Origin of the sequence: Streptomyces sp. NBC_01198 (genome assembly GCF_036010485.1) — a bacterium.
Taxonomy (GTDB): domain Bacteria; phylum Actinomycetota; class Actinomycetes; order Streptomycetales; family Streptomycetaceae; genus Actinacidiphila.
This window is the reverse complement of the sequence record NZ_CP108568.1, coordinates 6,370,001-6,427,145: the sequence shown is the minus strand read 5'-3', so window position 1 is coordinate 6,427,145 and position 57,145 is coordinate 6,370,001. Positions and strand designations below refer to the sequence as shown.

Sequence of the window (57,145 nt, the reverse complement as noted above, 5' to 3'; positions counted from 1 at the left end):
GGCCGCGGACCCGTTCGGCCAGCAGCCGGGCGGGGGCGGCGCCCAGGATCCGCTGGAGGGTGACGGCGGGGGTGTCCGCGACCTGGCCGATGGTGCGCAGCCCGTAGCCGCCGAGTGCGGCTGCGGTGGTCCGGCCGACCCCGGGCAGCGCGGTCACCGGCAGCGGCCCCAGCCAGGCCTCCACCGCCGCCCGGTCGCCCGGGATGCGCGTGGTGTGCCCGGGAGGCGAGGCGGCCGCGGCCATGGCGGCCAGCATGGGGTTGGCCGCCAGCCCCGCACTGGTCTCGATGCCGTACAGCGCCGCGACCCGCATCCGCGCCATCTGCACCACCCCGAGGGGACCCCGGTCGAAGTAGCGCAGGGCCGAGGTCAGGTCGAGCTGCACCGCGTCGGGCGGGAAGGCCTGGAGGTGCGGGGTGATCCCGCCCAGCAGGTCGAGCACCTGCGCGTACCGCTCCTCGCCGGGGTCGCCGTGCAGGTGCAGGTGGGCGATGTGGCGCGCCCTCATCCGGCGCTCCCGGAGCTGCGGTGCCCGAGCTTGCGCAGGTCGGCCGAGCGGCTGCCGGCGGGCTGCAGGTCGGCGTAGGGATGCAGCCGGGCGCCGGCCGTTCCGTCCGGGAGGGTGCGCCGCGGCTGCGCGGGGGTGGGCTGCGGGCCGCTCGCCCCGAGCAGCGCGAGGGCCGCCTCGGGACCGTCGTCGCGGCGGGCGGCGGCGACCTTCTCCAGGTCCCAGGCCATGCTGCCGACGACGGTCCGCCGGGTGCCGCGGACCTGTACGGTGCCGCGGACCAGCAGCAGCCCTGAGTGGAAGACGGTGTGGGCGCACGCCTCGTGGGAGTCCTCGAAGAAGGCCAGGTCGACCATGCCGGAGCCGTCCTCCAGCGTGACGAAGATGACGCGCTTGCCGCTGGCGATCGGCGGGGTCTGGGTCGAGGCGCGCACCCCGGCGACCAGCACCTGCTGTCCTGCCCGCAGGCCGGCCAGGTGGGCGGCGTCCGTCGCGCCGACCTCCCGCAGCAGCCGGTGGTGGTACTCCATCAGATGCCGGGAGACGTCGATGCCGAACGTGTGCAGTTCCGCGCCGAGCACCTCACGCCCCGTCATCTCGGGCAGCCCGCCGGGCTCGGCGCCCCCGATCGCGTCGGCGGTGAGGGGCAGCTGCCCCTCGGCCGCGCCGCGCGGACGGGACTGCCGGTGCAGTTCGGCGATCTGCAGCAGCAGGTCGCGCCGGTTCAGCCGTCCGTCGTGCAGCGCGTCCAGCGCCCCCGTCTCCGCCAGCTGTTCGGCCACCGGCCGGCTGGGCCGTGCCCGCTGCCAGAGGTCGGACAGGGATCCGTACGGCTGTCCGGCGGCGATCCGGGCGCACTCCTCCTCGTTGATCCCGCGCACCCCGGACAGCGCGAGCCGTACCGCCCACCGGTCGCCGTCCGTGCGCTCGACGGTGTGCTCCACCCGGGAGCGGTTGACGTCCACCGGCAGCACGGGCACCCCGTGGCGGCGGGCGTCGGCGACGATCACCCGCTTGGGCCACATGCCGGGGTCGTGCTCCAGCAGTCCGGCCAGCAGGAACGCCGGGTAGTGCGCCTTCAGCCAGGCCGACTGCAGGGCGGGGACGGCGAAGGCGACCGCGTGGGCGCGGCAGAAGCCGTAGGCGCCGAAGGACTCCACCGTCGCCCACACCTCGTCGCGGACCTGGGGGCCGTAGCCGCGGGCGGCGGTCGTCCGGTGGAACCAGTCCCTGATCTGCGGCAGCTTGTCCTTGTCGCCGAGCAGCCGCCGGCCGACCTCGGCCCGGTCCCTGCCGCAGCCGGTCATCACGTGCAGCGTCTCGATGATCTGCTCGTGCCAGATCGTCACGCCGTAGGTGTCCGCGAGCACCTGTTCCAGGTCGGGGTGGGCGTAGTGCGGGTCGCCGCCGTGCCGGGCGGCGATGTACCGCTCGGGCATGCCGCCGGCCACCGGGCCGGGGCGGAAGAGGCTGATGTCGGCGATGACGTCCTGCACGTCCCGCGGCTGCATCCGGGAGAGCAGGTCCTGCTGGCCGGGCGATTCCAGCTGGAACATGCCGATGGTCCGGCTCTCCTGGATGAGCTTGAAGGCGAAGACGTCGTCCAGTGGCACCTGCTGCCCGTCGTCCAGGTCGATGTGGTCGCCGGTGGCCCGTTCGATCTCGGTGACGGCGTGCGCCATCGCGGACTGCATCCGCACCGCCAGCACGTCGAGCTTGATGTTGCCCAGCGCCTCGACCTCCTCCTTGGCCGCCATCGCCATCGGGTAGTCGCCCTGCGGGGTGGGCTGCACCGGGAGGCGGTCAAGCAGGGTCGCGTCGCTGATGATCACTCCGCACGGGTGCATGGCCATGCCGTGGACGAGGGAGTCGAGTCCTTCGGCGAGCTCCCACAGCGGCCCGTACCGCCCGGCCTCGGCGGCGAGCCCGCGCAGTTCGGGCAGTTCGGCCAGTGCGCCGGTGATGTCGCAGGCCCGCAGGTGCGGGAAGCTCTTGGCGATCCGGTCCACCTCGCCGGGGGCGATCCCCAGGGCGAGGCCGGTGTCGCGCAGCGCCCGGCGGGCCCGGTACGTCTCGGGCATCGCGGTGACCGCGACCCGCTCATGGCCGAACCGGCGGAAGATCGTGTCGTAGCACTCCAGCCTGCGGGCCGACTCCACGTCGATGTCGATGTCCGGCAGGCCCTTGCGCAGCGGGCTGAGGAACCGCTCGAACAGCAGGCGGTGGTCGAGCGGGTTGGCCGTGGCGATGCCCAGCGCGTGGCAGACCATCGACCCCGCGCCAGAACCGCGGGCCGCGACCCGGATGCCCAGCTCGCGGATGTCGGCGACCACCTGGCCGACGGCCAGGAAGTAGGCGTCGAAACCCAGTCCGGTGATGATCTCCAGCTCGCTCGCCATCCGCTCGCGGGCGGCCGGGTCGCGGTCAAGGCCGCGCCGGGCCAGACCCGCGGCGGCCTTCTCCCGCAGCAGTTCCGCGGCGCCGCCCGGGCCGGCTCCGACGACCTCGGGCTCGGGGAAGTGCCGGGCGCCCAGGCCGATCTGCCCGGGTGACAGCCGGCAGGCGGCCGCGGTGGCGGCGGTGTCGGCGAGCAGCCGGCCGGCCCGGCGCGGCCCCATCCCCGCGCACTCGGCGATGTCCTGCGCGGCCCTGGCCATCTCCGCCTCGCCCTTGAGCCAGCGCTGCCCGCCGTCCACCCGGCGCCGGTCGATGGGCCGCAGCAGCCGCGCGGCGTCCAGGACGTCGGCGAGCCGGTGCTGGGCGGGGTCGGCGTAGCGGACGGCGTTGGTCAGCACCGCGGGCGTACGGGTCCGGTCGGCGAGCGCCAGCGTCCTGGCGGCCAGCCGCAGCGATCCCGGACCGGTGCCGGAGCGGCCGTGGACGACCGCCTCAAGGCGCAGGTCCTCGCCGAAGATCTCCCACCACGGCCGCAGCAGGCTCACCGCGACGTCCTCCCGGCCGGCCGCCAGCGCCCGGGCCGGCTCCGAGAGCGGTCCGAGCAGCGCGGTCAGCCCCGGCCCGCCGTGCTCGCGCAGCGCGTCCCAGGACACCTGGACGGGGGCGGCCCGGCTCGCGGTGCCCACGTGGGCGGCGCTGGTGATCCGGCACAGCCGGGCCCAGCCCTGCTCGTCCTGGGCGAGCAGGACGAAGCGCAGCGGCGGCTCGACCACATGGGCGCCGCCGCGCACCGGGGTGCGCTGCCGGGCCGGTGGCGGTGGGGCGAGCGCCGCCACGGCCAGGTCGATCCCGAAGACCGGCGTGACACCGGTCTCCGCGCACGCCTGCGCGAACCGCACCGCCCCGGTGACGGTGTCCCGGTCGGTCAGTGCCAGCGCCGTCATCCCCCGCTCGGCCGCCCGCAGGGCGAGCTGCTCGGGGTGCGCGGCGCCGTACCGCTCGGAGTAACCGGACGCGACATGCAGATGGGCGAAGCCCGCCATGCCGCACCTCCATCACTCCACCCCTTTTCAGCCATCCGCCCGAAACGTTCCTCGTACGTTCGTTCGATTAGCTTAGCGCGGTCATCCCAGGTCAGCGACTCGAACACGCCCGCGCCGAACGATCCGGCCGCCGGAAACGGTGGCCGGATCGCACGGCTGCGCGCCATCTCGGCGGCGGGGCGGCGGACTTGGAGCCGCGGGACGCGGCGCCGCCGGACGCCATGACGTTTCTCACGGCTCCCGCGCCGGGCGCCGGCCGCCCGCTCAGCCCTCCGGGCCGGCGGAGCGCTTCCCTTCGCGGCCGGCCAGCACCGCGATCGAGGCGAACATGCCGGTCTCGCGGTCGCCGATCAGCTCCCACGCCCGGGCGATCCCGATCAGCAGCAGCACGACCAGCAGGTTGCCGACGCGCTCGGCGGCGCCGACGCTGCGCGGGTTCACGACGAGCTCGATCCCGCTGGCGAGTTCCAGGCCGAAGACGGCCAGCAGCAGGACGACGAGACCGGCCTGCCGGCGTACGTGCGGCCGCAGCGCCCCACTGCCGGACAGCGTGGACCGCGCGCCCGCGGCGGTGAAGAGGATGCCGATGACGGCCAGCACGATGGCGGGATAGCCGACGTTGTTCCCCGGTACGAGACCCAGCAGCGAGACCGCCAGCGCGTTGGTGAAGGCCGAGAGCGACGCGGCGGCGCGGACCTGCTGGATCACGACGGGACGGTCGGGCGTGCCCGAGCGCGGCGCGACGGACATGGCGACGAACAGCAGGCCGGTCAGCCCGGCGGCCGACGCGGCGACCGCGGCGAAGAGGCTCTGATACGTTCCTGTCGGCACCATATGACCCTATATGCCGGATCCGGAGATGCCCCGTGGGACGCCGGGCGGGCGCCCGCGGGGCGTCAGCCCGTACGGCCGGGCGCCGCAGCCGTACGGGCCGCGTCCCCGGCGGCCGGCGCGGGTTCCGGCGGGGCGGAAGGGCGCCGCAGCAGCAGGAACCAGGCCGCCGCCGCGCCGCCCGCCCCGACCGCCACGAGCTGCAGCCGGTAGTCGACCAGCGCCACCAGCACCGCCCCGAGGGCCGCGGCCACCGCGGTGGGCGCGAAGACCACCGTGCCCGCCGCGGCGGCCACCCGGCCCACCAGTGCCGGCTCGGTGCGCTGCTGCACGGCGGTGAAGGCTGCGACGATCACCCAGGGCAGCCCGACGCCGACCGCCAGCGTCCCGGCGAGCACCACCGGCAGCGACGGCACCGCGCGCACGGCCGCGCCCGCGGTGAACAGCAGCAGGCCCCCGGCGGCGAACGCGCGCTCCGGCACCCGGCGCATGACGGCGCCCGCCAGGATCCCCGCCACGATCGAGCCGGCGCCCTGGACCGCGTAGAGCACGCCGACGAAGGCGGGCGGGCGGTGCAGGCCGGTGTCGGCCAGCGCGTAGACCGCGGCGCTGCTGATCCCGGACAGCAGCATGGCGACGGCTCCGGCGCCCACCAGCCGCAGCAGCAGCGGGTCGCCGCGCAGCGCGCGTACGCCCTGCGCGGTCTGCTCGCGCCAGCCGCCGGTGGCCGGCGCGGGCGGCTCCTCGCGGAGGGGCAGGGCGGTGAAGGCGAGTGCGGCCAGCACGAAGGTGGCCGCGTCGAGCAGGGCGACGGCGCCGCCGCCCCAGCGCAGGAAGAGGCCCGCGCCGGCCAGCGGGGCGAGCAGTTTCATGGCCTCGTTCACCGTCATCCGCAGCCCGTTGAAGTCGCCGCGCAGCCTGGCGGGGACGGCGGTGACGACCAGGGCGGCCTCGGCGGCGTCGCACAGCACGGAACCCGCGCCGACCGCGGTGAGGACCAGCAGGAGCAGCCAGACGTCCCGCCCGGAGCGGACCGCGAGCAGCACCGGGAGCAGCAGGGCGAGGGCTGCGTCGACCCCGATCAGCAGCCGCCGGCGGCGGACCCGGTCGGCGACGGTCCCCAGCAGCGGCCCCAGCAGGGTCGGCAGCCAGACGCAGCAGGTCACCGCGGCGGCCAGGCTGCTCGATCCGGTCAGCGTCTTCACCCACACTCCGGCGACCAGCAGCATCGCCGAGTCGCCGAACCCGGAGACCAGGATCCCGCCCAGATAGGTCGCCGCGCCGCGGTCCCGCAGCACCTCCCGTACCGTCATGACTCCCAACCTAATGCTTGGGGGTGGGCCGGACAATCCCCGCAACCGGCGGCCAGGAGCGGTGTAATGGGCGTATGAGCGCCACCGATCCCCTGTTGCGCGCCCTCGCCCACCCGGTGAGGCTGCGTATCGTGTCCCTGGTCTGGAACGTCCCGCTGTCCGCCGCCGAGCTGTCCCGCGAGCTGGGCATCTCGCACGCGCTGGCCAGCCAGCACCTGCGCCGCCTCGACGCGGTCGGCCTGGTGGAGCTGGCCGAGGTGCGGGCCAACCGGGGCGGCCGGGAACGCCGCTACCGGGCGGTGCACGGCTCCCCGCTGTCCGACCAGCGCCACGAGGGGGTCCGGCTGATCGCCGAGGCGATGGCCCACAACCTGCGGGAGCGGGCGGCCCGCCGGCTGCCCGGTGCCGAGGGGGTCACCTCGGACGCGGAGCTGTGGGTGGCGCCCGAGGTCTGGACGGACTTCAGGCACCGGCTGGCCGCGCTCTTCGGCGAGTTGCACGACGCCGCCCGCGCCCCGCACGCCCCGGGCACGGTCGGAATCGGCGCGACGGTGATGGTGTTCCCCCTCGCGGAACCCGACGGCACACAACCCGCGGCCCCCGCACCGGACACCCGCGTACCGGACACCGGTGGGCCGCACGAACCCCAGGAGCGACCTTGAGCCAGGACCCCGCCACCGAGGCGCTGCTCGGCCTGCTGCGCGAGCAGCGCACCGGAGTGCTCGTCACCCTCAAGAGGGACGGCAGGCCGCAGCTGTCCAACGTGTCGTTCACCTACGACGACGCCAGCAGGACCATCCGCATCTCGGCGACCGACGACCGGGCCAAGACCCGCAATCTGCGCCGCGACCCGCGGGCGAGCTTCTATGTCAGTGCCCCCGACATGCGGACGTATCTGGTCGCCGAGGGCGACGCGGTACTGACCCCGGCGGCCGCCGACCCGCAGGACGCGACCGTCGAGGAGTTGATCTCGGTCTACCGGGCGATCGCGGGCGAGCACCCGGACTGGGACGAGTACCGTGCCGCGATGGTCGCCGACAAGCGGCTGGTGATCAGCCTGCGCGCGGACCGGCTCTACGGAGCGGGTACGCACGGTCCGGTCAGCGGCCCGCTGGACTGACCCGCGGGTGTCATCCGGCGGCGTCGGCCGCCCGGGCCAGCCGGGCGGCCACCGTCCGCAGGTGGTCGGCGAGTTCGGGCGGCTCCTTGACCTCGAACTCCACGCCGAGCATGCCGACGTACATCGCGAGCGCTTCCAGCGACTCGAAGCCGGTGCGCAGCTCGCAGCTGAGGTCGTCGTGCACGGTGACGGTGCCGAAGCCGGTCCAGTCGTACTCCGCGAGCGTGGCCGCCGAGGTGTGCAGGAGGATCACCGCCTGGTAGCGGTAGGCCCGCGAGGTGACGCCCTTGGCGACGTAGGCGGCCGCGTCGTCGGGCAGTTCGCGGGGGGTGAAGCGCGGCCCGGTCGGCGGCTTGGGCTCGATCCGGTCGACCCGGAAGGTGCGCCAGTCGGTGCGGTCGACGTCGTAGGCGAGCAGGTACCAGCGGTGGCCGTGGTGCACCAGGCGGTACGGCTCGACCGTACGGCGGCTGGCGCTGCCGCCGTGGTCGAGGTAGTCGAAGCGCAGTTGCTCGCGGTCCCGGCAGGCCGCGCCGACCAGGGTGAGCAGCTGCTGGTTGACGATCGGGCCGTGGCTGCGCGGCTGGACGGTGACGGCCTGCATCGACTGGACGCGGTGCCGCAGCCGGGAGGGCAGCACCTGTTCGAGCTTGGCCAGGGCGCGCACCGAGGTCTCCTCGATGCCCTCGACGGTGCCGCCCGCGCCGGTGCGCAGGCACAGGGCGACGGCCACCGCCTCCTCGTCGTCGAGCAGCAGCGGCGGCAGCGCGGCGCCGGCGCCCAGCCGGTAGCCGCCTGCGGTGCCGGGGGCGGCGTGCACGGGGTAGCCGAGCGCCCGCAGGCGTTCGACGTCGCGGCGGACGGTGCGGGCGGTGACGTCCAGCCGGTCCGCCAGTTCCGGCCCGGTCCAGTCGCGGCGGGACTGGAGCAGCGACAGCAGGCGCAGCAGCCGAGCGGAGGTTTCCAGCATGCCGCCAGTGTGGCAGCGGCCGCGGACAGGAACTGACCGCGAAGAGCTTCCGGCGATACGGCGATACGGCGGTCCCGCCGGAGGCCGCCCGTGCACGACGCCCCCGCCGTGCAGGGGCACGGCGGGGGCGCGGGCGTACGGGACGGGCGGACGGGTCAGTAGACGCTGACGCCGTACGCGCTGAGCGCCTCGGTGACCGGCTGGAAGTAGGTCGTACCGCCGGAGCTGCAGTTGCCACTGCCGCCCGAGGTCAGGCCGATGGCCTTGGCGCCGTCGTAGAGGGAGCCGCCGCTGTCGCCGGGTTCGGCGCAGACGTTGGTCCTGATCAGACCGGACACGACGCCGTCGGCGCCGTAGTTGACCGTGGCGTTGAGCGCCTGGACCGTGCCGCTGTGGATGCCGGTGGTCGAGCCGCGGCGCTTGACGGCCTCGCCGACGAAGGCGTTCGCGGCGCTGGTGATGTCCTGGCTGCCGACGGTGCCGTCATGCGCGACGGTGCTGTCGTAGCGGACGATGCCGTAGTCGTTCCCGGGGAAGCTGCTGCCCACCGTCGGGCCGATGTACGTGCCCGAGCTGGTGTAGTAGGCGGGGTTGCCCTGGGTGCAGTGGCCCGCGGTCAGGAAGTAGTACGTGCTGCCGCTGCGGACGTTGAAGCCGACCGAGCAGCGCCACTGGCTGGTGAGGATGGGGTCGCCGCCGGACAGCAGCTTGCTGAACGTGCCGGACACCCGGCTGATGTGGACGGCGTCGCCGTAGGCCGCGGTGGCCTTGGTGAGCGCGGCCAGCTGGGCGGCCGTCACCCGGCTGTCGGCACTGATCTCCAGGGTGTCGGTACGCGGGTCGACCGACCAGGCGGTGCCCGCGATGTCGGCGGCCTTGGTGGTGTCGCCCGCCTTGGCGAGCTGGGCCGCGCTGTGGGTGACCAGCCGGGGCACGGCGCCCGCGGCGCGGACGGCGTCGGCCGCGGCCTGGCTGGTGACGTTGACGACGGTGGTCTTGGCGGAGCTGTCGTAGTACGAGCCCGCGGTGCGGTCGGCACCGAGATGGGCGGCGAGCGACGCTGCCGCTTCCGGGGTCGCCTTCGCGATGCCGGCGGCCGGGGCGGCGCTGGCGGACGGAAGGGCGAACGCGGTCGCGGCGAGCAGGCCGGTGGTGGCGGCCAGCAGCTGTATGCGTCGGGTGGACTTCACTCGTTCCTCCTGTGGGGGTGGAGGGGGAATTTTGTCGGTGTACTGTCAGGCGCACCGATAAACGAACGCGCTGTCAGCCTGACGGGCACTCATGGGAGTATTCAGGCCTCACAGGGAACACACAAGAGGGCCAGGGCACCGGCAACTTGCTGGAAACACATCCGCCCCGGCGGACCCAGGTGCGCCCCGGCAGAACGGCATATGACACCGGATCAGGCCCGCGCCCCCGGCCCGCCCCCAGGCCTGCCCCCGGCCGCCCCCGGCCGCCCTGCCTTTCCGCCCCTGCCCGCCCCCGGCTCCCTGCTATCCGACCGGCCGGGGCAGACCCAGGTGGTCCCGCAGCGTCGTCCCCGTGTACGCGGTCCGCAGCGAGCCGCGCTGCTGGAGCAGCGGCACCACCCGCTCGACGAAGGCGTCCAGGCCGCGACCTGCGGCCGCCGGGTCGGGGCGCAGCACGAAACCGTCCGTCGCGGCGCTCTGCACCTGCGCGTGCAGCCGGTCGGCGAGGTCGCGCGCGGTCGCGGCGGAGCCGGCGGCACCCGCGGCCAGGTCGAACCGGGACAGCACCCGTGCCCGCCGCCCGCCGCGCCGTCCAGCCGCCGGGCGGCCGGTGATCAGCACCTCGGCCGTACCGCCGAAGTCCAGCACCACCGGCCGCCCCTGCGGACCCGCGGGATCGCCGAACCGCCCCGGCGGACCGCCCGCCCGCCCGCCGCTGAGCCGGTCGAGGGCGGCGATCCGGCGGGCCAGGTCGTACGGTTCGCGGCCGGCGGCCGTCACCGGGACCGCGACGGCCAGCCCGATCCTGCTGGTGAGCGCGGCCAGCGCGTGCAGCACGGTGACCGGCTCCGGGCCGCAGGGGCCCGGTCCCGCCCAGCCGCCGGGCCCGGGCGGCTCCCCCGCCGCGGCCGCGCCGGCGGCCGGCGGCGAGGCGCCGCCGGTGAGCAGCAGGAAGTCGAAGAGGCCGCGCTCTGCGGCCAGCGCGAGCGCGGCGCAGGCGGCGAAGTCCGCCTGCGGCCCTGACCCTTCGCCGTCCGCGGGCAACTGGACGGCCAGGTGCAGTGGCCGTACGGCGGTGGCCGGCGCCTGCCGGGCGGTCACGACAGCGCCCCGTGGCTCAGCGCGGACGTGCGGGCCGGGCGGTGCAGGCCGAGGTGTTCGCGCAGCGTCGCGCCCGGGTGGAAGGAGCGGAAGAGGCCGCGGTGCTGGAGCAGCGCGGCCGTGCCGTTGACAAAGCGCTCCAGGTCGCGCCCCGGTTGCACCGGGCGGACGTGGAAACCGTCGACCGCGCCCTGCCGCTGCCAGTCCGCGATGAGTTCCGCCAGGTCCACCGGGCCGCCCCGGAAGAGCACCCCGCCCGACGGGTCGGCCAGCAGCGCGATCTCGGCGCCGGGCTCCGCGCCCACCTCGCCGCCGCCGAGGTCGACCGACAGTTCGGCCAGCACCAGCAGCCGGTCCGGGTCGCGGCCCGCCTCGGCGGCGAGCCGGTGCAGGTCGGCCCTGATCCGCCCGGCGGCCCCGGCGCGTACGGCGCGGACGAAGGCGATGTCGGCGTGCCGGGCGGCGACGGCGCGGGCCGCGGATTCGGTGGCGTCCAGCGCGGTGACCGGGGCGCCCGAGGGCGCCCGGCGGCCGGCGCGCCACATCCCGGTGACCGCGCCCGCCGCGGCGTCGGCGGCCTGCCACACCGCCGCGGGCCGCTCCGGCCGCCGCCCGCGGCCTCTCTGCACCGGCGGCGGCCCCGGTATCCCGGGTGCCCAGCCGGCCCGGCCGCGGCTGACCCAGTCCAGCGTCGCGACGGCCATGGCGACGTCGAAGGGGTCGGCGCCGGCGGCCGGCACGGCGGGCACGAGGCCGATCCGGCCGGTGGCCGGGGCCACCCCGGCGAGCAGCGCGAGCGCGTCCAGCGCCCCGGGACGGTCGCCGTCGGCGGCGCCGAGTTCCAGCGTGACGAAGTCCAGGCCGCCGCCCTCGGCGAGCCGGGCGAGGTCGCGGAAGTACGCGGTCCCGTGCTCTGCGGGGCCGCCGCCGATCGCGGCGGCCAGATGCAGGGTGCGGCCGAGGCGGTGCGGGGCGGCGGAAGGGAACGGGACGGCTGCGGAGGGATATGAGTGAGCAGACGAGTGGGCAGGCATGCGAAGGCTCCGTCGACACGCGGAAGAGGCACGGGTGGTGCCTTCACACAGCCGCCGCGTCCCTCAACGCGGCTGGCCCCGCCAGGGGCTTCGTCGAAGGCTAAGCCGCCGCTGTCGCCCGCTGTCAAGCATGTCCAGCCTGTGGACACCGCGTCTCGCCGCGGTTGACGGATCGCGGCGGCGGCTGCTGCACTGTGGGCATGCGCAGCTGCCGGCTCGTCACCCGCGACCACATCGACTTCGGTCGGGTGTGGTCGGCGTCGTGTTGTGGTCGCTGACCACCCCGACGGAACGTCCGGCCTTCACACACGCATGCTTCGCTCTTCCCCGCCCCTCCCTCGGGCTCCCCGCACGGGTGTGACACCCCGGTGGTACCCGCTGGGCCGGCCGGCCCGACCGCCGGTTCAGCACCCGCAGTCGCAGCAATCGCAACCGTCGCATCCGTCACAGCAACTGCAGCAGTCGCAATCGCAGTCGCAGTCGTTGCACCACGCGTCCCTGCGCTGTCCGCTCCACGCGTCGTCGTGCTCGCTGCAGCACAACTGGCAGGTGCAGCACAGCCCGGTGTAGACCAGGCAGCCGGCGAGCAGCCCGCGCCGCCGCGGCGGTTCCGGCGGCGGGAAGCCGCCGGGGAAACCGGGGCCACCGGGCCCGTAAGGGCTCTGGCCCGGAGCGCCGGGAGCGCCCGGCGCGTACGGATCCCCGCCGAACGGACTGCCGCTGCCCCGGATGGCCGTGTCCGCGACCGCGATGTCCGTGACCGCGATGTCCGCGGCCGCCGCTCCCGCGCCCGTCTGCGGCCCGTGCGCGCAACCGCCGCCGCCGAACACCCGGTCCACCGACCGGCCCAGCTCGTGCACCAGCAGCGCGTGGGCCAGCCGGCCCGCGGCCGAGCCGGCGGTGTCGGCGTCGCGCAGGGCCAGTCGTATGCCGTGCAGCGCGTCGTCGCACAGCCGGCGCGCCTCGGCGAGGCCGGTGCCGGTGCCGGTGAGCGGGTTCCAGGCGCCGGAGCGGGTGTCCTCGGCCAGGTCCTCGACCGCGTCGAGCAGATGGGCGAGCCGCCCGAACAGCCGGCCCGCCTCCGCCAGCGGCGCCCTGTTGGCGGGGCGGCCCGCGAGCACGGCGGTGTGCGCGAAGGCCGCGGCCGTGGCGGTCTCGGTCGGCTCGGTGACGGTCAGCAGCGGTGTGCCCGCCCCGGCCGCCGCCTCGATCGCGCCCTGCCGGTCGACCGCGTCGACCAGCACCGCGGTGTCGAAGCCGAGGTCCCCGCCGGTCCTGGCGCCCGCCCTGTCCCAGCGGCGGGCCACCCCACGGGCCGCGGCGGCCACCGGCCGCCGCCGGTAGGCGCCGTCCCGGTCATCGACGTGGTCGCGCATCTTCGCCGACGCAAGCACCAGCGACACCGCCGCGGCCAGCCGCGCGCCCGCGCCGGTGGCGACCGGGGCCGTGCGCATGCCGCGCAGCGGGCAGGGTCCCGCCGTCCTGCGCTGCTCAGCCGTCGCGGATGTCTGCGCCTCGACCAGGACCGAGATGATCAGGCCGTCGTAATTGGTGGCGATTCTCGCGACCTGCCCGTGCCCGTCCCGCAACGCCAGGCACAGCCCGCACAGATGCGCGAGCCAGGAGGCGGCCATTCCCTCGGACATTCGATGGCGGCACGGCCTGATGACGCCGAACATTCATTCCCCCCGCGGACCCCGCGTGCCCCGCAATTCCCGCGGGTCACGCCGAAACTCCTTCAACCGACAGCCAGTCATGTTATCGCCTGTCGGATCATCGTCCGGGAATGCATGATGGGTACCCGCAGGACGGGGCAGACGCCCTGCGCAGGGCCGTACGGCCCTGGTCGTCACTCGGACGTGAAATGCGTTCCCATCGGATCGTCACCTTCCCTACACCTCCGGCGGCCTGACGGTACGCCACTATCGTGTGTGCCAGTACCGTCACAACTCGGCTCTGTGGCGGCTATCCGCTTGGCGCATCATCGACATCATGGACGACGATAGGACTTGCGGACGGACGGTACTGACCGCGTGTGAGAGAGGAGGCGTCCATGGGATCGGTTCGACGGGCGAGTGCCTGGCTGGGCCTCGTCGACGACAACGGTGGCGAGGGTTACTACGACGAGGAGTACGCCGACTACGGCGAGGGCTCCGAGCGTGCCGAGACCTGGGTGACCGATCCGCGCGTGCGGGTCGCCACCGAGACGGCGCAGGAGCAGGGCCGGCGCATCGCCACCGTCACCCCGGACGGCTTCCGGGACGCACGCGGCATCGGCGAGCTCTTCCGTGAAGGTGTGCCGGTGATCGTCAACCTCACCGGTATGGAGTCGGCGGACGCCAAGCGCGTGGTCGACTTCGCCGCGGGCCTCACCTTCGGCCTGCGCGGTTCCATCGAGCGGGTGGCCACCCGGGTCTTCCTGCTGACCCCGACCGACTACTCGGTGCTCAACGCCGACAGCCGCCGCGGCGGCGACGGCTTCTTCAACCAGAACTGAGCAGCGCTCTCACCGGATCGCGCGCCCGCGTCCGGTGGGAGTCCTGCCGCGCACCGCCGCCGGCCGCGAGCCGCCGTCGGCCGTATGACGCCGGTCAGCCGCGGAAGGCGTCGAGACCGGTGAGCGCCTTGCCCAGCACCAGCTGGTGCATCTCGACGGTGCCCTCGTAGGTGAGCACCGACTCGAGGTTGGTGGCGTGCCGCATGACGGGGTATTCGAGCGAGATGCCGTTGGCGCCGAGCACGGTGCGGGCGGTGCGGCAGATCTCGATGGCCTCGCGGACGTTGTTGAGCTTGCCGAAGCTGATCTGCTCGGGGCGCAGCCGCCCGGCGTCCATCCGGCGGCCGAGGTGGTGGGCCAGCAGGATGCCCTTGTGCAGCTCCACGGCCATGTCGGCCAGTTTGGCCTGGGTGAGCTGGAAGCCGCCGATCGCGCGGCCGAACTGCTCCCGGCTGCGGGCGTAGTCGAGCGCCGCCTCGAAGCTGGCGCGGGCCGCGCCCATCGCGCCCCACACGATGCCGTAGCGGGCGTGGCTCAGACAGCTCAGCGGGCCGCGCAGCCCGGTCACCCCGGGCAGCACCGCGTCGGCCGGCAGGCGGACGCCGTCCAGGACCAGTTCGCTGGTGACCGAGGCGCGCAGGCTCCACTTGTGGTGGATCTCGGGGGCGCTGAAGCCGGCGGTGTCGGTGGGCACGGCGTAGCCGCGGATGCCGTCGTCGGTCTGCGCCCACACCACGGCGACGCCCGCGACCGATCCGTTGGTGATCCACATCTTGCGGCCGTCGAGCACCCAGTCGGAGCCGTCCCTGCGAGCCCGGGTGCGCATCCCTGCGGGGTCGGAGCCGTGGTCGGGCTCGGTGAGCCCGAAGCAGCCGATGACCTCGCCGGCGGCCATCCGCGGCAGCCACTGCTGCTTCTGCTCCTCGGAGCCGTAGCGGTGGATCGCGTACATCGCAAGCGAGCCCTGCACCGAGACCAGCGAGCGGATGCCGGAGTCGGCCGCCTCCAGTTCGAGGCAGGCCAGGCCGTACTGCACGGCGCTGGCGCCCGCGCAGCCGTAGCCGGTCAGCGGCATGCCGAGGGCCCCGAGCGCGCCGAGCTCGCGGGCCAGTTCGCGGATGACGGGCAGCTCGCCGCGCTCGTACCAGCCGGCCACATGCGGCAGCACCCGGTCGGCGGCCCACTTGCGTACGGTGTCGCGGACCGCGCGGTCCTCCTCGCCGAGCAGGTCGTCGAGACCCAGCGGGTCGTAGGGGTCGAACGGCGGCAGGCCGGACGGGGACGCTTTCGCTGCGGGCGGCATGGCAGGGACCTCCGGCCAGAAAAACTAGCAGTGGTAACGACGGACTCCGGCCCGACGTTACGGTTCAGTCTGCCGCGCGTCCAGAGCGTACGGACGTCGGTGCCGCCTGGCGCGCCGGGAGTTGCGCGTCCCGGCTGACCGCGGGCCGGGTGTCTGGCGGGGCGCACTCCATCACGCGCGGCAGCCGCAGCGCCGCGCACGCGCCGCCGACCAGCAGTACCGCGCTGACCAGCAGCGTCAGGTGCATGCCGAAGACGAAGGAGTTGCGAGCCGCGTGCCGCAGCGCGGCCCCGCTGCCGCCGCCGAGCCGGTCGGCGACGTCGTAGGCCCCGCCCAGCGACTGGCCCGCCGCGGCGGTGTCGGCGGCGTCGACGCCTGCGGCGTGCGGGGCGTAGGCGGCGTTCATCACGCTGCCGAGCAGGGCGATGCCCATCCCGGCGCCGAGTTGGTACGAGGTCTCGCCGATCGCCGCCGCGCCGCCCGCCTGGTGGGCGGGGGCCTCGCTGAGCATCGACTCGTAGGCGCCGAAGAGGGTGGCCTCAAGGCCCGCCCCGAGCATCACGAAGGCGGCGGTCAGCAGCAGCGGCCGGTCGTGCTGGCCCATCGCGGTCAGCGACAGCACGGCGAGCGCGGTGAGCAGGAAGCCGCCGGCGACCATCCGCCGTGGGCCGAAGCGCTGCAGCAGCCGGGGTCCCGCCAGGCCCGCGGCCATCGCGGCGAAGGTCAGCGGCAGCAGCCGCAGACCGGTGTCCAGCGGGCTCAGGCCGAGCACGAGTTGCAGGTACTGCACCGCGATCAGCTCCAGGCCCACCAGCGCGAGCATCGCCAGCACGATGCAGCCGACCGAGGTGGTGAAGCCCGCCCGGGCGAACATCCGCATGTCGATCAGCGGGTGCTCCCGGCGGCGCTGGCGGCGTACGAACAGCGCCAGCAGGGCGGCGCCGGCCAGCAGAGGCAGCCACACCGAGGGTTCGAGCGGGGCCGCGCCCGCGCCGAGCCGTTTCACGCCGAAGACCGTGCCGAGCACTCCGAGCGCGGCGGTGACCGCGCCGAGCACGTCCCACGGCCCGTCGCAGGCGCCGCGCGACTCGGGCAGCAGCAGCCTGCCCGCCGGCAGCATCACCGCCATCAGCGGGATGTTGACCAGGAAGACCGAGCCCCACCAGAAGTGCTCGACCAGCAGGCCGCCCAGCACCGGGCCGATCGCCGCGCCCACCGCGGCGACCGCGCTCCACACCCCGATCGCCAGGGCCCGCTCGCGGCGGTCGGGGAAGACCTGCCGCAGGATCGACAGGGTGGCGGGCATGATCATGGCGCCGCCCGCGCCGAGCAGCGCGCGGGCGGCGATCAGGATGTGCGGGGTCGGCGCGAAGGCGGCAAGCGCGGAGGCGGCACCGAAGAGGGCGTAGCCGGTGAGCAGCACCCGGCGGCGGCCGATCCGGTCGCCGAGCGTCCCGAACAGGATCAGCAGCGAGGCCGCGATCAGCGGATACGCGTCGACGATCCACAACAGGGCCTGCCCGCTGGGGTGCAGGTCCTCGCTGAGCGCCGGCACCGCGACATGCAGCACGGTCGCGTCCAGCGCCACGATCAGCAGGCTGACGCAGAGGACCACCAGAATGGTCCACCGGCTGACCGGTCGCGTCATGGGCGTACCTCCACGAACGAGTGAGCGGCCAGCGTACGCGAGCCCCGCCGCTGCTCCTGGCCCCGCGCGGCGGCCGTCCGGACACGGCGTACCGGCGATCGGACGGGAAACTCCGCAGAAAGGGCAGGGAAATAAGCGATAAATAAGAACACGACGATGTGAGTATCAACACCCGAACATAAACTCCAGGCCTTCCCGCATTCTGCCGAAACCGCCCTCAGCCAAAGGGGTGGTGAGACGCAGTCCACATCACATCGTCATTACAAAGCAGGCCGTTCGGCCGACCAATGCCGTCACACGCTGTAACGTCGATTGGGTGCGTACCGATGACAGGCTCCACCGAGCGGCGGAGCGCCCGGCCAACCGCGCCCTGCCGCGGATGAGTCGAACACGCGTATGGCTGTTCGGCGCGACGCTGGCGGTCTACGTGGCCATCGTCGTGGGCGTCCTGACCACCTCGAAGCTGGTGACGCTGGACTGGCAGGTCATGCTCTGGCGTCCCTACAAGCAGTGGCCGCAGATCCACGCGTTCCTGGACTATTTCGTGGTTCTCGGTCAGCGCGGTCCGACCGCCGTCATGGTGCTCGCCTGGCTGGGCTGGCGGGCGTGGCGGCATCGCACCCTGCACCCGCTGCTGGTGCTGGGCACCTCGCTCCTCCTGCTGAACATCACCGTGGGGGCCGTGAAATACGGCCTGGGACGGCTCGGACCGCATTACGCGACGACCGTCGGATCGGCCGAGATGTTCGCCGGCGGCGATATATTTCCCTCGGGTCACACTGCCAACGCGGTCGTGACCTGGGGTGTTCTGGCGTATCTGGCCACCACGTCGCGGGCCAGGCGCTGGGGCTCGGTGGCCAGCGCGTTGCTGGCGCTCGGCGTGGGCGCGACGACGGTCTACCTGGGCACGCACTGGGTGAGCGACGTGCTGCTCGGCTGGGCCGCGGGGCTGCTGATCCTGCTGGCGCTGCCGTGGTTCGAGCCGGCGATGGCCTCGGCCGAGGTCTTCCTGACCACCGCCTGGACGCGGTGGCGGGACCGCTCGCACAGCCTCGCCCGGCAGACGGTGCCCGCGGGCGCGCTCGCCCGGCAGGACGAGGACCCCGGCGCCGCGCAGGCCACCCGCCACGCGGTCACCGCGAGCGGCACGGCGGCATCGGCGGCCACCACCGCGACCGCCCCGGGGGCGAACAGCCCGCACGCGCCGGGCCGGCCGCCCACCGGGCGCCACGAACGCACCCCGATGACGCCGGCGGGCAGCCGCCGCCCGCCGGTGGAGCGCCCCCGCCCGGCCCCGCCCCTGGTCCACCAGCAGGCCGCCCGCGGCCGGGGCGTCTCCGGCTGATCCCGCCGCGCAGGCAGAAGGGCCGGTCACCGTACGCGATACGGTGACCGGCCCTTCCCGCTGTCCGGGGCGGCCTGCGGTGCCGGCCGGCCTGCGGGGCGGTCAGCCCAGCCAGCAGCGCCGGATCCGGCCGTCGGCGACCGTGAAGTTCAGCCGGCCGGCCACGTACTCCATCGTCACCACCGCGTCCGGCGGCAGGCTGCGCACCGTCTGCCAGCCGTGGTCGTAGGCCCTGCGCACGGCTTCCTCCTCCGGCAGGCCCGGGTAGGCGTCGAGGTCGTCGTGCGGATTGGGGGCCGGGAAGGGCCGCTGCGGCTCGTCGGGGTCAGGGTCGGCTGAGTGCGGTGAGGGCGCCATGCCTGCCACGGTAGGCCGCCGGACGGGTGTACGCCGCCCGGGTGGGGGTATGCGTCACAGATCGTGTATTCCTTACACGGCCCCACGTGCGAATACCGCGCCCCAATGAATTTGCTGTGCGCACAACTTGTGCACAACTTCTCCGCAATGCCCGCCGTCACCCGGTCCGATATGCGGACGGATTGTGATTCTGCGGGTGGGTCAGCGGTCGGCCGTCCGGCCCCCGGCCTTGCCGCGGGTCTTTCTGACCGCCGCCCTGCGGGCGGCGCCGCCGGCGTCGAGGGCGGTCAGCACCGACCCGGCCACCCGGGTGGCCGTCGCCCGCACCGACGCGCGCGCACCGGCCGCGGGGCGGCGGCGGGCGGCGAGCAGCTCGCGGTAGAGCCGCAGATGCCGCTCGGCGACCACCGCGGGGTCGTACGCCGCCGCGGCGGCCAGCGCCGCGCGGCCCATCTCCTTGCGGCGCTCGTCGTCCTCGATCAGCCGCAGCAGCGCGGCGGCGATCGCGGGGACGTCGCGCGGCGGCACCAGCAGCCCGGTCACCTCGTCCCTGACGATCTCCCGCGGGCCAAGCGGGCAGTCGGTGGCGACCACCGGAAGCCCCGCCCGCATGCCCTCCACGATCGTCATCCCGAAGGACTCCACGGACGAGGTGACGGCCAGCACCGAGGCCTTGGCCAGTTCGGGCTCGATCGGCGCCGCGGGGCCCATCAGCCGCACATGCCGGTCCAGACCGAGCTCCGCGATCAGGGCGGCCAGGGCCGCGCGCCGCTCGCCCTTGCCGTAGAGCCGCAGCCGCCAGTCGGGGCGGGCGGCGGCGACGGTGGCGAAGGCGCGGACCAGGTCCTCGTAGCGCTTGGCCTCGGCGAGCCGCCCCGCGGCCACCACGACGCGCGCCGACCCGTCGGAGACCGCGTCACCCGCCGCCGGCACGCAGTTGGGCACCCCGGTGGCGCGGATGCCGGGCATCCGGCGGCGGTAGACGGCGGCGTCGGCGCCGGTGGTGGTGGTGACGGCGTCGAGTGCCGGGTAGCGGCGCCGCAGGGTCGCGGTGAGGCGGGTGGAGTGGGTGTCGAACGTCAGGTGCTCCTGGGCGACCCGGACGATACGCCGGGGCGCCTGCCGGGCTATGTGCACGTTGAGGCCGGGCCGGGTGCCGACCACCACGTCGGCGTCCAGGGCCGCAAGGCAGGCACCGATCAGGTCGTCGGTCAGGGCGCTGTACTCGGCGTACTTCCGGTCGCCGCGCGGGAAGACCCGGGCGGGGCGGCCGGCCCGCGGGTCGTCGCGCAGCCGGGCCGGGCCCTCCGTACGCAGGTCCGCCAGCGGGCGCAGCCGGACCCGCGGGTCGTAGGCGAAGGCGGGCACCTCGCGGCTGCGGAAGACCGAGAGCACCTCCACCTCGTGCTCGGCGGCCAACGCGCCCGCCAGGTTGCAGGTGGTGCGGATGGTGCCGCCGACGCCGTAGGCGTTGTGCAGCAGGAAGGCTATGCGCATCGCTTTCAGATCCCCCGGGCAGCGTCCCGCCCCGGCCGGCGGGCCGGGGGCTGACGGACTGTCAACCCTCGACCTTAGCAACCGCCGGACATTCGTTCGAGGTTCGCGGTGCGGACGGCTCCGGTCCGCCGGACCGGATCAGTCGAGGGTGAGGACCGCTCCCGCGGCCAGCTGGTTCGGGTCGCCGCCGACCGCCGCCTTGTTGAGCTGGTACAGCTGCTGCCAACCGCCGGACACGCCGTAGTCGGCGGCGATCTCCGACAGGGTCTCGCCGCTGCGCACGGTGTGCACGATGTGGGTGTGGTCGCTCAGCCCCAGCCGCTTGGAGCAGGCCGGCCAGGCACCCCAGCCCTGGACCCGCAGCACGGCCTCGGCGACCGCGATCTGCTGGTCGGGGGTGGCCAGGTCGGCCCGCTTGGCGTACTTCAGGCCGCCGAACAGCTCCCAGGTCGGCTGCCAGAACTGCAGCCCGCCGTAGAAGCTGTTGCCGGTGTTGATGTGCCAGTCGCCGCTGCTCTCGCACATCGCGATGTCGTCCCAGACGGAGCGGGCCCGCCGCACCGCCGCCGTCGCCCGTGCGGGCTGCTCCGCGGGGGTGCCGAGCGCCGCGCGTACGGCCGCCGGGCGCGAGGGTGCGCCCTGCGCCGCCGCGGCGGGCTGGGCGGTCAGCGGCAGCAGGGCTGCGGTGCCGAGACCGGCGAGGACGGCCACGCGGTGGCGTCGCGGACTATGACGATAAAACGATTTCTCGCTCATCGGCACACGCTAAGCAGGCACTCCCCCGGCTTCCGGGGCGGCACGCCCCGCCCCGCACCGCACCCACCCGTTCGGCCCACCCCCTCCCGCGCCGGCCTGCGGGGCCGAACCCGCGTTCCGGCAAACCGTGACTCCCGGCACGGACCGGCCGTTGTCACAGTGCGCCGGGGCAGGCCCGGCCGAACGGACCAAGGAGACTCCCGTGGCGCCCCTGCTCGACGTGAGCGACGAGGTACGAGCCGAGATCGGCGAGGAGGAGACGCAGCGGCTCCTCGCGGGCGAGAACGCGCCGGGCACGTACGACTGCACGTCCTGCCGCACCCCCGGGGACACCGGGCAGGAGCGGACGAGCACCGTGCTCTTCGTCGGGGACGAGACCGCGGTGCTGGCGTTCGCGCACGCCGCGTGCATCCCCTCGCAGGTCGTGCCGGTCTCCGAGGAGCACCTGCAGGGCGCTGTGCGCAGCATCTCGGCCGACGAGGAGGCGGCGCCCGCCTTCCCCGTGCAGGCGCCCGCCCCCGCCGCCGCTCCCATGCCCGCGCCCGGGACGGCGCCGCGGCAGGCGGTACTGGGCATCACCTGCGGGCTGATCATCGTCGAGGAGGCGCTGCGGCCCGCGCTGGTGATCGAGCCGACCGGACCGGTCGCCCGGGTCGGCGCCACCGGCAGCGGCGACGACTTCCTGCCGCTGCTCATCGAGCAGGGATTCATGCCGCAGCTCGACCTGGAGGCGCCGCCGTCGCCGCTCACCGGCTGGTCCGTGCTGCTGGCCATGGGCAAGCTGCACGCCGTGCTGCAGCCGGCGGTGGGCGGCGCCCCGCCCACCGCGTGGTGGCAGGCCCACCAGCCGCTCCAGGTCAGCGACGGCTGGCGGGCCGCGGTCAGCCGCACGAACGCGGTGTACGTCTACGCGGGGCCGGCCGGCTCGATCGGCCGGCAGCCCCGGGAGGACCTCATGCGGGACGCCCTCGCCAAGGCCTGTGCCAGGGGGCAACTGGTCGGGGCGACCATGCCGCTCGCGGGCACCTGACCGGAACCCCTTCCCCTGGGCACGGGGGCCGTGCGCTCCCCCTTCCGCAGGGGGCGCGCTTCCGCGGGCCGCGGTGGGCGGGCGGCTCCCCTTCGCAAGGGACCAGCGCACCACCGGCCGGTGGTCCGGCAACGACGGCAACAGCCCCTTCGGGGCGGTGACGACCCGCGGCCCGGCGGGGGGCAGGGCGCGCAGTTCCCCGCGCCCCTGGGTGAGTTCCACATGCGGAGCCTTCACACGCGACGGCGCGTCGTGGCTGGGCGCGCAGTTCTCCCCCAGCGCTTCGCCTGGGGGCACCCCCACGCGCCCCTGTCGGGCGCCGCCCGGGCGCAGAGGGGGGCGCCGACCGGGGGGGGGAAGTTCAGCCGGGCGGCCCGCATCCTGGGGGAATGCCGGTCGTTGGCAGATACGTGCAGACCTTTGACGCCTCCTCCCGGTCCCCCTTCCAGCGGTACATCCCGCCGATGCGCAGCGCGCAGGACGCGTCCGGGGGCGGTGGCTCGGCCACGCCGATCTACGACGCTCTGTACAGCGAGTACCGCCGGCTCTTCCGTACGCTGCCGGGCGACCGCACCGGCGAGGAGTCGCTGCAGTTCGTCGGTTTCTCCACCTGGCACCCGGACTTCCCGCCGGCCTCGCCGGGCCGGCACCGGGGGAACGGCCCGGCGGCGCTCCCACCGGGCCGGGCGGACAACCGGATGAACGAGCTCTGAGCCCCGCCCGCCCGGCCCGGCAGGGCTACTTCTTGCGGCCGCGCTTCTCGCGGACCCGGACCGACACCTGGATCGGCGTGCCGGCGAAGCCGAACTCCTCGCGCAGCCGGCGCTCGATGAAGCGCCGGTAGCCCGCCTCCAGGAAGCCCGAGGCGAAGAGGACGAAGCGCGGCGGCTTGGTGCCCGCCTGGGTGCCGAACAGGATGCGCGGCTGCTTGCCGCCGCGCACGGGGTGCGGGTGGGAGGCGACGATCTCGCCGAGGAAGGCGTTGAGCCTGCCGGTCGGCACCCGGGTCTCCCAGCCGGCCAGGGCGGTCTCGATCGCGGGGACCAGCCTCTCCATGTGCCGCCCGGTGCGGGCCGAGACGTTGACCCGGGGTGCCCACTGCACCTGGACGAGGTCGCGCTCGATCTCGCGTTCCAGGTAGTAGCGGCGCTCCTCGTCCAGCAGGTCCCACTTGTTGTAGGCGATGACGACCGCCCGGCCCGCCTCGACGGCCATCGAGATGATCCGGGTGTCCTGCTCGGCGAGCGTCTCGGAGACGTCGACCAGGATGACTGCGACCTCGGCCTTCTCCAGGGCGGCGGCGGTACGCAGCGAGGCGTAGTAGTCGGCGCCCTCGGTCAGGTGGACCCGGCGGCGGATGCCCGCGGTGTCGATGAACTTCCAGGTGATGCCGCCGAGTTGGATCAGCTCGTCGACCGGGTCGCGGGTGGTGCCCGCGATCTCGTTGACGACGACCCGGTCCTCACCGGCGATCTTGTTCAGCATCGACGACTTGCCGACGTTGGGCCGGCCGATCAGCGCGATCCGGCGCGGGCCGCCGACGACGTCGCCGAACGTCATCGCGGGCGCCTCGGGCAGCACGTCCAGGATCGCGTCCAGCAGGTCGCCGGTGCCGCGGCCGTGCAGCGAGGAGACCGGGAAGGGCTCGCCGAGGCCCAGGTTCCACAGCGCGGCCGCGTCGGCCTCGCCCGAGGGCCCGTCGACCTTGTTGGCGGCCAGCACGACCGGCTTGCCGGCCCTGCGCAGCAGCTTGACGACGGCCTCGTCGGTGTCGGTGGCGCCGACGGTGGAGTCGACCACGAAGACCACCGCGTCCGCCGCCTCGATGGCGAACTCGGCCTGTGCGGCGACGGAGGCGTCGATGCCCAGCACGTCCTGCTCCCAGCCGCCGGTGTCGACGATCTTGAAGCGGCGGCCGTTCCAGTTCGCCTCGTACGTGACGCGGTCGCGGGTGACGCCCGGCTTGTCCTCGACCACTGCCTCGCGGCGGCCGATGATCCGGTTGACCAGGGTCGACTTGCCGACGTTCGGGCGGCCGACGACGGCCAGCACCGGCAGCGGGCCGTGGCCCGCCTCGGCGAGGTCGTCGGCCACCTCTTCGAGGTCGAAGCCCTCGTCGGCGGCGAGCTCCATGAACTCGGCGTATTCGGCGTCGCCGAGCGCGCCGGTCTCGCCGTGCTGGTCGTGCTGGTCCATTGGTCTCTCCGTCGGTCAACAGTGGTGCGCGCGGCACCGGGTGGCCTGAGCCGGTGCGGTGCCGCGGCGGTGGTTCAGCGGCCGGTGGTCCGCCGGGCCTCGCCCATGTGTGCGGTCAGCCGGTCCTGGATGCGCAGGGTCGCGGCGTCCAGCGCGGTACGGGTGCGCCGCCCGCTGCCGTCGCCCGCGGCGAAGGGCTCACCGTAGACGACATCGATCCTGCTGCGCAGCGGCGGCAGTGCGGACACCATCCGGCCGCTGCGTGCGCTGCCCAGCACCGCGACCGGCACGATGGGCGCGCCCGAGCGCAGCGCGAAGTACGCCAGTCCCGCGCGCAGCTCGGCGAACTCCGCGCCGCCGCGGGTGCCCTCGGGGAATATGCCGAGCACACCGCCCTGCTCGAGCACCCCGAGCGCACGGGCGATCGCGGTGCGGTCGGCGCTCGCCCGGTCGACCTCGATCTGCCCGATCGCCCGCAGGAACGGGTCGAGCGGCCCGACGAAGGCCTCCTTCTTCACCAGGAAGTGCAGGGGGCGGGGCGAGGTGCCGATCAGCATCGGACCGTCGATGTTGTGCGCGTGGTTGCCGGCCAGGATCAGCGGGCCCTGCGCCGGGATCCGCCAGGCGCCGAGCACCCGGGGGCGCCACAGGCCGTTCATCAGGCCGATGCCGATGCCGCGGGCCACGGCGGCGCCGCGCGGGCTGGGCAGTGCGGCGGTGTCCTGGTGGTGCTGGGTGGTCACCTGACGGTCGCCCGCTTCTCCTCGACCAGGGCGACGACACGGTCCACCACCTGGTCGAGGGTCAGGTCCGAGGTGTCGACCTCGATGGCGTCGGCGGCCTTGGCGAGCGGCGAGGTCTTGCGGCCGGCGTCGGCGGCGTCCCGCCTGGTCAGCGCCTCCTGGGTGGCGGCCAGGCTCACCGCGCCCTTGAGCTCGGTGCTGCGGCGGGCGGCGCGGACCTCGGCGGAGGCGGTGAGGAAGATCTTCACTGTCGCGTCGGGCAGCACGGTGGTGCCGATGTCGCGGCCCTCGACCACTATGCCGGCCGTCGCGGAGGCGGCCGCGGCACGCTGGAACTCCACCATCCGGGCCCGCACCTCGGGCACCGCGCTGACCGCGCTGACGGCCGCGGTGACCTGCTGGGAGCGGATCGGGGCGGTCACGTCGACACCGTCGACGCTGATCTGCGGGTCGAGGGGGTCGGTGCCGGAGACGACGGCCGGCTTGCCGGCGGTGTCCGCGACGGCGACCGGGTCGTCGACGTCGATGCCGTTGGTCAGCATCCACCAGGTGATGGCCCGGTACTGGGCTCCGGTGTCCAGATAGCTGAGCCCGAGCTTGGCGGCGACCGCCTTGGAAGTGCTGGACTTGCCTGTGCCGGAGGGGCCGTCGATGGCGACGATCACCGGGTTGTCCACAGCGGAAGGCCTTCCTCGTGCCACCCGGCTGGGCGCCGGGCCATTCCACCTAGATTACCGGCCAATCGGGTCCCCCCGGTCCCCCCGCCCTCCGACCCCCGCCCGGCTCCCGGGGGTCAGGGCCGCAGGGACCACGCGCGGTCGCGCAGTGCGGCAGCAAGCGTGTGGGCCGAGCGCGGCTCGACGAAGAGATGGACCAGACCCGCCTGCTGGGCGGTGCTGTGCTCGATCCGCACGTCCTCGATGTTCACCCCGGCGGCGCCCGCGTCGGCGAAGAGCCTGGCCAGCTCGCCGGGCTGGTCGCCGATGAGCACCGCGACGACCTCGTACGCCTTGGGGGCGGCCCCGTGCTTGCCGGGGACCTTGGCGCGCCCGGCCCTGCCGCGGACCAGGACGTCCTCGACCGCGGCGGCGCCCCCGCGCCGCTTCGCGTCGTCGGCGCTCTGCAGGGCCCGCAGCGCCTCGACGGTGCTGCCGAGGTCGGCGGCGAGGTCGGCCAGGACGTCGGCGACCGGTCCCGGGTTCGCGGCGAGGATGTCCATCCACATCGCGGGCTCGGACCCGGCGATCCGGGTCACGTCGAGGATGCCCTGCCCGCACAGGCGCACCGCGCTGTCGTCGGCGTGTTCGAGCCGGGCGGCGACCATGCTGGAGATCAGCTGCGGGGTGTGGGAGACCAGGGCGACGGCCCGGTCGTGGGCGTCGGTGTCCATGACGACCGGGACGGCCCCGCACAGCGCGACCAGCTCCAGCGCGAGGTTGAGCACGTCGGTGTCGGTGGCGGGGCTGGGGGTGAGCACCCAGGGGCGGCCGTCGAAGAGGTCCTCGGTGGCGGCCAGCGGCCCCGAGCGCTCGCGGCCCGCCATCGGGTGCGTGCCGATGTACGCCGACAGGTCGCAGCCGAGGGCTTCGAGCTCGCGGCGCGGACCGCCCTTGACGCTGGCCACGTCCAGGTAGCCGCGGCCCAGGCCGCGGGTCATCGCGTCGGCGAGGGTGGCCGCGACATGCGCCGGGGGCACGGCGACGATCACCAGGTCGACGGTGTCGTCCGGCGGGGCCGCGCTGCCCGCGCCGAGCGCGGCCGCGGTCCTGGCGGCGGAGTCGTCACGGTCGCTGAGCCGGACGTCGACCCCGCTGGCGGTCAGCGCGAGCGCGGCCGACGTACCGACGAGTCCTGCGCCGATGACGAGTGCGGTTCTCACGTGGCGGTGTCCTTGCCGGAGGGGGGTGCGTACGGCCGAGGCCTCGCCGACGAGCGTAGCCAGCGGCGGCCCGGGGTGAGAGCCGGGACCGTACCGCGAGACGGGCCGGGCGCCGGCCGGTCCCAGGTGTCCCGTACTCACCGTAAACCCCCTGGTCACCGTCCGAAGCAGCAAATCTCCGGCGGGCGGGCGGACACCGTGGCGATAATCGCCACCATGCGTGAATCTCTGGGGCACGTTCTGGTCCGCGAGCACACGGTCTACGCGTGTGTCATGGGCTCGCGCGCGTTCGGTCTCGCCACCGGGAAGAGCGACATCGACCGGCGCGGGGTGTTCGTGGCTCCGGCACCGCTGTTCTGGCGGTTCGACAAGCCCCCGACGCATGTCAGCGGACCGCGCGACGAGGAGTTCTCCTGGGAGATCGAGCGCTTCTGCGCGCTGGCGCTGCGCGGCAACCCCAACGTGCTCGAGTGCCTGCACTCCCCGCTGGTCGAGCGGCTGGACGCCACCGGGCGCGAGCTGCTCGACCTGCGGGACGCCTTCCTGTCCCGCCGGGTCGAGGCGAGCTTCCGCGGCTACGCCCAGCAGCAGCTGGGCCGCCTGGAGGCGGACATCCGCACCCAGGGCGAGCCGCGCTGGAAGCACGCCATGCACCTGCTGCGGCTGCTGGCCAGCTGCCGCGACCTGCTGCGTACCGGCACCCTCACCATCGACGTCGGCGACCAGCGGGAGACGCTGCTCGCGGTGCGGCGGGGTGAGCTGGGCTGGGAGGAGGTGCGCGGCCGGATGCGCGCCTTGTACGACGAGGCAGACGCGGCCGCGGCGGCGACCCCGCTGCCCGCGGAGCCGGACCGGGCCAGGGTGGAGGACTTCCTGGTCCGCGTCCGCCGGGCGTCGGCGGCCGCCGCGCTCCCGGCGTCCGCCGGCGGCGGCTTACCTGGCTGACCTCCCGGCCTCCCCGGCGCCCCGGCTCCCGCGGGGCCGGCCTACAGATCGACCTCGTGCATCAGCATGCCGACCTCGGTGTTGGTCAGCCGGCGCAGCCACCCGGACTTCTGGTCGCCCAGCGGGATCGGGCCGAAGCTGGTGCGGACCAGCTTGTCGACCGGGAAGCCCGCCTCGGCGAGCATCCGCCGCACGATGTGCTTGCGGCCCTCGTGCAGGGTGACCTCGACCAGGTAGTTCTTCCCGGTGTTCTGCACGATCCTGAAGTGGTCGGCGCGCGCCCAGCCGTCCTCCAGCTCGATGCCGCTCTTGAGCTGCTTGCCCAGGTCGCGGGGCAGCGGGCCCTGGATCGCGGCGAGGTAGGTCTTCTGCACGCCGTAGCGCGGGTGGGTCAGCCGGTGGGCCAGCTCGCCGTGGTTGGTGAGCAGGATCAGGCCCTCGGTCTCGGTGTCGAGCCGGCCGACGTGGAAGAGCCGGGTCTCCCGGTTGGTGACGTAGTCGCCGAGGCACTGCCGCCCGTCGGGGTCCTCCATGGTGGAGACGACCCCGGCGGGTTTGTTCAGGGCGAAGAACAGATACGACTGGGTGGCCACGGTCAGCCCGTCGACCTTCACCTCGTCGTGCTCGGTGTCGACCCGCAGCCCCTGCTCGGTGACGATCCGCCCGTTGACCTCCACGCGGTGCTGCTCGATCAGTTCCTCGCAGGCCCGCCGGGAGCCCATGCCGGCCCGCGCGAGAACCTTCTGCAGCCGCTCGCCCTCCTGCTCGGCGCCGGGGAAGGTCTTGGGCAGGTTCAGCTTGGGCTTGCTGTGCCGCTCCCGGTTGCGCTCCTCGATCTGCGCGTCCAGCTCGCGCGGCCTGGCCGGGGCCGGGCCGCGGCCGCGGTTGCCGGTCGGCTTGTTGCTGCCGGGCTTGGTGCGGGGCATGCCGCCGGGCTTGTTGGCGCCGGACTGGCCGGTGCTGCCGACGTCGTAGCGGCGCTCCTCGGGGCGCGGCTTGGCGGGGCGCTGCGGGGGGCCGTCGGCCCGCCCTGGCGCGTCCCCGCGCCGGGGCGCGTCGCCGCCGCGCCCGCCGGACCCGGCGCCACGGCCGGAGCCCGCGCCTCTGCGGTCCGGGGCGCCGCTCCCGCGCCGGTCTCCCCCGGAGCCACGCCGGGGGGTGCCCCCGTCGCCCCTGGAGTTACGGTCGCCGCCGCTGTTCCTGTCGCTGCTTCGCATCAAGTTTCCGTATTCGCAATGGTCGATGGCTCGTCCGGCGCATCCGGATCGAACGACGGCAGTCCCTCCTGGGACTCCGCCTCGACCGCGTCCGCCTCCGGCAGGAACGGGGCGAGCTCGGGCAGCTCGTCGAGGCTGCGCAGGCCCATGCGTTCCAGGAAGTAGTTCGTCGTCCTGTACAGGATCGCACCTGTCTCGGGTTCCGTCCCACCTTCGACCACCAGACCCCGTTGCAGCAGCGTCCGCATGACGCCGTCGCAGTTGACCCCGCGCACCGCCGAGACGCGCGAGCGGCTGACCGGCTGCCGGTAGGCGACCACCGCGAGCGTCTCCAGCGCGGCCTGGGTCAGGCGCGCGTGCTGGCCGTCCAGGACGAACTTCTCCACCGCGGGCGCGAGGTCGGGCCGGGTGTAGAAACGCCAGCCGCCGGCCACGAGCCGCAGGTCGAAGCCCCTGCCCTCGCGGGTGTAGTCGTCGGACAGCTCGCGCAGCGCCTTGCCCACGGCCCGCCGGGGGCGTTCGAGCACCTTCGCGAGCTGCTCCTCGGTGGCGGGTTCGTCCACCACCATCAGCACCGCTTCGAGTGCCGGCTTCAGCTCCAGCCCGGCGGTGGCCGCGTCGAGCAGGCCGGTCGGCGGGGACTGCTGTTCGGGCAGTTCGAGTCCGGCGGTGAGATCCGCCACGTCGGTCATCGTTGTTCTCCGTTCCGGCCCTGGGCGGGCTTGGCCGCGGCCTCCTGGTCGAATTCGTCGGTCACCAGCGGGGCGTCCACCGGCTGCTCGCCGCCGGTCCAGCGGACCTGGAGCTCGCCCAGCGCCTCCTCCTGGTCCAGTGCGACCGCCTTCTCCCGGTACAGCTCGAGCAGCGCCAGGAAGCGTGCCACCACCGTGAGCGTGTCGGGCGCGTCCGCGGTGAGGTCGCCGAAGCTGGCCGCGCCCCGCTCCCGCAGCAGCGCGATCACGTGCTCAGCCTGCTCGCGCACGCTGACCAGGGGGGCGTGGATGTGGTCCACGTACACCTGGGGCCGCGGCCTGGGCTGCATCGCCTTGACCGCGAGCTGCGCGAAGCGCTCGGGGCCGATGCTCAGCACGACCTCGGGCAGCAGTTCCGCGTGCTGCGGTTCCAGGCCCACCGTACGGGGGTGGCGCAGCGCCTCCTGCTCCAGCCGGTCGGCGAAGATCGCCGCGATCTGCTTGTAGGCGCGGTACTGCAGCAGCCGGGCGAAGAGCAGGTCGCGGGCTTCGAGCAGCGCGAGGTCCGCCTCGTCCTCGACCTCGGCGGCGGGCAGCAGCCGGGCGGCCTTGAGGTCGAGCAGGGTGGCGGCGACCACCAGGAACTCGGTGGTCTGGTCGAGGTCCCAGTCCGGCCCCATGGCCCGCAGGTGGGCCATGAACTCGTTGGTGACCTTGGACAGCGCGACCTCGGTGACGTCCAGCTTGTGCTTGGAGATCAGCTGCAGCAGCAGGTCGAAGGGGCCCTCGAAGTTCGCCAGCCGTACGGTGAACCGCCCGTCGCCTGCCTCCTCCTCGGCCGGCGCCCCGTCCTGCCGGCCCACGGCCGCGGCGGGCGGCGCGGCCGGGGGGACGCCCGCAGGTCCGGCGTCCGGTTCCGGTACGAGCTCCGGTCCTTCGGCCGGTTCCGTTACGAGCTCCGGTCCTTCGGCCGGTTCCGTTACGTGCCCCGGTCCTTCGGCCGGTTCCGTTACGTGCCCCGGTCCTTCGGCCGCCGGAACGGGCTCCGGCTCCGCCGCGGTGTCGCCGGACGGCGGTTCCTGCCAGGCGGCGGCGCCGCGGCCGAGGGCGCGGCGCGGGCGGTCGGAGTCGTCGGTCGTGGTGGTCGGCATCGCGGTCCAGGGTGCGGGGGCGGGAACGGCAGGCTATCTCCCCCCGCCCCGGCTTCCGCGGGGGCTCAGCGGCCGCGCAGCCGGCGGACGAGGATGCTGGCGTCGCCGCGCGACTCCAGGTCGGCGAGCACCACGGCCACCGCCTCGCGCACGATCCGGCCGCGGTCGATGGCCAGGCCGTGTTCGCCGCGCAGCACCAGCCGGGCGTGCTCCAGGTCCATCAGCTCCTCGGCCGAGACGTAGACGGTGATCTTCTCGTCGTGCCGTTCGCGCCCGCTGGGGCGCCGGTTCTGCCGGGGCGCCTTGCGGCGGGCCCCCTGCTGCGGCCCTGGCTGGCCCTGTGGCGGCTGCGCGGTGACCGGGGGTGGTACGGGGTGCTGCGCCGCCGTGGCGGGCGCGTACGGCTGCTGGGCCGGCACGTGCTGCTGCGCCGGAGCGGCGGAGGCGCTGCCGTTGACCGTGCCGCTGCCGTTGGCGGCGGCGGCACCCTGCGGCCTGCGGCCCTGCGGGACGTCCCGGCCGCCGTGTTCCGTGCCGCCGCCCTGGTCCCTGCCGCCGCGGTCCTGGCCGTCGTCGGCCGTGTCCGGGTCGCCCTGCGCCGCCCCGCCGCCCTGGCCGGGGTCCTGGCCGGGCCGCAGCCGCGTGTCGCCCTGCGGCTCGCTGCCGGCGTGCTGCTGCCGGGGCTGCGGCGCCTGGAGCGCGGCACCCCCGGTGGTCCGGAACAGCTCGTCGGCGCCCGGCAGGGTCACTCGGCGTGGCACCGGGCGAGCACCTCCCTGGCGAGTTGGCGATAGGCGGCTGCGCCCACGGAGTTGGAGGCGTAGGTGGTGATCGGCTCGCCGGCCACGGTGGTCTCCGGGAACCGCACGGTTCTGCCGATCACGGTGTGGAAGACGTGCTCGTCGAAGGCCTCGACCACCCGGGCGAGCACCTCGCGGCTATGCACGGTCCGCGAGTCGTACATGGTGGCGAGGATGCCGTCGAGTTCGAGTTCCGGGTTGAGCCGCTCGCGGACCTTCTCGATGGTCTCGGTGAGCAGCGCGACCCCGCGCAGCGCGAAGAACTCGCACTCCAGCGGCACGATCACCGAGTGCGCCGCGGTGAGCGCGTTGACGGTGAGCAGGCCGAGCGAGGGCTGGCAGTCGATCACGATGTAGTCGTAGTCGGCCATCAGCGGCTTGAGCGCGCGCTGCAGGGTCGACTCCCTGGCCACCTCGCTGACCAGCTGCACCTCGGCGGCCGACAGGTCGATGTTGCTGGGCAGCAGGTCCATGCCGGGCACCGCGGTCTTGAGCAGCACCTCGTCCGCCGCGAGCCCGCGTTCCATCAGCAGGTTGTAGACGGTGATGTCGAGTTCCATCGGGTTGACGCCGAGTCCGACGGACAGCGCCCCCTGCGGATCGAAGTCGACAAGCAGCACCCGGCGGCCGTATTCGGCCAGCGCGGCACCCAGGTTGATGGTCGAGGTGGTCTTGCCGACCCCGCCCTTCTGGTTGCACATCGCGACGATCTTCGCCGGGCCGTGGTCGGTGAGCGGATTGGGGATCGGGAAGTAGGGCAGCGGCCGGCCGGTGGGGCCGACGCGTTCGCGGCGCTGGCGGGCCGCGTCAGGTGCGAGGGTCGCGGCGTACTCCGGATCGGGTTCGTACTCCGCGTCGGGGTCGTAGAACTGGCCGTCCTGCAGGTCGTTGTCGTCGTTGTAAGGCGCCATGGCGTAAACAGGTTGCGTCTCTGTTGTCGTCTCGGCTCTGCGCGACTCGAAGGTGCGGACCGCAACGGAACCGACGGTCATTCCTGGTTGACCACCCCCGGGAGCAAATGTCGACTCATTCACAAGTCGTCTTACCTCCTTGGTGACCAGGAAACTTCTAGACAGGTCAGCGTGACTACAGCCGACGATTCGCGACTCTATGGCGTGTCGGTGGTTCACAGCAACACAATCCGCCGGACACGGCACGATGTGTCGGCAACCGAACACCCGGCTGTCAAGGGCGTAAGCACATGAACGGCCGGGTCCTGACAGCGCAAGACCCGGCCGGAGGTGCGGTGTTGACACCGAGGTGACACCGCGTGCCGCTATCAGCCCAGCAGCGTGCGCAGTTCGACCGGGTCGAGTCCGTGCGCGTCGGCGACCGGACCGTAAACGACCTGTCCCTCATGGGTGTTGAGGCCGAGTGCCAGCGCCGGGTCGCGGCGCAGCGCCTCGCGCCAGCCGCGGTCGGCCAGTTCGACGACGTAGGGCAGGGTGGCGTTGGTCAGTGCGTAGGTCGAGGTGTTGGGCACCGCGCCGGGCATGTTGGCGACGCAGTAGAAGACCGACTCGTGCACGGTGAAGGTCGGCTCCGCGTGCGTGGTGGGCCGGGAGTCCTCGAAGCAGCCGCCTTGGTCGATCGCGATGTCGACCAGTACGGCGCCCGGCTTCATGCGCGAGACCAGCTCGTTGGTCACCAGCTTGGGCGCCTTGGCGCCCGGTATCAGCACCGCGCCGATCACCAGGTCGGCGTCCAGCACGGCCTGTTCGAGCGCGAGGGCGTTGGACGCGATGGTCTGCACCCGGTTGCCGAAGACCTTGTCGGCCTCGCGCAGCTTGTTGACGTCCTTGTCCAGCAGGGTGACGTGGAAGCCGAGGCCGAGCGCGATGGTGGTGGCGTGCCAGCCGGAGACGCCGGCGCCGATGACCACGGCCCGCCCCGACCGCACACCGGGCACCCCGCCGGGCAGCACCCCGCGGCCGCCGGCCGAGCGCATCAGGTGGTAGGCGCCGACCTGCGGGGCGAGCCGCCCGGCCACCTCGGACATCGGGGCGAGCAGCGGCAGCCTGCGGTCGGCGGTCTCGACCGTCTCGTAGGCGATCGCGGTGGTGCCGGACTCCAGCAGCGCGTCGGTGCACGCGCGGGAGGCCGCCAGGTGCAGGTAGGTGAAGAGGGTCTGGTCCTTGCGCAGCCGGTGGTACTCCTCGGCGACCGGCTCCTTGACCTTGAGCAGCAGGTCGGCGGCGGCCCACACCTCGTCGGCGGTGCCGAGGATGGCGGCGCCCGCCGCCACGTACTCGGCGTCGGGGATGGACGAGCCGTGGCCCGCGCCCTCCTCGACGACGACCTGGTGTCCGCCTCGTACGAGCTCGTGCACGCCGGCCGGGGTGATGGCCACGCGGAACTCGTTGTTCTTGACCTCGCGGGGGATGCCCACCTTCACGTCGATCACGGTCCTTGACTGAGGGAAACCGGCAGGAACGTCCTGACATCGCGCGGGTTGGCACGACACGTCGGACCTGACCGCGTCGTGTGCGGCCATGCCCAGTCTAGTGAAGGAGGAGCTGCTGTCCAGCCTTACAAAATGGCTGGTTCTGCGCGAAGGATTGGCAGTTTCGTAGGCTGGTGAGGGGTTCCGCCGAGCATGGGCCGGTCACCGGGGCATTGCCCCGATGTCACGGTCAGGGCAATTCCGCCGCCTGCGCACCAGGGCTGGACAGGCCGTTCGCGGCCTCGCGCTGCAGCCTGGCGCCCTCCGGGTCGCCGAGCCGGTCGAGCAGGTCCGCGAGCCGCAGCAGCAGCGCCGCCTCCAGTCGGCGGTCGGCCGCCTGCCGCGCCCAGTACAGCGCGTCGCGGCAGCTGCGGACGGCGTCCTCGGGGCGGCCGGCGAAGTCCTGCACCCGGGCCGCCTCGGCCAGCGCGCGGGCCTGGGCCGGCAGGTCGCCGAGCCGCCTGCTGATCCCGGCGGCCGTCCGCCAGGCCCGCAGCGCCGGACCGTACTGGCCGGTGTAGGTCAGCAGGGTGCCGATCCTGCCGTGCAGCCTGGCCTGGTCGGCGAGCTCGCCGCCGGCCTGGCGCAGGGACAGCGCGCGGCCGTACCAGTCGAAGGCGCGTCCCGGGTCGTGGCGCTCCAGGTACGTCCCGCCGAGCGCTTCCAGGACGCGGCCCTCGGCCTGCCGGTCGTCGCAGGCACGGGCGGCGCCCAGGGCCACGCGGTAACGCTCCACGGCCCGGTCGGTGCGGCCGGCGGCGGCGTCCAGGTCGCCGAGGTTGATCAGCGCGGCGGCCTGCTCGCGCTGCAGCCCGCGGCGCTCGGCGACGTCAAGCACCAGCGAGTGCAGCTCGTAGCGCTCCGCGGCCATCGCGTCGCCGCCGGGGAAGGCGGCCAGCGCGCGGACCAGGGCCGCCACCAGGCGCCGGGCGAGCGTGTCCAGCTCGCCGTCGGCGACCGCGGAGCGCACGGCGGCCAGCAGCGCGGGCAGCCGCGACTCCAGCCAGTCGGCCGCCGCCTGCGCGGTGTCGAACCGCAGGGCGCGCGGCATGCCCTCCTCGACCGGCTCGCGGGCCAGTGCCGCACGGCACGACAGCAGCAGCCGTACGGTCCGCTCCAGCATCCTGGCCCGCGCCAGCCGTACGTCCTCGGGGCGCTCGGCGCCCGCGAGCAGCGCGGCGAGCATCGGTTCCAGGCAGCCCGGCACCCGGTACTGCGGCGCCCCGCCGGCCAGCAGCCCGTCGCGGACGAAGTCGTCCAGCGTCCCCTGCGCGGCCTCCAGCGCGCAGCCGGCCAGCGCGGAGGCCCCCTGCGCGTCCACCGCCCCGGCGGGCGCCAGCACCAGCAGGCGCAGCATCCGGGCCGCGGCGGCCGGCAGCGAGTCGTACACCAGCCGGAAGGCCCGCACGAGCTCGCCGGCGGGCGGCGGGTTGCGCGGCGGCGGCACCGCGGCAGCGGTGCCCGCGGGCGGCGGGGGGACGAGCGGGGCCGGCGGGATCTCGCGCAGGCGGGTGGTGGCGTCGGCGAAGGACAGGCCGGGGCGGGCGGCGAGCCAGCCGGCGGCCAGGTGCAGGGCGGTGGGGTGGCCGGCGAGTTCGTGGACCAGGGACTCCGCGCCGCGCGGGTCGCAGCTGACGCGGGTCTCGCCGACCGCGGCGGACAGCAGCCGCACGGCGGCCGGGGTGTCCAGGCCGCCGAGCGTGCACGGCCGCACGTCGGTGACGCCCGACAGCGGGCCGTCCGAGGTGGCCACGACCAGGCTGTCCGTGGCCTCGGGCAGCAGCGCCGCGAGTTGCCCGGCCTGCACCACGTCGTCCAGGACCAGCAGCAGCCGCCGCCCGGCCGTCGCGCCCGGCAGGTCGGCCGCCCCGGGGCCGAGCGCCCGCAGCAGCCCGCGGGCCACCTGCTCGACCGGGACCGGCGTGCCCTCGGCACTGGTCAGGCGGACGAAGACGCCGCCGTCGGGGTAGCGCGGCGCCACCTCCGCGGCCACCCGCAGCGCCAGCGCGGTCCGGCCGGTGCCGGGGCGGCCGGCCACCAGCAGCACCCGCGCGGCCGTCCGCGTACCGGCGCCCAACCCGGGCGTGTCGATCTCCGCGAGCAGTTCGGCCAGCTCCCGCTCCCGCCCGACGAAGCCGGCCGGCACCGCGGGCAGCACGATCACCCCGCCGTCCCCGGGCCGCGGCCCCTCGCCGTCCGGGCCCGCCACCTGCGCGTTGCCCGTACCCGGGCCGGAGCGCGGGGCAGGCGGGTCCGAGTGGAGGGACTGGTCGGTCACGGGCCACGCTCCCGGCTTCGTCGGTCCTGGTCGCCGCGTCCGCACGGCGGCGCCGTCGCCGCTACGGCGACGAGCGTAGTTGACGCGCGCGCCGCCGGACCCCGGGGCATCCGACGTCCGCGACAGCGGACCTCCCCGCGCCGGTCAGGCCCGGGCGGACCGCTCCCCCGCGGTCCGCCGGGTCAGCGGGCCGTCCCCGTCACGCCGTGAACGGCCGGGCGGGCCACGGCGACTCGGCCGGGCGCAGCGCGTCGAGGCCGTCGCCGGTGAGTGCCGCCCGCAGCGCCAGCGCGCCGACGACCAGGCAGTTGTTGTGCAGGTCGCCGGCCAGGGCGCCGACGACCAGGTCGGCGAGCGGGACCCGGGCGACCTCCATGTCGGCCTCCTCCTCGGAGACCGCGAAGCGCTCGCCCTCCGCCTCGGAGATGCCGCGGGCCAGGAAGATCCGCACGGCCTCGTCGCTGCCGCCGGGCGTGGTGTAGACGTCGGTGAGGACCCGCCAGTCCTCCGCCTTGACGTGCGCCTCCTCGTACAGCTCGCGCTGCGCGGCGTCCAGCGGATTCTCACCGGGGACGTCGAGCAGCCCGGCCGGGATCTCCCAGAGCTTGTGCCGCACCGGGTGCCGGTACTGCCGCAGCACCAGCACCCGGTCCTCGTCGTCGAGGGCGAGGACGGCGACCGAGCCGGGGTGGACCTGGTAGTCGCGGGTCGCCGTGGAGCCGTCAGGCATGACCACCTCGTCCGTACGGACGCTGGTCTTCTTGCCGGTGAAGGGCGTGGCGGTGGCCGTGACGCGCCACTCCTGCGGGGTGTCCTTGAGCATGCTGCGCCTTCCGGGACTTGGGCGTGCGGATACGGGTGTCAGACGGTGCGGCGCTCCACCGCGGCCTTCACCAGCCCGGCGAAGAGGGGGTGCGGGCGGGTCGGGCGGGACTTCAGCTCGGGGTGCGCCTGGGTCGCCACCAGGTACGGGTGCACCTCGCGCGGGTACTCGACGTACTCCACCAGCTTGCTGTCGGGGGACGTGCCGGAGAAGACCAGGCCGGCCGCCTTCTCCAGGTCGGCGCGGTAGGCGTTGTTGACCTCGTAGCGGTGCCGGTGCCGCTCCTCGACGTACGGCTGGTCGCCGTAGACCTCGCGGACGATGGAGCCCTCGGCGAGCTTGGCCGGGTAGGTGCCCAGCCGCATCGTGCCGCCCAGGTCGCCCTTGCCGTCCACGATGTCCAGCTGTTCGGCCATGGTGGAGATCACCGGGTGGGCGGTCGCCGGGTCGAACTCGGTGGAGTTCGCGTCGGCGATGCCGGCCAGGTTGCGGGCCGCCTCGATGACGATGCACTGCAGGCCCAGGCACAGCCCGAGCAGCGGGATGCGCTGCTCGCGGGCGTAGGTGATCGCGGAGACCTTGCCCTCCACGCCCCGGTCGCCGAAGCCGCCGGGCACGCAGACCGCGTCCACGTCGCCGAGCTGCTCGGCGGCGCCCGCCGGGGTCTTGCAGGCGTCGGAGGTGACCCACTTGATGTGGACCTTGGCGTTGTTGGCGAAGCCGCCGGCCCGCAGCGCCTCGGTGACCGACAGATAGGCGTCCGGCAGGTCGATGTACTTGCCGACCAGGGCGACCTTCACCTCGTGGGCGGGCTCGTGCACCCGCCGCAGCAGGTCGTCCCACTGCGCCCAGTCCACATCCCGGAACGGCAGGTCCAGCCGGCGGACGACGTACGCGTCGAGGCCCTCGGTGTGCAGCACCTTGGGGATGTCGTAGATGGACGGCGCGTCGATCGCGGCGACGACCGCGTCCTCGTCGACGTCGCACATCAGCGAGATCTTCCGCTTGATCGCGATCGGCACCTCGCGGTCGGCGCGCAGCACGATGGCGTCCGGCTGGATGCCGATGTTGCGCAGCGCGGCCACCGAGTGCTGCGTCGGCTTGGTCTTCAGCTCCCCGGACGGGCCGATGTAGGGCAGCAGTGAGATATGGACCACGAAGACGTTGTCCCGGCCGACCTCGTGGCGGACCTGCCGGATCGACTCCAGGAACGGCAGCGACTCGATGTCGCCGACGGTGCCGCCGACCTCGGTGATGACCACGTCCACGTCGTCGGCGGCCATCCGCCGGATACGGGACTTGATCTCGTTGGTGATGTGCGGGATGACCTGCACGGTGTCGCCCAGATACTCGCCGCGCCGCTCCTTGGCGATGACCGTGGAGTACACCTGCCCGGTCGTGACGTTCGCCGAGCCGGCCAGGTTGACGTCGAGGAAGCGCTCGTAGTGGCCGATGTCCAGGTCGGTCTCGGCGCCGTCCTCGGTGACGAACACCTCACCGTGCTGGAACGGGTTCATGGTGCCCGGGTCCACGTTCAGATACGGGTCGAGCTTCTGCATGGTGACCCGCAGGCCGCGCGCCTTGAGCAGCGCACCGAGACTGGAGGCGGTCAGTCCCTTGCCGAGCGAGGAGGCCACCCCACCGGTGACGAAGAGATGCTTGGTCGTCGTGGATTTCGGCGCAATTGCCAAGAGGGGGCTCCCGTGGTCGCGAGGTGAGGGTCGGGACGGTGCTCGTCGGGGGAGCGCCGTCGCGGCGGTTCAGTGGTTCAGCCCACCGGCCCACGGGCTACCAGGGTATCAGCGGTGCCGGGCCGCATCGGCAGGCGGCATGGCGGCCGGGCCGCGTTTCACCCTCCGCCGTCCGGTCCCGGCAGGTACGCCAGGTGTCGGCGGCGGATACGCCCGTCGTCCCGTACGGGTACGTCCGGTGTGCCGGGAGTGCACCCGCCCGGCTCAGCGAAGATCGCAGAGACGCGCACACCGGCCCACCCGGACGACGTATCCTGCACGGACGCATTGATGCGAGCCGGCCGGCACGGCACCATCCCGCCCGCTCCCGGATCATGAGCTCGTCGAATATCCCCAGACCGCAAGACCGTCCCAGTTGCTGGGGCGGCGCCGTCATTCGACTGGAGTCGCACGTGGCCGGGCGTATCGAGGACTACGCACTCATCGGTGATATGCAGACCGCCGCACTGGTCTGCCGGGACGGCACGGTCGACTGGCTGTGCCTGCCCCGGTTCGACTCGCCCGCGGTCTTCGCCGGACTGCTGGGGACCGAGCAGCACGGTTTCTGGCGGCTGGGCCCCGCCCACCGCGGCAGCGAGGGGCCGCCGGCGGCGACACGCCGCCGCTACCGCGGCGACTCGCTGGTGCTGGAGTCCGAATGGGACACCCCGCGCGGCACCGTCCGGGTCATCGACTTCATGCCGCCGCGCGACGGCGCGCCGCAGGTGATCCGGATCGTGGAGGGGGTCAGCGGCCGGGTGCCGATGAGCTCCGCGCTGCGGATGCGGTTCGCCTACGGCCAGGTGGTCCCGTGGGTGCACAAGGTCGGCGACCGCGTCGTGGCGGTGGCCGGGCCCGACTCGGTCTGGCTGGACACCGAGGTCGACACGTACGGCAAGGACCTGACGACCTACTCCGAGTTCACCGTCGCGCCCGGCGACCGGATGGCCTTCACCATCAGCTGGGAGCCCTCGCACAAGCCGCAGCCCTCGCTGCCCGACCCGGAGGGGTCACTGACCGCGACCGAGGACTTCTGGCGGGCGTGGGTGGCCCAGTGCACCTACACCGGGCCCTACCGCGAGGCGGTGGTCCGCTCCCTGATCACCCTCAAGGCGCTCACCTACGGGCCCACCGGCGGCATCGTGGCGGCACCCACGACATCGTTGCCCGAGGACATCGGCGGGGTCCGCAACTGGGACTACCGCTTCACCTGGCTGCGCGACGCCGCCATCACCCTGTCCTCGCTGCTGCGCACCGGCTACCGCGAGGAGGCGCAGGCCTGGCGCGAGTGGCTGCTGCGGGCGGTGGCCGGCGACCCGGAGAACCTGCAGATCATGTACGGCATCGCCGGCGAGCGCGAGCTCGGCGAGAACGAGCTGCACTGGCTGCCCGGCTACGAGGGCTCCACCCCGGTACGGATCGGCAACGGGGCCGCGCACCAGCTCCAGCTGGACGTCTACGGCGAGGTCACCGAGGCGCTGCACCTGGGCCACATGACGGGCCTGGCCCGCAACGACTACGCCAGCCTGCTGCAGCTCAAGCTGATCCGCTACCTGGAGAAGCACTGGAACGAGCCCGACGAGGGCATCTGGGAGGTACGCGGCCCGCGCCGGCACTTCGTGCACTCCAAGGTGATGGCCTGGGTCGCGGTCGACCGCACGGTCAAGCTCATCGAGTCCGGCGAGGTCGACGGGCCGCTCGATCGGCTCAAGGACCTGCGCGACGAGATCCACTACGACGTGTGCGAGAAGGGCTACGACCGGGAGCGCAACACCTTCACGCAGTCGTACGGCTCGCGCGAGCTGGACGCCTCGCTGCTGCTCATCCCGCAGATGGGCTTCCTGCCGCCCGACGACAAGCGGGTCATCGGCACGATCGAGGCGATCCAGCGGGAGCTGTCCACCGAGGACGGCTTCGTGCTGCGCTACCCGACCTCAAGCACCGACACCAGCGGCGACGACAACCTCGACGGCCTGCCCGGCGACGAGGGCGCCTTCCTGGCCTGCTCCTTCTGGCTCGCCGACGACCTGGCCATGATCGGTCGGGTGGAGGAGGCCCGGCGCCTCTTCGAGAAGCTGCTCGCGCTGCGCAACGACCTGGGGCTGCTCGCCGAGGAGTGGGACCCGCGCCGCCAGCGCCAGGTCGGCAACTTCCCGCAGGCCTTCAGCCACGTCCCGCTGATCGACACGGCGCTGCGGCTCACGGCCGCGGGGGCTTTCCGCGGCTGACCAGCCCCTCCCGGCGCGCGGGTGGTCACCGGCCCGAAGGTTCACATGCTGCCGAGGCCGGACCACCGGCCCCTGGGGCTGGTCGCAGTGTGGCGATGGACCGCCACCACCCCAGGGGCGCGGGGAACTGCGCGACCAGCCCACCACCGGCGCGCGGGGTGCCACCGGGGCGGAGGGGCCCTCAGAAGCCACCGCGGCCAGCGAGTGGCTAGGGCTGGGTCAGTTCGTCGTAGACGGCGAGGACTTGGGCCACCGTGTCGTCCTCCGAGGGCCACGTGGCCGCCTGGGCGCGGCCGGCGATGGAGAGGGCGGCGCGGCGGTCCGGGTCGGAGAGCAGGGTGGTGACCGCGGTCGCGAGGGCCCGGGGGTCGCCGTAGGGGACCAGGACGGCCGCGTCCCCGACCAGCTCCCGCATGCCGCCGACATCCGTGGCGACCAGCGGTACACCCGCGTGCAGCGCTTCCTGGGCGATCAGCGCACGCGCCTCCCAGCGGCTGGGCAGCACCACCAGGTCGGCCGCGGCCAGCAGTTCGGGTACGTCGTCGCGGCTGCCGAGCAGCAGGACCGGCAACCGCCCGGCCTCGATGCGGCGTTCGAGCGCCGCCCGCTCCCCGCCCTCGCCGGCGACAGCCACCAGCGGTGCCGGGTCAAGCCCCGACCACAGTTCCGCGGCGTCCAGCAACAGGTCGTAGCCCTGCCGCGGTTCCAGCCTGCCGACCGCGAGCAGCAGCGGGCGGTCGATGGCCCCGTGGTCGGCCCTGGTCTTCTGCCGGTAGCGCTCGCCCTCCTCCGGGGGCCTGGGCGGCCGGCCCGGCGGCCGCGGCACGGCGGCAGGCGCGAGCCGCACGTCCCTGCCGCCCAGGCCGCGCGCCCGGTCGACCAGTTCGGAGGACACCCCGAGCACGACGGTGGCGGCGCGCACCGCCCGGCGTTCCAGCCAGCGCAGCAGCAGGCCGCGCCCGCCTTCGACGGGCGCGCCGCCGTGCCAGGTGACGACCAGTGGGATGCCGCGGCCGCCGAGCGCGACGGCCGCGAGGAAACCCGCCCACAGCCCGTGCGCATGCACCACGCCCGCCCCGTTGAAGGCGGCCCGCAGCGCCCCGACCACCGGCGCGTCGGCCGCGGTGGCCCGGCGGCGGCCCACGTCGATAGGCACGTAGCGGGCGCCGGTCGCCCCGAAGGCGTAGTCCGCCTCGGCGGCGACCGGACCGCAGACGGTCACCTCGACACCCCGCGCCACCAGCCCGCCGACCAGCGAACTGACATGCGCTCCCGCCGCCGTGCCCAGGACGTGCACGGCGTGCAGCTGCCCTGCGAAGGGGTCGGGGGTGCTGCTCACGCGGGGTACTGCTCCTGACTCGGGCCTGTGCTGCGGCGGATGCGGCCTGTCCAGGATGCCAGGCCGCGCGAGCGGCGGGGCCGCCGCGGGCGCGGTCCGCCCGGCTCACCCGCCTCCGGGATCACCCATACGGGTGTGCCAGCCGCCCCCAGGAGTCGACATGCCTTACCCCGGGGGCACCCCACAGCCGCTTGCCGGCGGAGATCCGGTCGCCCGCCACGGTCATCGCGACCAGCGCCGCAGCGTGCAGCACCAGCCCGGTCCTGCCGTTGGCCACGGCGATCGCGGAGCCGAGTGCCGCACCGAGCGCGTGGGCGCCGGCGTCGCCGAGCATCGTGCGCTCGCTCACGTCGTCGCGCAGCACCGCGGCCGCCGCTCCGACGGGCGCGGCGGCCAGCAGGGCGGCCGGGCCGCGGCGCAGCAGCCAGGGGGCGCCGACCGCGATCACCGCCTTGGCCGCGCGGCCGGGCCGCATGTCCACGAGGTTCACGGCGTGGGCCGTGCCCGCGATGACCACGGCGGTCAGCACCTGGTCGGCGGGGTCCGCCTTGAGCAGGGCGCCGGCGGCGAGCCCGGCGGCGCCGATGCCGAGCAACTTCACCACGCCCGAGGTGAAACGGCGTTCCCGCAGCGCCTTGAGGTGCGCGCCGAAGCCGCGTTCGGCCGGCGAGCCGTGCTGGTCGTCGTAGGCCCCGCAGGCGCCGGCCGCCAGTGCAGCGCCGACCGCGGCGAAGCGGGTACGCAGCGCCACCCCGCGGGCCGCGGCCACCGCCGTGGCCGCCCCGGCCGCCGCGGCGAGCCCGCCGTAGAGCTCGACCCCGCGCCCGGCGTAGTTCGTCCGGCGCCACATCCGCGCCTCGACCGGCGGCCTGCGCCGCAACTGCCCGTAGGCGACCCGGGTGGCCCCGGCCGCCGCCAGCCCGACGGACAGCCGCCCGCTCTGTGCCTTCACGTGTCCACTCCCCCGCTCACCCAACCGCTCACACCTGCCCAACCCCGCCCCGTCCCAACCGCGCGGAGCCGCCCCACCGGGGCGCGGGTACTGACCGCGCAGAAGCCGCGTACGGCCCGCGCCCGAAAGCGGAAACCCGACCGCCGGCCGGTGGCCGCGCACCCGGGGGCGCACCACCGTGACCGGGCTGAGGCGGGGCCTCAGCGGCTGGCGCGGGCCGTCGCGAGGAGTTCTTCCGCGTGGGCGCGGGCCAGTTCGGAGTCCTCCTGGCCCGCGAGCATGCGGGACAGCTCGCGGACGCGGGCCTCGCCCTCCAGGACGGTGACACCGCTGCGGGTGACCGAGCCGTCGTTCGTCTTCTCGACCAGGAGCTGGCGGTCGGCGAAGGCCGCGACCTGCGGGAGGTGGGTGACCACGACGACCTGCGCGGTGCGCGCCAGTCGCGCCAGGCGGCGGCCGACCTCGACCGCGGCCTTGCCGCCGACGCCCGCGTCGACCTCGTCGAAGAGATACGTGGGCACCGGATCGGACCCGGCGAAGACCACCTCGACGGCCAGCATCACCCGGGACAGCTCACCGCCGGAGGCACCCTTGGCGATGGGCCGGGCAGGACTGCCGGGGTGCGGGGCGAGCAGCAGCTCGACCTCGTCCGCACCGGCCGGGCCGTACGCGACGGCCCGGCCGTCGATCTCGATGCCGGACCCGGCGTCGGCGACCTCGGTCTGCCGGATGGCGACGGTGACCCGCGCGTGCGGCATCGCCAGTTCGGCCAGCTCCGTGGTGACGGCGGTGGCGAAGCGCTCGGCCGCCTCGGTCCTGAGGTCGGTGAGGTCCTGCCCGAGGGCGCTCAGCTCGGCACGCAGCGCGTCCCGCTCCGCGGTGAGTTCGGCGATGCGGTCGTCGTCGCCCTCCAGCTCGGCCAGCCGGGCACCGCTCTGCCCGGCCCAGGCGAGCACCGCGTCGATGTCGGTGCCGTACTTGCGTACGAGGTGGGCGAGCACCGCCCGGCGCTCCTCGACGGCGGCGAGCCGCCGCGGGTCGGCGTCCAGGTTGTCGGCGTAACCGGCGAGCTCGCCGGCCACGTCGCCGAGCAGGATGCCGATCTCGCCCAGCCGGGCGGCGAGCGCGGCCAGGTCGGGGTCGTGCGCCGCGACCGAGTCCAGGGCCCGCTGGGCGCCGGCGACCAGCGTGCCGGCCTCCACCGCCTCGGGGTCCTCGGGGTTGCCGGCGAGCGCCGCGTGCGCCAGGGTCGCCGCGGAGGCGAGCGCTTCCGCGTGCCCGAGGCGCTCGGCCTCGGCCGCGAGTTCGGCGTCCTCCCCCGGCAGCGGCTCGGCGGCGGCGACCTCCTCGACGCCGAAGCGCAGCAGGTCGGCCTCCTGGGCGCGTTCCCTGGCCCGGGTGGTCAGCTCGGACAGCTCGGTGCTGATCTCGCGCAGCCTGCGGTAGGCGGCACCGTACTTCTCCAGCGCCGCGACGACGGTGAATCCGGCGTAGCGGTCCAGGGCGTCGCGCTGCCTGGCAGGCCGCAGCAGGCCCTGCTGGTCGGTCTGGCCGTGCACGGCGACCAGGTCGTCGGCGAGCTCGCCGAGCAGCCCGATCGGGACGGTACGCCCGCCGAGGTGCGCCCGGGAGCGGCCCTCGGCCGACACCGTACGGCTGATGAGCAGCGCACCGTCGTCGAGTTCGGCGCCCGCCTCCTGGGCGCGGATCGCGGCGCGCGCGTCAGGCGCCATCGTTATCCGGCCTTCCACGACCGCGGAGCCGGCGCCGATCCGCACCAGGGCGGGGTCGGCCCGGCCGCCGAGCAGCAGGCCGAGGCTGGTCACCACCATGGTCTTGCCCGCACCGGTCTCACCGGTCACCGCCGTGAAGCCGGGTGACAGCTCCACCACGGCGTCCTCGATGACTCCCAGCGACCTGATCCGCATTTCCTCCAGCACGGATACGACCATACGAGGTTTCCCGGCCCCGGCGCGACGCCCGCCCCCCGGCAATGGTCTTTCGCTCAGCGGCGGGTCACGCCGGGGCGCCGCGCCAGCCGGCCACCGGGAGGGCGAACTTCGCCACCAGTCGGTCGGTGAAGGAGGCGTGGTGGAGCCGGGCCAGCCGGACCGGGACGGCGCCGCGCCTGACCTCGACCCTGGCGCCCGCGGGCAGTTCGACCGTGCGGCGGCCGTCGCACCACAGCACACCGTTGGGCGTCTCCGGCTGCACCTCGACGGCCAGCACCGAGCGCGGCGAGGTCACCAGCGGCTTGGCGAACAGCGCGTGCGCGCTGATCGGGACCATCAGCAGCGCCTCGACCTCCGGCCAGACGACGGGCCCGCCGGCGGAGAAGGCGTAGGCGGTGGAGCCGGTCGGGGTGGCGCAGACCACGCCGTCGCCGCCGAAGCGGGAGACGGGGCGGCCGTCGACCTCGGTGACGACTTCGAGCAGCCGTTCCCTGGACGCCTTCTCGACCGAGGCCTCGTTGAGCGCCCAGTCGGTGTGCACGATCCGGCCGTCGTTGCGCACCAGCACGTCGAGGGTCATCCGCTCCTCGACTTCGTACTCCCTGGTGACGACCCGGTCCACGACCTTGTCCAGGTCGTCGCGCTCGGCCTCGGCGAGGAAGCCGACCCGGCCGAGGTTGACGCCCAGCAGCGGCACACCCGACGCGCGGGCGAACTCCGCGCCGCGCAGCAGCGTCCCGTCGCCGCCCAGCACGATGATCAGCTCGCAGCCCTCGACCGCCTCGGGGCCGGCCTCGGTGACCTGCTCCACCTCCGCGGGCAGCGGCAGGTCGACGGCCTCGTCGGCGAGCAGCCGCACACCGATACCGCAGCGCAGCAGGCCCTGCACGACCCGCTCGGCGCTGCGGATCGCGGCAGCCCTGCCGGTGTGGGTGAGCAGGAAGACGGTACGGTCCTGCAGGTCGCTCTTGATGGTCACCGGTTCGGCCCCTCCGCCACAGCACGGTCGACATCGGCCGGGTCCAGCGCGGGCGCACCGGCGCGCAGCCACAGAAAATACTCCACGTTCCCCGAAGGCCCGGGCAGCGGGCTCGCGGTGACCCCGAGCACCCCGAGGCCGAGCTCCGCCGCCTGCCCGGCGACCTTCGTCACGCATTCGGCCCGCAACTGCGCGCTGCGGACCACCCCACCGCTGCCGAGCCGCTCCCTGCCGACCTCGAACTGCGGCTTGACCATCAGCACCAGGTCCGCGTCGGGCGTGGCGCACCGCACCAGGGCGGGCAGCACCAGGCCGAGCGGGATGAACGACAGGTCGCCGACGACCAGGCCGACCGGATCGCCGTCGATGTGGTCGAGGGTCAGCTCCCGCACGTTCGTGCGGTCCTCGACCACGACCCGGGGGTCGCTCTGCAGCGACCAGGCGAGCTGGCCGTAGCCGACGTCCACCGCGACCACCTGCGCGACGCCGGCCCGCAGCAGCACGTCGGTGAAGCCGCCGGTGGACGCGCCCGCGTCCAGTGCCCTGCGGCCTTCGACGTCCAGGCCCAGCGGCTGGAAGGCGGCCAGCGCCCCGGCCAGCTTGTGGCCGCCGCGCGACACGTAGTCCGGGCCGTCCCCGCCCTCGGCCACCACCAGGGCGGCCGAGGTCTCCACCTGCGTCGCCGGCTTGCTGGCGGTCGCGCCGCCCACGGTGACCCGGCCGGCGGCGATCAACTGGCTTGCGTGCTCGCGCGAGCGCGCGAGTTTCCGGCGCACCAGCTCGGCGTCGAGTCGGCGTCGTGCCACTGCCACGTACGGTTCAGCTCCTGTTCTCGTCCAGCGCGGCGAGCGCGTCCCGCAGCCCGCGGTGCACATCCTCGTACACCTCGATGTGCGACTGCGTCGGCAGGTCGTCGGCGTCGGCGAGGCGGCTCGTCGCCGTGTCGACGTCAGCATTCCCCGTCGGCGCGACCGTCACCCCCAGCGGCTCGGGGCGCGCGGGCGCGTCCGAGGGGTGCGCGGGCGCGGCCCCGTAGCCGGCCGCTTCCGCGGTGGTCTCACTCATCCCCGGTCCCGCCCGGGGAGGCGGTCTTCTTCGCGGCCGCCTTCTTCGCCGCGGCGGCGGTCTTCCTGGCCGGGCCGTTGGCGGCGGTCTTCTTCGCGGTGTCGGGCGTGGCGGCCGTCTTCCTGGCCGCGTCAGGTGCGGGGGCGGTCTTCTTCGCCGTGCCGTTCGCGGCGGGGGCCGTCTTCTTGGCGGCGTCGGGCGTGGCGGCGGTCTTCTTCGCCGCGCTATTGGTCGCGGGAGCTGTCTTCTTGGCCGCGTCAGGTGCGGGGGCGGTCTTCTTGGCCGCGCCGTTCGCGGCGGGGGCGGTCTTCTTGGCCGCGTCTGGCGCGGGAGCCGTCTTCTTCGCCGTGCCGGGCGTGTTGGCGGCCTTCTTCGCGGCCGCCTTCTTCACCGCCGCGGGCGTGGCGGTCGTCTTCTTCGCCGCGTCCGGAGTGGCCGCCGACTTCTTCGCCGCGGTCTTCTTGGTGGCGCCCGCGGCGCCTGCCGCACCTGCGGTGGCCGCAGCGCTCGCGGCAGCGGCCGTGTCCGGCGTGTCCGCGGTCTTCTTCGCCGCGGCCGGTGTGGCGGTCGTCTTCTTCGCCGCGGCCTTCTTCGGCGCGCCCGCCGTGGTGGTCCGCGTGGGGTTCGCGGTCGGCGTCGCCGGGGTCCGGTCGGGGGCCGGGGTCGCCGCGGCCTTCCTGGCCGCGGTCTTCTTCGTCGCCGTGGTCTTGTGCGCGGCCGCCGACTTCGTCGTGGTGGCCTTCTTCACGGCCGCGGTCTTACGGGCCGCGGGCGCCGCCTTCTTCCCCGCAGGGGCGGCGGACTTCTTGGCAGGCGGGGCCTTCTTCGCCGGCGGCGCCGTCTTCTTGGCGGACGCCTTGCGCGGCGGCGCGGCGGGGTCGGCCTCGACCCGTACGTGCTGAACCGGCGGCGGCTCGGACGGCGCCGCCTTGGGCTTCGCGGCAGCGGCGCCGGCCCCGGCCGCCGCACCCGCAGCCCCCGCGCCTTCCTCCTCGGTGTCGGTCGACTCCAGGTTGCGGATGCGGCGTTCGAGCGTCTCCAGCACGACGCCGACCTTCGTCACCTCGTCGGCGAGCCGGCCCACCCGGTTCAGCCCCTTGTCGACCTCCTCGCGGATCAGCCCGACCAGCAGGTCGCGGTTGGCCCGTCCGGTGGCCATCATCTCGTCGGCGAGGGTCTGCACCTCCGCGGGGATGGCGGACTCGATCTTCCGCTGGACGGCATCGACGTCGATACCGGTCTGGTCCAGCAGTTCCCTGGCCGCATCGACCGTACGGCGGCGGGTGGCCTCGGTCAGGCCGCCCGCGATCTGCAGACAGGTACGCAGCGCGTCCCGCATCGCTCTCACTCCTCGCCTCGCCGTTGACACATCGTTCACCCGGTGGACCGCGCGCGGACCCCCGTGGTCATGACGCTACCGCCTTCCGCCGCTGCGGCCCGTTGACGGAGCCTGCGGTACCGTCGTCCGGACGTACCGCTCGACCGGAAGACACCGCGCCGATGGCCACCCTCGAAGAGTGCCGTGCCGCACTCGACCAACTGTCGCGGAACATGGCGAAGGCGGCGGACGACACGCGTGCCGCCACCGCCCTGGACCGTTCGCTGAGCTGCCGGATCACCGATCTGGACGTCACCTTCGTGGGGCGGCTCGCCGACAGCACGATCACCGATGTCGTCACCGTGCCTGGCACGCCGCCCGACAAGGCGCAGATCCGGCTGGCCATGTCCGGCGACGACCTGGTGGCGATGGTCGGCGGCGAGCTGAACTTCGCCAAGGCGTGGGGCAGCGGGCGGGTCAAGGTGCAGGCGTCGCTGCGGGATGTGATCCGGCTGCGCTCGCTGCTGTGATCCCGCCGGTGCGGACGGTCCTGACGGGCCGCCGTGCGGCGGGCATCGCCAGCGGCGTACCGCTTTCGGGGTCCTCGATGGTCCGGCGGCGCACCGGGTAGTAGCGGTGTCTGCCGGGCCGGCGCCATCGCGTTGCCGCTGCCCGCTGGTCAGTTCGTCCACCGGCGCGGCGACGGTGACGCCGTCAGGTGCCGCCGAACTCTCCGGGAGCAGCCCGAGAGTCCTGGCCATCGACTTGGCCGGCCGCGTGCCGGTCACCCGCCGTCCAGCAGCGCCTCCTGCCCCGCGCGGGCTTGACCAGCCGGGCCGACGCGCACAGAAATGTCGACTTGCCGCATGTGCTGGGTCCGACGACCACGGTGAAGGTGTGGTCCGGTAAGTCGACATCGGCTTTTCCGTGACGACGCGCTGGTCGAATCCAAGGGTGTCCGCGTCGGCTCCCAGTCGCGGTCCTCCAGTCGACGTGTCGGCATTACGGGTGGTCAGGCCGGCGCTCCCGGGAAGGTCGTCGAGTGGAGATGTCGGCTCGCCGATCGGCGGACGTTAGGTTAGCCTAACCTTGGTAACTCACCCCCCGAGCAGAGCGGCGCTCCACCATGCAGACCTTCTCCTGCGCCAAGTACGCCGGCCGTGCGAAGAAGGTGAGCTGAGGCCATGTCCACGCCCACCTACGACTTCTTCCGGGCCACCGTGCTGCGCACGCACCGGCTGTCCGCCGGGCTGCTGCGGGTCGTGCTCGGCGGCCCCGGCCTCGACGCGGTCGCCAGCGGCGGCCGGGACCAGCGGCTCAAGCTCTTCCTGCCGCAGGAAGGGCAGGACGAGCCGGTACTGCCCGAGGTGCTTGACGCCGACTGGTACGCGGGCTGGCGGGCCCTCGATCCCGAGGTGCGCGGCATCATGCGCACGTACACGATCCGGGACGTGCGGCGGGAACGCGGCCGCGAACCCGCCGAGCTCGACATCGACTTCGCCCTGCACGGCGACCTCGGGCCCGCCTCCCGGTGGGCGAACCGGGCCGTGCCTGGCGACCGGCTCACCCTCCTGGCACCCGTCGTGCCCGACAACGGCGGAGTCGACTTCCGGCCGCCGGCCGGCACGGACTGGGTTCTGCTGTGCGCCGACGAGACGGCGGTGCCCGCCGTCGCCGCCATCCTGGAGTGGCTGCCGGCCGGCACGGTGGTCAAGGCGTGGATCTCGGTCGGCTCCCCCGAGGACCGCATCGAGCTCCCCACGAAGTGCCAGGCCGAGGTCAGCTGGCTGACCCGGCCCGGGGCCTTGCCCGCGGCTGTCGCCGCCGCGCTGTTCCCGGCGGGGGCGCCGTACGCGTGGGTGGCCGGGGAGGCCGGTGTCGTCCGCGAGGTGCGGCGGCACCTGGTCGGTGCCCGCGCGTTCGCCCCGGGTGCCGTCACCTTCGCCGGCTACTGGCGCCGGGGTGCGTCCGAGGACGCGCTTCTCCCGGTGACCTGATCCTTCCCCCGGCCGCCCGGGTTGCGCCCCTGCGGTGGGCGTTCCTGTTCCGGTGCGTCGTGGCTTGGCGCGCAGTTCCCCACGCCCCTGAGGAGTTGCCCCTTGCGGTGGGCGTCCCCGTTGCGGTGGGTCGTGGCTTGGCGCGCAGTTCCCCCCGCCCCGGGCCCTCTGCCGAAGAGGGCACCCCCCCCAGGGGAGCGGCCGCGCGGCGCAGGTGCGGCGTGCGGGCGGGGTTGGTTAGAGGTTGAGGTGGGAGAGGGGGGTGGTGGGGTCGAGGTCGGGGTGGGACCAGGCTGCGGCGCAGAGGGCGCGGAGGCCGTCGAGGGGGTCGCCGGAGCCGGCGAGGTCGAGCTCGTCGCCCGCCGGGCCGCAGGTCCAACCGCCGCAGCGGGCGCGGGAGTCCTCCCAGGTGACGGCCGGGTGGGGGGTGAGCAGCCCCCGCAGGTCGGCGGCGACGTAGGTCGGCCGGTGCTGCGGCTCGGCCGCGAGCAGCTGGGACGCCGTCGTGACCCCGGTCAGGACGAGCAGCGAGTCGACCCCGCCTTCGTGCGCGCCCTCGATGTCCGTGTCGAGCCGGTCCCCCACGACCAGGGGGCGCTGAGCCCCCGTCCTGAGCACCGTCTCCCGGTGCATCGGCGGCAGCGGCTTGCCCGCCACCCGCGGCGTGGCGCCGGTGGCGATCCGTACCACCTCGACCGCCGCACCGTTCCCCGGCGCGATGCCGCGGGCCGTCGGGATCGTGCGGTCGGTGTTGGAGGCGAACCACGGCACCCCGGCGTTCACCGCGAAGGTCACCTCCGCGAGCTGCGACCACCGCAGCTCGGGTCCGTAGCCCTGCACGGCCGCCGCGGGCGCGTCGTCGGCGGACTCCACCGGCTGGAGGCCGCGTTCGCGCAGCGCCGCGAAAAGGCCCTCGCCGCCGACCGCGAGGACTTTCGACCCGGCCGGCACATGGTCGGCGATGAGCCGGGCGACGGCCTGCGCCGAGGTGATGACATCCTCCGCCCCGGCCGGCACGCCGAGCCGGCTGAGGTGTTCCGCCACCGTCTGCGGCGTACGGGCCGCGTTGTTGGTGACGTACGCGAGCCGCATGCCGTCGGAGCGCGCGGCGGCGAGCGAGTCGGCGGCGTGCGCGATGGCGTCGCCGCCGGCGTAGACGACACCGTCCAGGTCCAGCAGCGCCGTGTCGTACGCGGTGTCCAGCGGCTTCTCGCTGCCGCTCGGACTGGTCCGGTGGGTCATGGGCGTGCTCGCTCCTCGCAGGTCGTCGTCTCCTCGATCATGCCCCATCCGCACCGCCGGACGTACCATGCGCTGATGAGCATTCCCGGTCCCCACCCCGGACCCGACTCCGGACCACACCCCGGTCCTGACCACGAGCAGGGCTTGCGCCTGACCCCTTTCCGCGGCCTGCGGTACGTCGCCGCGCGCGTCGGCAGCCTCGCGGCGGTCACGTCGCCGCCCTACGACGTCGTCGTGCGGCCGGACGGCCAGCGCCACCTGGAGACGGCCGACCCGTACAACGTCGTCCGCCTGATCCTTCCCGACGCCGAGACGCCGGAGGCCCGGCACGGCAAGGCCGCCCGCACCCTCGCCGAGTGGCGGGACAAGGGCGTGCTCGCCGCCGACCGGGACCCCGCGCTCTACGTCTACGAGCAGCGCGACGGCGACCACCTGCAGCGCGGCGTCATCGGCGCCCTGCGGCTCACCCCGCCGGAGGACGGCGTCGTGCTGCCGCACGAGGACGTGATGCCGGGCCCGGTCGCCGACCGCGCGGCGCTGATGCGGGCCACCCGCGCCAACCTCGAACCCCTGCTGCTCGCCTACCGCGACGGTGACGTGACCGCCGCCCTCATCGAGCACACCGCGGGCACCCGCGAGCCGCTGCTCGACACGACGACCGAGGACGGCGTCGCCCACCGTCTGTGGTCGCTCACCGACCCGACCGAGGTCGCGGCGATCGGCGCCGACCTGGCCGGCCGCCAGGCCCTGATCGCCGACGGACACCACCGCTGGGCCACCTACCGCAGGCTCCAGGCCGGGCACCCGCCGGGCACCGGGTGGGACTACGGGCTGGTGCTGCTGGTCGACACCTCCCGCCACCCGCTGCGGGTCCGCGCCATCCACCGCGTCCTGCAACGCCTGCCGCTCGACCGCGCCCTGAAGGCCGCCCGCCCGTTCTTCCGGGTCCGCGAGCTGCCCGGCCACCCCCTCGACACCGCCCTCGGCGCCCTGGCCGGCGCGGCGGACGCCGGCAACGCCTTCCTGCTCGCCGGGGACAGCGGCTTATACCTCCTGGACCGCCCGGACCCCGGCGCGCTCGACCGCTGCGTGCCCGCGGACCGCCCGGCGCAATGGCGACGCCTGGACGCGACCGTCCTGCACACCCTGCTGCTCGACCAGGTCTGGCGGATCCCCGACTCGCCCGACGACATCCGCTACATCCACGCGGCCGACGACGCCGTCGAGCAGGCGCTGCGGCACGGCGGCACGGCGGTGCTGATGCACCCGGTACGCGAACACGTGGTGCGCGACCTGGCCCGGCAGGGCGTAATGATGCCGCGGAAGTCGACATCCTTCGGACCGAAACCGGCCAGCGGGCTGGTCATGCGGAGCCTGGACCTGGACTGACGCGCGCGCGACGGCACGAAAAAGAGGGAGGCACCCGCGGTGTGCGGGTGCCTCCCTCTCTCGTGAATCGACGGGCTAGTCGTCGCCCGCCGCGGGCTCGCGGAAGGGCGAGGCCAGGAACGAGGCCGGGTCGGCCTCGTCGGTCAGGTCGGCGTCCTTGTCCTTGCCTGCCGTGCTGTCGTCGTCGGTGACGACGACGGCGACGGTCTCGTCCGGCTCGTCGGGGTCCGCCTCATCGGCGTCGTCCGCGTCATCCGCGGCTTCCGCGTCGTCCGCGGCTTCCGCCTGGCCGGCGTCATCCGCGTCATCCGCCTCGTCGGCCTCGTCGGCGTCCTCGAAGGCGTCGACGAACTCCACGCCGTCGAGCTGCGCGAGGCGGTCGGAGGCGTCGGTGGTGCCGTTCTGGTCGGCCTCCAGCGCCTTCGCGAACCACTCGCGCGCCTCGGGCTCCCGGCCCACGGCCAGCAGTGCGTCGGCGTACGCGTACCGCAGCCGCGCGGTCCACGGGTGCACGGCGCTGGACGCCAGCTCCGAGCTCTGCAGCGTCACCACCGCCGCCTCGGCCTGGCCCATGTCCTGCCGGGCGCCGGCGGCCACCAGGCGCATCTCGACCTGGCCCGCCTTGTCGAGCTTCTGCACCTCGGGCGCGCCCGCCATCTCCAGCGCGCGCTCGGGCCGGCCGAGGCCGCGCTCGCAGTCGGCCATCACGGGCCACAGGTCGACCGTGCCGGTCATCCGCCGGGTGGCCCGGAACTCGGCCAGCGCCTCGGCGTAGCGCTCGCTGGCGTACGAGGCGAAGCCCGCCGCCTCCCTGACTGCCGCGACACGCGAGGCCAGCCGCAGGGCGATCCGCGAGTACGCGTACGCCTGCTCGGGCTCCTCGTCCAGCAGCCGCGCCACCATGACCAGGTTGCGCGCCACGTCGTCGGCGAGCGTCTTGGGCAGGCTCATCAGCTCCTGGCGCACGCTCGGGTCGATCTCGTGGCCGGTGACCTCGTCGGGGATGGGCAGCCGGCGCACCGGCTCCCGCTCCTCGCGGCGGTCGTCCCTGCCACCGCGGTTCTCGAACCGCCCGCGCCCTTCGACGGCGGGCCTGCGGCCGTAACCGCGGTCGTCACGGGACCGGTCGTCCTCACGACGCGGACCGCGCGGACGCTCGTCCCGGCGGTCGTCACGGGGACGGTCGTAACGCGGCCTGTCGTCACGGGCCGGACGGTCATCGCGGGGCCGGTCGTCACGACGGAAGCCGCCCCGGTCGTCCTCGCGGCGCGGCCCACGGGGGCGGTCGTCATGCGGTCGGTCGTCACGGGGGCGGTCGTAGCGCGGTCGGTCGTCACGGGCCGGACGGTCATCGCGGGGACGGTCGTAACGCGGCCTGTCATCGCGCGGACCGTCGTAGCGGGGACGCTCGTCCCTCGGCCGGTCATGGCTCGGGCGGTCGTCGCGGGGACGGTCGTAGCGCGGGCGATCGTCACGCGGACCGTTGAAACGCGGCCGGTCGCCACCAGGCCGGTCGTCACGGCGGAAGCCGCCACCGCCACCGCCGGGACGGTCACCGTCACGACGCGGACCACGCGGCCGGTCATCACGCCGATCGTCGTAACGAGGACGGTCACCACCCGGACGGTCATCACGCGGACGGTCGTAGCGGGGACGGTCATCACGCGGACCGTTGAAACGCGGCCGGTCGCCACCGGGACGGTCATCACGCGGACCGTTGAAACGGGGACGGTCACCACCAGGACGGTCGTCACGGCGGAAGCCGCCACCACCACCGGGACGGTCACCCTCACGACGCGGACCACGCGGACGATCGTCACGCCGATCGTCGTAACGAGGACGGTCACCACCCGGACGGTCATCACGCGGGCCGTTGAAGCGCGGCCGGTCGCCGCCGGGACGGTCGTCACGGCGGAAGCCACCGCCGCCGGCCGGACGGTCGTAACGGGGGCGGTCGCCACCGCGGAAACCGCCACCTGTCGGGCGGTCGTCGCGGCGGAAGCCGCCACCACTGCCACCGCCGGGGCGGTCGCCCTCGCGACGCGGACCACGCGGACGGTCGTCACGCCGGTCGTCACGGGGGCGGTCGTCACGGGGGCGGTCGTCACGTCGGTCATCGCGGCGGAAGCCGCCACCGCTGGGGCGGTCGCCGTCCCTGCGCGGGCCACCACTGCGGTAACCCCCGCGGTCGCCACCGCCGCTCGGGCGCGAGTCCCGGCGTTCGGGACGCTCGGGCCGGTCTTCAGGCGAGTTGGACATCGACGTGACTCCTCGAATCGTGCTGCTGTAGTACAAGGCTCCCGTGATCACGGGGAAGCTGCGCTTGGCGAGCGCTCATGCAAAAAGACCCCTGGTCCTAGCGCTGAGGCCAGGACCAGGGGTCTGGAAAGATTGTTCGGCGGTGTCCTACTCTCCCACAGGGTCCCCCCTGCAGTACCATCGGCGCTGAAAGGCTTAGCTTCCGGGTTCGGAATGTGACCGGGCGTTTCCCTAACGCTATGACCACCGAAACGCTATCGGGTCGGCCCCGCCGCGCCGGCGGGACCTCGACAGAGTCCAAGCGAACAAGCACACTTTTCAGTTAGTGGATCTGTTCACCGGTGCGACTGTTCGCAACCCGGGAACCAAACAGTGGACGCGAGCAAATGAGGACAAGCCCTCGGCCTATTAGTACCGGTCAGCTCCACCCCTTACAGGGCTTCCACATCCGGCCTATCAACCCAGTCGTCTACTGGGAGCCTTACCCCATCAAGTGGGTGGGAGCCCTCATCTCGAAGCAGGCTTCCCGCTTAGATGCTTTCAGCGGTTATCCCTCCCGAACGTAGCCAACCAGCCATGCCCTTGGCAGGACAACTGGCACACCAGAGGTTCGTCCGTCCCGGTCCTCTCGTACTAGGGACAGCCCTTCTCAAGACTCCTACGCGCGCAGCGGATAGGGACCGAACTGTCTCACGACGTTCTAAACCCAGCTCGCGTACCGCTTTAATGGGCGAACAGCCCAACCCTTGGGACCGACTCCAGCCCCAGGATGCGACGAGCCGACATCGAGGTGCCAAACCATCCCGTCGATATGGACTCTTGGGGAAGATCAGCCTGTTATCCCCGGGGTACCTTTTATCCGTTGAGCGACGGCGCTTCCACAAGCCACCGCCGGATCACTAGTCCCTACTTTCGTACCTGCTCGACCCGTCAGTCTCACAGTCAAGCTCCCTTGTGCACTTACACTCAACACCTGATTGCCAACCAGGCTGAGGGAACCTTTGGGCGCCTCCGTTACCCTTTAGGAGGCAACCGCCCCAGTTAAACTACCCACCAGACACTGTCCCTGATCCGGATCACGGACCGAGGTTAGACATCCAGCACGACCAGAGTGGTATTTCAACGACGACTCCCCCCAAGCTGGCGCTTGGAGTTCACAGTCTCCCACCTATCCTACACAAGCCGAACCGAACACCAATATCAAGCTATAGTAAAGGTCCCGGGGTCTTTCCGTCCTGCTGCGCGAAACGAGCATCTTTACTCGTAGTGCAATTTCACCGGGCCTATGGTTGAGACAGTCGAGAAGTCGTTACGCCATTCGTGCAGGTCGGAACTTACCCGACAAGGAATTTCGCTACCTTAGGATGGTTATAGTTACCACCGCCGTTTACTGGCGCTTAAGTTCTCAGCTTCGCCACACCAAAATGTGACTAACCGGTCCCCTTAACGTTCCAGCACCGGGCAGGCGTCAGTCCGTATACATCGCCTTACGGCTTCGCACGGACCTGTGTTTTTAGTAAACAGTCGCTTCTCGCTGGTCTCTGCGGCCACACCCAGCTCACCAAGTAAATCGGATCACCAGACATGG

At 73.8% G+C, this 57,145-nt stretch carries 48 protein-coding genes, 2 rRNA genes and 1 pseudogene (2 of these 51 cut by a window edge); 11 read left to right on the top strand and 40 right to left on the bottom strand.

Going from position 1 to position 57,145, the window contains the following annotated elements; genetic code table 11:
* The 4 genes from OG702_RS28545 to OG702_RS28530 form a co-directional block, all read right to left on the bottom strand.
* Nucleotides 1-508, bottom strand: partial view of a DNA polymerase Y family protein gene (locus tag OG702_RS28545; protein WP_327291811.1) — the 5' portion only. 500 nt of this gene lie to the left of the window's left edge; 508 of the gene's 1,008 nt are visible here — the first part of the coding sequence; the start codon lies at nt 506-508; its stop codon lies off the left edge, out of view.
* The gene (locus OG702_RS28540) at nt 505-3,948 is read right to left on the bottom strand and encodes a DNA polymerase III subunit alpha (RefSeq protein ID WP_327291810.1); all 3,444 of its coding nucleotides are present in this window, start codon (nt 3,946-3,948) and stop codon (nt 505-507) included. The genes OG702_RS28545 and OG702_RS28540 overlap by 4 nt, the downstream gene beginning before the upstream one ends.
* 264 nt (nt 3,949-4,212) lie before the next feature.
* Nucleotides 4,213-4,782, bottom strand: a complete 570-nt coding sequence (locus OG702_RS28535; RefSeq protein ID WP_327291809.1) for a hypothetical protein — start codon at nt 4,780-4,782, stop codon at nt 4,213-4,215.
* A 62-nt stretch (nt 4,783-4,844) separates the two neighbouring features.
* Complete coding sequence (locus OG702_RS28530) at nt 4,845-6,092, bottom strand: MFS transporter (RefSeq protein ID WP_327291808.1); 1,248 nt, start codon at nt 6,090-6,092, stop codon at nt 4,845-4,847.
* Between the two features lie 74 nt (nt 6,093-6,166).
* Between OG702_RS28530 and OG702_RS28525 the strand changes: the two genes are divergently transcribed.
* Both OG702_RS28525 and OG702_RS28520 read left to right on the top strand, forming a co-directional pair.
* Complete coding sequence (locus tag OG702_RS28525; protein ID WP_327291807.1) at nt 6,167-6,754, top strand: ArsR/SmtB family transcription factor; 588 nt, start codon at nt 6,167-6,169, stop codon at nt 6,752-6,754.
* Nucleotides 6,751-7,212 (top strand): PPOX class F420-dependent oxidoreductase, encoded by a 462-nt coding sequence (locus OG702_RS28520; RefSeq protein ID WP_327291806.1) that lies wholly within the window; start codon nt 6,751-6,753, stop codon nt 7,210-7,212. The genes OG702_RS28525 and OG702_RS28520 overlap by 4 nt, the downstream gene beginning before the upstream one ends.
* 10 nt (nt 7,213-7,222) lie before the next feature.
* Here the strand turns inward: OG702_RS28520 and OG702_RS28515 are convergent, their stop codons facing one another.
* The 5 genes from OG702_RS28515 to OG702_RS28495 form a co-directional block, all read right to left on the bottom strand.
* Complete coding sequence (locus tag OG702_RS28515; RefSeq protein ID WP_327291805.1) at nt 7,223-8,182, bottom strand: helix-turn-helix transcriptional regulator; 960 nt, start codon at nt 8,180-8,182, stop codon at nt 7,223-7,225.
* A gap of 155 nt (nt 8,183-8,337) precedes the next feature.
* Nucleotides 8,338-9,372, bottom strand: coding sequence for a S1 family peptidase (locus OG702_RS28510; protein WP_327291804.1), 1,035 nt, complete (start codon nt 9,370-9,372; stop codon nt 8,338-8,340).
* Between the two features lie 303 nt (nt 9,373-9,675).
* On the bottom strand, nt 9,676-10,473 hold the full coding sequence (locus tag OG702_RS28505) for an LLM class flavin-dependent oxidoreductase (RefSeq protein ID WP_327291803.1): 798 nt from the start codon (nt 10,471-10,473) through the stop codon (nt 9,676-9,678).
* On the bottom strand, nt 10,470-11,507 hold the full coding sequence (locus tag OG702_RS28500; protein WP_327291802.1) for an LLM class flavin-dependent oxidoreductase: 1,038 nt from the start codon (nt 11,505-11,507) through the stop codon (nt 10,470-10,472). Before OG702_RS28500 ends, OG702_RS28505 begins: the two co-directional genes overlap by 4 nt.
* Nucleotides 11,508-11,911: 404 nt before the next feature.
* The gene (locus OG702_RS28495; RefSeq protein WP_327291801.1) at nt 11,912-13,186 is read right to left on the bottom strand and encodes a DUF5685 family protein; all 1,275 of its coding nucleotides are present in this window, start codon (nt 13,184-13,186) and stop codon (nt 11,912-11,914) included.
* Between the two features lie 374 nt (nt 13,187-13,560).
* Here OG702_RS28495 and OG702_RS28490 point away from each other — a divergent pair, with 374 nt between their 5' ends.
* Entirely contained in the window at nt 13,561-14,004 is a 444-nt protein-coding gene (locus OG702_RS28490) for a cell division protein SepF (RefSeq protein ID WP_327291800.1), read from the top strand.
* 94 nt (nt 14,005-14,098) lie between these two features.
* On the opposite strand, the gene OG702_RS28485 is transcribed toward OG702_RS28490, so the two are convergent.
* Together OG702_RS28485 and OG702_RS28480 are read right to left on the bottom strand one after the other, a co-directional pair.
* Nucleotides 14,099-15,307: an acyl-CoA dehydrogenase family protein gene (locus OG702_RS28485; RefSeq protein ID WP_327291799.1), complete on the bottom strand. Its 1,209-nt coding sequence runs from the start codon at nt 15,305-15,307 to the stop codon at nt 14,099-14,101.
* Between the two features lie 64 nt (nt 15,308-15,371).
* On the bottom strand, nt 15,372-16,955 hold the full coding sequence (locus OG702_RS28480) for an MFS transporter (protein WP_327291798.1): 1,584 nt from the start codon (nt 16,953-16,955) through the stop codon (nt 15,372-15,374).
* A gap of 316 nt (nt 16,956-17,271) precedes the next feature.
* Between OG702_RS28480 and OG702_RS28475 the strand changes: the two genes are divergently transcribed.
* Nucleotides 17,272-18,300 (top strand): phosphatase PAP2 family protein, encoded by a 1,029-nt coding sequence (locus tag OG702_RS28475; RefSeq protein WP_442814567.1) that lies wholly within the window; start codon nt 17,272-17,274, stop codon nt 18,298-18,300.
* 102 nt (nt 18,301-18,402) lie between these two features.
* Here the strand turns inward: OG702_RS28475 and OG702_RS28470 are convergent, their stop codons facing one another.
* The 3 genes from OG702_RS28470 to OG702_RS28460 all read right to left on the bottom strand — a co-directional run bounded on the left by OG702_RS28470 (nt 18,403) and on the right by OG702_RS28460 (nt 20,910).
* Nucleotides 18,403-18,657, bottom strand: a complete 255-nt coding sequence (locus tag OG702_RS28470; RefSeq protein WP_327291796.1) for an I78 family peptidase inhibitor — start codon at nt 18,655-18,657, stop codon at nt 18,403-18,405.
* A 201-nt stretch (nt 18,658-18,858) separates the two neighbouring features.
* Complete coding sequence (locus tag OG702_RS28465) at nt 18,859-20,154, bottom strand: glycosyltransferase (RefSeq protein WP_327291795.1); 1,296 nt, start codon at nt 20,152-20,154, stop codon at nt 18,859-18,861.
* Between the two features lie 138 nt (nt 20,155-20,292).
* Nucleotides 20,293-20,910: a LysM peptidoglycan-binding domain-containing protein gene (locus tag OG702_RS28460; RefSeq protein WP_327291794.1), complete on the bottom strand. Its 618-nt coding sequence runs from the start codon at nt 20,908-20,910 to the stop codon at nt 20,293-20,295.
* Between the two features lie 202 nt (nt 20,911-21,112).
* On the opposite strand from OG702_RS28460, the gene OG702_RS28455 reads away from it, so the two are divergent.
* On the top strand, nt 21,113-21,940 hold the full coding sequence (locus tag OG702_RS28455) for a hypothetical protein (protein WP_327291793.1): 828 nt from the start codon (nt 21,113-21,115) through the stop codon (nt 21,938-21,940).
* A 464-nt stretch (nt 21,941-22,404) separates the two neighbouring features.
* Nucleotides 22,405-22,653: a hypothetical protein gene (locus OG702_RS28450; protein ID WP_442814742.1), complete on the top strand. Its 249-nt coding sequence runs from the start codon at nt 22,405-22,407 to the stop codon at nt 22,651-22,653.
* 25 nt (nt 22,654-22,678) lie between these two features.
* Here the strand turns inward: OG702_RS28450 and der are convergent, their stop codons facing one another.
* The 4 genes from der to OG702_RS28430 form a co-directional block, all read right to left on the bottom strand.
* Nucleotides 22,679-24,136, bottom strand: coding sequence for a ribosome biogenesis GTPase Der (gene der, locus OG702_RS28445; protein WP_327291791.1), 1,458 nt, complete (start codon nt 24,134-24,136; stop codon nt 22,679-22,681).
* Between the two features lie 74 nt (nt 24,137-24,210).
* Nucleotides 24,211-24,795, bottom strand: coding sequence for a lysophospholipid acyltransferase family protein (locus OG702_RS28440; protein WP_327293412.1), 585 nt, complete (start codon nt 24,793-24,795; stop codon nt 24,211-24,213).
* An 80-nt stretch (nt 24,796-24,875) separates the two neighbouring features.
* Nucleotides 24,876-25,556, bottom strand: coding sequence for a (d)CMP kinase (gene cmk / locus OG702_RS28435; RefSeq protein ID WP_327291790.1), 681 nt, complete (start codon nt 25,554-25,556; stop codon nt 24,876-24,878).
* A gap of 116 nt (nt 25,557-25,672) precedes the next feature.
* Nucleotides 25,673-26,758 (bottom strand): prephenate dehydrogenase, encoded by a 1,086-nt coding sequence (locus OG702_RS28430; RefSeq protein WP_327291789.1) that lies wholly within the window; start codon nt 26,756-26,758, stop codon nt 25,673-25,675.
* Between the two features lie 216 nt (nt 26,759-26,974).
* Between OG702_RS28430 and OG702_RS28425 the strand changes: the two genes are divergently transcribed.
* Complete coding sequence (locus OG702_RS28425; RefSeq protein ID WP_327291788.1) at nt 26,975-27,703, top strand: nucleotidyltransferase domain-containing protein; 729 nt, start codon at nt 26,975-26,977, stop codon at nt 27,701-27,703.
* A gap of 41 nt (nt 27,704-27,744) precedes the next feature.
* Here the strand turns inward: OG702_RS28425 and OG702_RS28420 are convergent, their stop codons facing one another.
* From OG702_RS28420 to OG702_RS28380, 9 genes are all read right to left on the bottom strand, one after another.
* Nucleotides 27,745-28,920, bottom strand: coding sequence for a pseudouridine synthase (locus OG702_RS28420; protein ID WP_327291787.1), 1,176 nt, complete (start codon nt 28,918-28,920; stop codon nt 27,745-27,747).
* Nucleotides 28,920-29,612 (bottom strand): SMC-Scp complex subunit ScpB, encoded by a 693-nt coding sequence (gene scpB / locus OG702_RS28415; RefSeq protein WP_327291786.1) that lies wholly within the window; start codon nt 29,610-29,612, stop codon nt 28,920-28,922. The genes OG702_RS28420 and scpB overlap by 1 nt, the downstream gene beginning before the upstream one ends.
* On the bottom strand, nt 29,609-30,763 hold the full coding sequence (locus OG702_RS28410; protein WP_327291785.1) for a segregation and condensation protein A: 1,155 nt from the start codon (nt 30,761-30,763) through the stop codon (nt 29,609-29,611). Before OG702_RS28410 ends, scpB begins: the two co-directional genes overlap by 4 nt.
* A gap of 65 nt (nt 30,764-30,828) precedes the next feature.
* Nucleotides 30,829-31,524, bottom strand: a complete 696-nt coding sequence (locus OG702_RS28405; RefSeq protein WP_327291784.1) for a hypothetical protein — start codon at nt 31,522-31,524, stop codon at nt 30,829-30,831.
* Nucleotides 31,509-32,474, bottom strand: a complete 966-nt coding sequence (locus OG702_RS28400) for a ParA family protein (protein WP_393672164.1) — start codon at nt 32,472-32,474, stop codon at nt 31,509-31,511. Before OG702_RS28400 ends, OG702_RS28405 begins: the two co-directional genes overlap by 16 nt.
* A gap of 368 nt (nt 32,475-32,842) precedes the next feature.
* Nucleotides 32,843-33,958, bottom strand: coding sequence for an alanine dehydrogenase (gene ald, locus OG702_RS28395; protein WP_327293411.1), 1,116 nt, complete (start codon nt 33,956-33,958; stop codon nt 32,843-32,845).
* Between the two features lie 238 nt (nt 33,959-34,196).
* Entirely contained in the window at nt 34,197-36,284 is a 2,088-nt protein-coding gene (locus tag OG702_RS28390; protein WP_327291782.1) for a tetratricopeptide repeat protein, read from the bottom strand.
* A 199-nt stretch (nt 36,285-36,483) separates the two neighbouring features.
* Entirely contained in the window at nt 36,484-37,107 is a 624-nt protein-coding gene (locus tag OG702_RS28385; protein ID WP_327291781.1) for an NUDIX hydrolase, read from the bottom strand.
* A 38-nt stretch (nt 37,108-37,145) separates the two neighbouring features.
* The gene (locus OG702_RS28380) at nt 37,146-38,798 is read right to left on the bottom strand and encodes a CTP synthase (RefSeq protein ID WP_327291780.1); all 1,653 of its coding nucleotides are present in this window, start codon (nt 38,796-38,798) and stop codon (nt 37,146-37,148) included.
* Between the two features lie 374 nt (nt 38,799-39,172).
* Here OG702_RS28380 and OG702_RS28375 point away from each other — a divergent pair, with 374 nt between their 5' ends.
* Entirely contained in the window at nt 39,173-41,065 is a 1,893-nt protein-coding gene (locus tag OG702_RS28375; RefSeq protein ID WP_442814566.1) for a glycoside hydrolase family 15 protein, read from the top strand.
* Nucleotides 41,066-41,273: 208 nt separating this feature from the next.
* Here the strand turns inward: OG702_RS28375 and OG702_RS28370 are convergent, their stop codons facing one another.
* The 7 genes from OG702_RS28370 to OG702_RS28340 form a co-directional block, all read right to left on the bottom strand.
* Complete coding sequence (locus OG702_RS28370) at nt 41,274-42,404, bottom strand: glycosyltransferase family 4 protein (protein WP_327291778.1); 1,131 nt, start codon at nt 42,402-42,404, stop codon at nt 41,274-41,276.
* Between the two features lie 121 nt (nt 42,405-42,525).
* Nucleotides 42,526-43,356, bottom strand: a complete 831-nt coding sequence (locus OG702_RS28365) for a hypothetical protein (protein WP_327291777.1) — start codon at nt 43,354-43,356, stop codon at nt 42,526-42,528.
* 200 nt (nt 43,357-43,556) lie between these two features.
* Complete coding sequence (gene recN, locus OG702_RS28360; protein ID WP_327291776.1) at nt 43,557-45,308, bottom strand: DNA repair protein RecN; 1,752 nt, start codon at nt 45,306-45,308, stop codon at nt 43,557-43,559.
* A gap of 64 nt (nt 45,309-45,372) precedes the next feature.
* Entirely contained in the window at nt 45,373-46,269 is an 897-nt protein-coding gene (locus tag OG702_RS28355) for an NAD kinase (RefSeq protein WP_442814741.1), read from the bottom strand.
* Nucleotides 46,270-46,283: 14 nt separating this feature from the next.
* Nucleotides 46,284-47,093: a TlyA family RNA methyltransferase gene (locus OG702_RS28350; protein ID WP_327293410.1), complete on the bottom strand. Its 810-nt coding sequence runs from the start codon at nt 47,091-47,093 to the stop codon at nt 46,284-46,286.
* 13 nt (nt 47,094-47,106) lie between these two features.
* The gene (locus OG702_RS28345) at nt 47,107-47,352 is read right to left on the bottom strand and encodes a hypothetical protein (protein ID WP_327291774.1); all 246 of its coding nucleotides are present in this window, start codon (nt 47,350-47,352) and stop codon (nt 47,107-47,109) included.
* Nucleotides 47,345-48,691 (bottom strand): hypothetical protein, encoded by a 1,347-nt coding sequence (locus tag OG702_RS28340; RefSeq protein WP_327291773.1) that lies wholly within the window; start codon nt 48,689-48,691, stop codon nt 47,345-47,347. The genes OG702_RS28345 and OG702_RS28340 overlap by 8 nt, the downstream gene beginning before the upstream one ends.
* A 161-nt stretch (nt 48,692-48,852) precedes the next feature.
* Here OG702_RS28340 and OG702_RS28335 point away from each other — a divergent pair, with 161 nt between their 5' ends.
* Nucleotides 48,853-49,200, top strand: coding sequence for an SCP2 sterol-binding domain-containing protein (locus tag OG702_RS28335; RefSeq protein ID WP_327291772.1), 348 nt, complete (start codon nt 48,853-48,855; stop codon nt 49,198-49,200).
* Between the two features lie 168 nt (nt 49,201-49,368).
* Here OG702_RS28335 and OG702_RS35565 read toward each other — a convergent pair.
* Nucleotides 49,369-49,686: pseudogene (locus OG702_RS35565) on the bottom strand (ATP-binding cassette domain-containing protein); the annotation flags it as partial.
* Between the two features lie 168 nt (nt 49,687-49,854).
* On the opposite strand from OG702_RS35565, the gene OG702_RS28330 reads away from it, so the two are divergent.
* Nucleotides 49,855-50,667 carry a siderophore-interacting protein gene (locus OG702_RS28330; protein WP_327291771.1) on the top strand — a complete coding sequence of 271 codons (813 nt, stop codon included), beginning with the start codon at nt 49,855-49,857 and terminating at the stop codon, nt 50,665-50,667.
* Nucleotides 50,668-50,904: 237 nt separating this feature from the next.
* Here OG702_RS28330 and OG702_RS28325 read toward each other — a convergent pair whose 3' ends face one another.
* Nucleotides 50,905-51,909 carry an HAD-IIA family hydrolase gene (locus OG702_RS28325; protein ID WP_327291770.1) on the bottom strand — a complete coding sequence of 335 codons (1,005 nt, stop codon included), beginning with the start codon at nt 51,907-51,909 and terminating at the stop codon, nt 50,905-50,907.
* Nucleotides 51,910-51,984: 75 nt separating this feature from the next.
* Between OG702_RS28325 and OG702_RS28320 the strand changes: the two genes are divergently transcribed.
* Nucleotides 51,985-53,298: a DUF1015 domain-containing protein gene (locus OG702_RS28320; protein WP_327291769.1), complete on the top strand. Its 1,314-nt coding sequence runs from the start codon at nt 51,985-51,987 to the stop codon at nt 53,296-53,298.
* A 75-nt stretch (nt 53,299-53,373) separates the two neighbouring features.
* On the opposite strand, the gene OG702_RS28315 is transcribed toward OG702_RS28320, so the two are convergent.
* From OG702_RS28315 to OG702_RS28300, 4 genes are all read right to left on the bottom strand, one after another.
* Nucleotides 53,374-54,264 (bottom strand): hypothetical protein, encoded by an 891-nt coding sequence (locus tag OG702_RS28315; protein ID WP_327293409.1) that lies wholly within the window; start codon nt 54,262-54,264, stop codon nt 53,374-53,376.
* Nucleotides 54,249-55,415, bottom strand: a complete 1,167-nt coding sequence (locus OG702_RS28310; protein WP_327291768.1) for a hypothetical protein — start codon at nt 55,413-55,415, stop codon at nt 54,249-54,251. Before OG702_RS28310 ends, OG702_RS28315 begins: the two co-directional genes overlap by 16 nt.
* Nucleotides 55,416-55,691: 276 nt before the next feature.
* Nucleotides 55,692-55,808 (bottom strand): 5S ribosomal RNA (rrf, locus tag OG702_RS28305).
* Between the two features lie 137 nt (nt 55,809-55,945).
* Nucleotides 55,946-57,145, bottom strand: a 23S ribosomal RNA gene (locus tag OG702_RS28300); it runs 1,925 nt beyond the window's last position.

Coding starts and splice junctions, on each gene's coding strand:
- OG702_RS28420 (WP_327291787.1), bottom strand. CDS start 28,920: ATGCGAAGCAGCGACAGGAACAGCGGCGGCGACCGTAACTCCAGGGGC.
- OG702_RS28375 (WP_442814566.1), top strand. CDS start 39,173: ATGAGCTCGTCGAATATCCCCAGACCGCAAGACCGTCCCAGTTGCTGG.
- OG702_RS28425 (WP_327291788.1), top strand. CDS start 26,975: ATGCGTGAATCTCTGGGGCACGTTCTGGTCCGCGAGCACACGGTCTAC.
- OG702_RS28335 (WP_327291772.1), top strand. CDS start 48,853: ATGGCCACCCTCGAAGAGTGCCGTGCCGCACTCGACCAACTGTCGCGG.
- OG702_RS28480 (WP_327291798.1), bottom strand. CDS start 16,955: ATGACGCGACCGGTCAGCCGGTGGACCATTCTGGTGGTCCTCTGCGTC.
- OG702_RS28470 (WP_327291796.1), bottom strand. CDS start 18,657: ATGGCGCCCTCACCGCACTCAGCCGACCCTGACCCCGACGAGCCGCAG.
- OG702_RS28410 (WP_327291785.1), bottom strand. CDS start 30,763: ATGCCGACCACCACGACCGACGACTCCGACCGCCCGCGCCGCGCCCTC.
- OG702_RS28320 (WP_327291769.1), top strand. CDS start 51,985: ATGAGCATTCCCGGTCCCCACCCCGGACCCGACTCCGGACCACACCCC.
- OG702_RS28450 (WP_442814742.1), top strand. CDS start 22,405: ATGCGCAGCGCGCAGGACGCGTCCGGGGGCGGTGGCTCGGCCACGCCG.
- OG702_RS28340 (WP_327291773.1), bottom strand. CDS start 48,691: ATGCGGGACGCGCTGCGTACCTGTCTGCAGATCGCGGGCGGCCTGACC.
- OG702_RS28325 (WP_327291770.1), bottom strand. CDS start 51,909: ATGACCCACCGGACCAGTCCGAGCGGCAGCGAGAAGCCGCTGGACACC.
- der (WP_327291791.1), bottom strand. CDS start 24,136: ATGGACCAGCACGACCAGCACGGCGAGACCGGCGCGCTCGGCGACGCC.
- recN (WP_327291776.1), bottom strand. CDS start 45,308: ATGGTCGTATCCGTGCTGGAGGAAATGCGGATCAGGTCGCTGGGAGTC.
- OG702_RS28525 (WP_327291807.1), top strand. CDS start 6,167: ATGAGCGCCACCGATCCCCTGTTGCGCGCCCTCGCCCACCCGGTGAGG.
- OG702_RS28495 (WP_327291801.1), bottom strand. CDS start 13,186: ATGTTCGGCGTCATCAGGCCGTGCCGCCATCGAATGTCCGAGGGAATG.
- OG702_RS28485 (WP_327291799.1), bottom strand. CDS start 15,307: ATGCCGCCCGCAGCGAAAGCGTCCCCGTCCGGCCTGCCGCCGTTCGAC.
- OG702_RS28345 (WP_327291774.1), bottom strand. CDS start 47,352: ATGAGTGAGACCACCGCGGAAGCGGCCGGCTACGGGGCCGCGCCCGCG.
- scpB (WP_327291786.1), bottom strand. CDS start 29,612: ATGACCGACGTGGCGGATCTCACCGCCGGACTCGAACTGCCCGAACAG.
- OG702_RS28385 (WP_327291781.1), bottom strand. CDS start 37,107: ATGCTCAAGGACACCCCGCAGGAGTGGCGCGTCACGGCCACCGCCACG.
- OG702_RS28515 (WP_327291805.1), bottom strand. CDS start 8,182: ATGCTGGAAACCTCCGCTCGGCTGCTGCGCCTGCTGTCGCTGCTCCAG.
- OG702_RS28440 (WP_327293412.1), bottom strand. CDS start 24,795: ATGAACGGCCTGTGGCGCCCCCGGGTGCTCGGCGCCTGGCGGATCCCG.
- OG702_RS28460 (WP_327291794.1), bottom strand. CDS start 20,910: ATGAGCGAGAAATCGTTTTATCGTCATAGTCCGCGACGCCACCGCGTG.
- OG702_RS28330 (WP_327291771.1), top strand. CDS start 49,855: ATGTCCACGCCCACCTACGACTTCTTCCGGGCCACCGTGCTGCGCACG.
- OG702_RS28490 (WP_327291800.1), top strand. CDS start 13,561: ATGGGATCGGTTCGACGGGCGAGTGCCTGGCTGGGCCTCGTCGACGAC.
- OG702_RS28540 (WP_327291810.1), bottom strand. CDS start 3,948: ATGGCGGGCTTCGCCCATCTGCATGTCGCGTCCGGTTACTCCGAGCGG.
- OG702_RS28530 (WP_327291808.1), bottom strand. CDS start 6,092: ATGACGGTACGGGAGGTGCTGCGGGACCGCGGCGCGGCGACCTATCTG.
- OG702_RS28400 (WP_393672164.1), bottom strand. CDS start 32,474: ATGGCGCCTTACAACGACGACAACGACCTGCAGGACGGCCAGTTCTAC.
- OG702_RS28310 (WP_327291768.1), bottom strand. CDS start 55,415: ATGACCGACGTGACGACCGCCCCCGTGACGACCGCCCCCGTGACGACC.
- OG702_RS28500 (WP_327291802.1), bottom strand. CDS start 11,507: ATGCCTGCCCACTCGTCTGCTCACTCATATCCCTCCGCAGCCGTCCCG.
- OG702_RS28465 (WP_327291795.1), bottom strand. CDS start 20,154: ATGCGCATAGCCTTCCTGCTGCACAACGCCTACGGCGTCGGCGGCACC.
- OG702_RS28535 (WP_327291809.1), bottom strand. CDS start 4,782: ATGGTGCCGACAGGAACGTATCAGAGCCTCTTCGCCGCGGTCGCCGCG.